This is a genomic window from Amycolatopsis sp. NPDC051716 (assembly GCF_040681595.1).
In the GTDB taxonomy this organism is placed as follows: domain Bacteria; phylum Actinomycetota; class Actinomycetes; order Mycobacteriales; family Pseudonocardiaceae; genus Amycolatopsis.
Window position 1 is genome coordinate 1 of sequence record NZ_JBFAZA010000056.1, and the last position, 48,723, is coordinate 48,723.

Annotated in this window: 41 protein-coding genes and 2 pseudogenes; 13 read left to right on the top strand and 30 right to left on the bottom strand. The window is 71.7% G+C overall.

Features of this window, described 5'->3' with window-relative positions:
* Positions 1-181 precede the first annotated feature (181 nt).
* Together AB0M30_RS44180 and AB0M30_RS44185 are read right to left on the bottom strand one after the other, a co-directional pair.
* A complete protein-coding gene (locus tag AB0M30_RS44180; protein ID WP_364597657.1) occupies positions 182-790 on the bottom strand; it encodes an alpha/beta family hydrolase in 609 nt (202 codons plus the stop codon).
* The gene (locus AB0M30_RS44185; RefSeq protein WP_364597660.1) at positions 787-1,545 is read right to left on the bottom strand and encodes an SOS response-associated peptidase; all 759 of its coding nucleotides are present in this window, start codon (positions 1,543-1,545) and stop codon (positions 787-789) included. Before AB0M30_RS44185 ends, AB0M30_RS44180 begins: the two co-directional genes overlap by 4 nt.
* 106 nt (positions 1,546-1,651) lie before the next feature.
* Between AB0M30_RS44185 and rsgA the strand changes: the two genes are divergently transcribed.
* From rsgA to AB0M30_RS44200, 3 genes are all read left to right on the top strand, one after another.
* Positions 1,652-2,674, top strand: coding sequence for a ribosome small subunit-dependent GTPase A (gene rsgA, locus AB0M30_RS44190; protein WP_364597663.1), 1,023 nt, complete (start codon positions 1,652-1,654; stop codon positions 2,672-2,674).
* A 101-nt stretch (positions 2,675-2,775) separates the two neighbouring features.
* A complete protein-coding gene (locus AB0M30_RS44195) occupies positions 2,776-3,660 on the top strand; it encodes a hypothetical protein (RefSeq protein ID WP_364597666.1) in 885 nt (294 codons plus the stop codon).
* 70 nt (positions 3,661-3,730) lie between these two features.
* Positions 3,731-4,483 (top strand): hypothetical protein, encoded by a 753-nt coding sequence (locus tag AB0M30_RS44200; RefSeq protein ID WP_364597669.1) that lies wholly within the window; start codon positions 3,731-3,733, stop codon positions 4,481-4,483.
* Positions 4,484-4,569: 86 nt separating this feature from the next.
* On the opposite strand, the gene AB0M30_RS44205 is transcribed toward AB0M30_RS44200, so the two are convergent.
* The 3 genes from AB0M30_RS44205 to AB0M30_RS44215 form a co-directional block, all read right to left on the bottom strand.
* Positions 4,570-4,695: a hypothetical protein gene (locus AB0M30_RS44205; RefSeq protein ID WP_360173346.1), complete on the bottom strand. Its 126-nt coding sequence runs from the start codon at positions 4,693-4,695 to the stop codon at positions 4,570-4,572.
* Positions 4,696-5,002: 307 nt separating this feature from the next.
* Positions 5,003-5,494 (bottom strand): hypothetical protein, encoded by a 492-nt coding sequence (locus AB0M30_RS44210; protein ID WP_103341231.1) that lies wholly within the window; start codon positions 5,492-5,494, stop codon positions 5,003-5,005.
* Positions 5,491-6,897: a wax ester/triacylglycerol synthase family O-acyltransferase gene (locus AB0M30_RS44215; RefSeq protein ID WP_364597673.1), complete on the bottom strand. Its 1,407-nt coding sequence runs from the start codon at positions 6,895-6,897 to the stop codon at positions 5,491-5,493. The genes AB0M30_RS44210 and AB0M30_RS44215 overlap by 4 nt, the downstream gene beginning before the upstream one ends.
* Before the next feature lie 34 nt (positions 6,898-6,931).
* Here AB0M30_RS44215 and AB0M30_RS44220 point away from each other — a divergent pair, with 34 nt between their 5' ends.
* Entirely contained in the window at positions 6,932-7,693 is a 762-nt protein-coding gene (locus tag AB0M30_RS44220) for an RNA methyltransferase (protein ID WP_364597676.1), read from the top strand.
* A 3-nt stretch (positions 7,694-7,696) separates the two neighbouring features.
* Here AB0M30_RS44220 and AB0M30_RS44225 read toward each other — a convergent pair whose 3' ends face one another.
* Complete coding sequence (locus tag AB0M30_RS44225; RefSeq protein WP_364597679.1) at positions 7,697-8,086, bottom strand: HAD-IA family hydrolase; 390 nt, start codon at positions 8,084-8,086, stop codon at positions 7,697-7,699.
* Positions 8,087-8,257: 171 nt separating this feature from the next.
* Between AB0M30_RS44225 and AB0M30_RS44230 the strand changes: the two genes are divergently transcribed.
* The gene (locus tag AB0M30_RS44230; protein WP_364597682.1) at positions 8,258-8,716 is read left to right on the top strand and encodes an Rv3235 family protein; all 459 of its coding nucleotides are present in this window, start codon (positions 8,258-8,260) and stop codon (positions 8,714-8,716) included.
* 191 nt (positions 8,717-8,907) lie between these two features.
* Here AB0M30_RS44230 and AB0M30_RS44235 read toward each other — a convergent pair whose 3' ends face one another.
* The 8 genes and pseudogenes from AB0M30_RS44235 to AB0M30_RS44270 all read right to left on the bottom strand — a co-directional run bounded on the left by AB0M30_RS44235 (position 8,908) and on the right by AB0M30_RS44270 (position 20,959).
* Complete coding sequence (locus AB0M30_RS44235; protein WP_364597685.1) at positions 8,908-10,119, bottom strand: cytochrome P450; 1,212 nt, start codon at positions 10,117-10,119, stop codon at positions 8,908-8,910.
* 66 nt (positions 10,120-10,185) lie between these two features.
* A complete protein-coding gene (gene secA, locus AB0M30_RS44240) occupies positions 10,186-13,071 on the bottom strand; it encodes a preprotein translocase subunit SecA (RefSeq protein WP_364597688.1) in 2,886 nt (961 codons plus the stop codon).
* Positions 13,072-13,367: 296 nt separating this feature from the next.
* Positions 13,368-14,054, bottom strand: a complete 687-nt coding sequence (gene raiA, locus AB0M30_RS44245) for a ribosome-associated translation inhibitor RaiA (protein ID WP_103341226.1) — start codon at positions 14,052-14,054, stop codon at positions 13,368-13,370.
* Positions 14,055-14,996: 942 nt separating this feature from the next.
* Positions 14,997-15,359, bottom strand: a pseudogene (locus AB0M30_RS44250) (hypothetical protein); the annotation flags it as partial.
* A 962-nt stretch (positions 15,360-16,321) separates the two neighbouring features.
* Entirely contained in the window at positions 16,322-18,058 is a 1,737-nt protein-coding gene (locus AB0M30_RS44255) for an LpqB family beta-propeller domain-containing protein (RefSeq protein WP_364597691.1), read from the bottom strand.
* Positions 18,055-19,779, bottom strand: coding sequence for an MtrAB system histidine kinase MtrB (gene mtrB / locus AB0M30_RS44260; protein ID WP_364597693.1), 1,725 nt, complete (start codon positions 19,777-19,779; stop codon positions 18,055-18,057). Before mtrB ends, AB0M30_RS44255 begins: the two co-directional genes overlap by 4 nt.
* A 7-nt stretch (positions 19,780-19,786) precedes the next feature.
* A complete protein-coding gene (gene mtrA, locus AB0M30_RS44265; RefSeq protein ID WP_005150760.1) occupies positions 19,787-20,464 on the bottom strand; it encodes an MtrAB system response regulator MtrA in 678 nt (225 codons plus the stop codon).
* Between the two features lie 180 nt (positions 20,465-20,644).
* Positions 20,645-20,959 (bottom strand): bifunctional 3-phenylpropionate/cinnamic acid dioxygenase ferredoxin subunit, encoded by a 315-nt coding sequence (locus tag AB0M30_RS44270; RefSeq protein WP_364597696.1) that lies wholly within the window; start codon positions 20,957-20,959, stop codon positions 20,645-20,647.
* A 165-nt stretch (positions 20,960-21,124) separates the two neighbouring features.
* On the opposite strand from AB0M30_RS44270, the gene AB0M30_RS44275 reads away from it, so the two are divergent.
* On the top strand, positions 21,125-21,916 hold the full coding sequence (locus AB0M30_RS44275; RefSeq protein ID WP_364597699.1) for an IclR family transcriptional regulator: 792 nt from the start codon (positions 21,125-21,127) through the stop codon (positions 21,914-21,916).
* Here the strand turns inward: AB0M30_RS44275 and AB0M30_RS44280 are convergent.
* Complete coding sequence (locus AB0M30_RS44280) at positions 21,895-22,875, bottom strand: WYL domain-containing protein (protein ID WP_364597703.1); 981 nt, start codon at positions 22,873-22,875, stop codon at positions 21,895-21,897. The genes AB0M30_RS44275 and AB0M30_RS44280 overlap by 22 nt on opposite strands.
* 64 nt (positions 22,876-22,939) lie before the next feature.
* Here AB0M30_RS44280 and AB0M30_RS44285 point away from each other — a divergent pair, with 64 nt between their 5' ends.
* The 3 genes from AB0M30_RS44285 (at position 22,940) to solA (ending at position 26,666) form a co-directional block, all read left to right on the top strand.
* The gene (locus AB0M30_RS44285; protein ID WP_364597706.1) at positions 22,940-23,389 is read left to right on the top strand and encodes a hypothetical protein; all 450 of its coding nucleotides are present in this window, start codon (positions 22,940-22,942) and stop codon (positions 23,387-23,389) included.
* Between the two features lie 89 nt (positions 23,390-23,478).
* Positions 23,479-25,539 carry an FAD-dependent oxidoreductase gene (locus tag AB0M30_RS44290; RefSeq protein WP_364597709.1) on the top strand — a complete coding sequence of 687 codons (2,061 nt, stop codon included), beginning with the start codon at positions 23,479-23,481 and terminating at the stop codon, positions 25,537-25,539.
* Positions 25,536-26,666, top strand: coding sequence for an N-methyl-L-tryptophan oxidase (gene solA, locus AB0M30_RS44295; protein WP_364597712.1), 1,131 nt, complete (start codon positions 25,536-25,538; stop codon positions 26,664-26,666). Before AB0M30_RS44290 ends, solA begins: the two co-directional genes overlap by 4 nt.
* Here the strand turns inward: solA and AB0M30_RS44300 are convergent.
* From AB0M30_RS44300 to AB0M30_RS44310, 3 genes are all read right to left on the bottom strand, one after another.
* Positions 26,655-27,308 carry a dTMP kinase gene (locus AB0M30_RS44300; RefSeq protein ID WP_364597715.1) on the bottom strand — a complete coding sequence of 218 codons (654 nt, stop codon included), beginning with the start codon at positions 27,306-27,308 and terminating at the stop codon, positions 26,655-26,657. The genes solA and AB0M30_RS44300 overlap by 12 nt on opposite strands.
* Before the next feature lie 165 nt (positions 27,309-27,473).
* Positions 27,474-28,223: a hypothetical protein gene (locus AB0M30_RS44305; protein ID WP_364597717.1), complete on the bottom strand. Its 750-nt coding sequence runs from the start codon at positions 28,221-28,223 to the stop codon at positions 27,474-27,476.
* Complete coding sequence (locus tag AB0M30_RS44310) at positions 28,220-28,816, bottom strand: papain-like cysteine protease family protein (RefSeq protein WP_364597720.1); 597 nt, start codon at positions 28,814-28,816, stop codon at positions 28,220-28,222. The genes AB0M30_RS44305 and AB0M30_RS44310 overlap by 4 nt, the downstream gene beginning before the upstream one ends.
* Positions 28,817-29,063: 247 nt before the next feature.
* Between AB0M30_RS44310 and AB0M30_RS44315 the strand changes: the two genes are divergently transcribed.
* Complete coding sequence (locus AB0M30_RS44315) at positions 29,064-30,062, top strand: hypothetical protein (protein WP_103341215.1); 999 nt, start codon at positions 29,064-29,066, stop codon at positions 30,060-30,062.
* 472 nt (positions 30,063-30,534) lie between these two features.
* Here the strand turns inward: AB0M30_RS44315 and AB0M30_RS44320 are convergent, their stop codons facing one another.
* The 4 genes from AB0M30_RS44320 to ahcY all read right to left on the bottom strand — a co-directional run bounded on the left by AB0M30_RS44320 (position 30,535) and on the right by ahcY (position 33,609).
* On the bottom strand, positions 30,535-30,960 hold the full coding sequence (locus AB0M30_RS44320; protein ID WP_103341214.1) for a YjdF family protein: 426 nt from the start codon (positions 30,958-30,960) through the stop codon (positions 30,535-30,537).
* A gap of 341 nt (positions 30,961-31,301) precedes the next feature.
* On the bottom strand, positions 31,302-31,745 hold the full coding sequence (locus AB0M30_RS44325; protein WP_364597724.1) for a type II toxin-antitoxin system VapC family toxin: 444 nt from the start codon (positions 31,743-31,745) through the stop codon (positions 31,302-31,304).
* On the bottom strand, positions 31,739-32,026 hold the full coding sequence (locus AB0M30_RS44330) for a toxin-antitoxin system HicB family antitoxin (protein ID WP_360173277.1): 288 nt from the start codon (positions 32,024-32,026) through the stop codon (positions 31,739-31,741). Before AB0M30_RS44330 ends, AB0M30_RS44325 begins: the two co-directional genes overlap by 7 nt.
* 110 nt (positions 32,027-32,136) lie before the next feature.
* Positions 32,137-33,609, bottom strand: coding sequence for an adenosylhomocysteinase (ahcY, locus tag AB0M30_RS44335; protein ID WP_103341211.1), 1,473 nt, complete (start codon positions 33,607-33,609; stop codon positions 32,137-32,139).
* Between the two features lie 92 nt (positions 33,610-33,701).
* Here ahcY and AB0M30_RS44340 point away from each other — a divergent pair.
* Positions 33,702-35,971: pseudogene (locus tag AB0M30_RS44340) on the top strand (hypothetical protein).
* Positions 35,972-36,034: 63 nt separating this feature from the next.
* Here the strand turns inward: AB0M30_RS44340 and AB0M30_RS44345 are convergent.
* The 3 genes from AB0M30_RS44345 to AB0M30_RS44355 form a co-directional block, all read right to left on the bottom strand.
* On the bottom strand, positions 36,035-36,715 hold the full coding sequence (locus tag AB0M30_RS44345) for an LPXTG cell wall anchor domain-containing protein (protein ID WP_364597728.1): 681 nt from the start codon (positions 36,713-36,715) through the stop codon (positions 36,035-36,037).
* A 269-nt stretch (positions 36,716-36,984) separates the two neighbouring features.
* The gene (locus tag AB0M30_RS44350; protein ID WP_364597731.1) at positions 36,985-38,511 is read right to left on the bottom strand and encodes an amino acid permease; all 1,527 of its coding nucleotides are present in this window, start codon (positions 38,509-38,511) and stop codon (positions 36,985-36,987) included.
* 97 nt (positions 38,512-38,608) lie between these two features.
* The gene (locus tag AB0M30_RS44355; protein ID WP_364597734.1) at positions 38,609-39,526 is read right to left on the bottom strand and encodes a cation diffusion facilitator family transporter; all 918 of its coding nucleotides are present in this window, start codon (positions 39,524-39,526) and stop codon (positions 38,609-38,611) included.
* A gap of 153 nt (positions 39,527-39,679) precedes the next feature.
* Here AB0M30_RS44355 and AB0M30_RS44360 point away from each other — a divergent pair, with 153 nt between their 5' ends.
* Entirely contained in the window at positions 39,680-42,607 is a 2,928-nt protein-coding gene (locus AB0M30_RS44360) for a BTAD domain-containing putative transcriptional regulator (RefSeq protein ID WP_364597737.1), read from the top strand.
* An 818-nt stretch (positions 42,608-43,425) separates the two neighbouring features.
* Here AB0M30_RS44360 and manA read toward each other — a convergent pair.
* The 5 genes from manA to AB0M30_RS44385 form a co-directional block, all read right to left on the bottom strand.
* Positions 43,426-44,655 (bottom strand): mannose-6-phosphate isomerase, class I, encoded by a 1,230-nt coding sequence (manA, locus tag AB0M30_RS44365; RefSeq protein WP_364597747.1) that lies wholly within the window; start codon positions 44,653-44,655, stop codon positions 43,426-43,428.
* A gap of 54 nt (positions 44,656-44,709) precedes the next feature.
* Positions 44,710-45,804, bottom strand: coding sequence for a hypothetical protein (locus AB0M30_RS44370; RefSeq protein WP_364597740.1), 1,095 nt, complete (start codon positions 45,802-45,804; stop codon positions 44,710-44,712).
* Complete coding sequence (locus tag AB0M30_RS44375) at positions 45,788-46,009, bottom strand: Trm112 family protein (protein ID WP_360173252.1); 222 nt, start codon at positions 46,007-46,009, stop codon at positions 45,788-45,790. The genes AB0M30_RS44370 and AB0M30_RS44375 overlap by 17 nt, the downstream gene beginning before the upstream one ends.
* An 88-nt stretch (positions 46,010-46,097) precedes the next feature.
* Complete coding sequence (locus AB0M30_RS44380; RefSeq protein ID WP_364597743.1) at positions 46,098-47,453, bottom strand: phosphomannomutase/phosphoglucomutase; 1,356 nt, start codon at positions 47,451-47,453, stop codon at positions 46,098-46,100.
* An 80-nt stretch (positions 47,454-47,533) separates the two neighbouring features.
* A complete protein-coding gene (locus AB0M30_RS44385) occupies positions 47,534-47,887 on the bottom strand; it encodes a DUF3499 domain-containing protein (RefSeq protein ID WP_026468546.1) in 354 nt (117 codons plus the stop codon).
* A gap of 77 nt (positions 47,888-47,964) precedes the next feature.
* On the opposite strand from AB0M30_RS44385, the gene AB0M30_RS44390 reads away from it, so the two are divergent.
* Entirely contained in the window at positions 47,965-48,429 is a 465-nt protein-coding gene (locus tag AB0M30_RS44390; RefSeq protein WP_103341201.1) for a metallopeptidase family protein, read from the top strand.
* The last annotated feature ends 294 nt before the right edge of the window (positions 48,430-48,723 follow it).

Sequence of the window (48,723 nt, forward strand, 5' to 3'; positions counted from 1 at the left end):
CACCCCCCGGATCATGCGTGCGACTGGGGGCGTCAGTCATGCCGGGCCTGGCGACCACAGCTCCTTGATCAGGAACTACGAAAAAGGTAACGGGGGCGGCCCCTGTCCAGTCTATCGGCGGCAGGGGCGCAAAAACCGCCCCTCGGCAAATCTGTGGACAACCGACCCCATTGTGGACAACTCAGGCCAGCGGCCGCAGCACCCGCGAAAGCCACTCGGTCGCCGCGCGCGAGATCGTCTCCAGGTCCTTGCCCAGGCTGTGGTCGCCGTCGACCAGGACCAGCTCCTGGTGCGGCCCCGGCTTCGGGCGTCCGAAGGGGTCCCGCTCCCCCTGGATCACCAGGGTCGGCACCTCGACCGCGTCGAACTCCGGCTGGCGCGTCTTCTCCGGCCGGCCCGGCGGGTGTTCCGGGAACGCCAGGCAGAGCACCGCCACCGCCTGCCCGGCCGACGCCGTCCGGCAGGCCACCCGCGCGCCCGATGACCGGCCGCCGAACACGAACGGCAGGCCGTCGAAACGCTCCGACAGCTCGTCCGCCACCGTCAGCCACGCCGTGTCCAGCTGGTTCGCCGGGGCTGGCGCGCGGCGGCCCGCCACCCGGTAGGGCTGTTCGACCAGCGCCACGTGCACGCCCGCCGCCCGCGCCGCGCGCGTCACCGCCACCAGGTCCTTCGCCTCGAGCCCGCCGCCCGCGCCGTGGCCGAGCATGAGCACTGCCACGCCCTCCTCGGCGCAGTGCAGGTACACCCGCGCCGGGCCGTGGGCGGTCTCGATCGGGAGGGCCGTCATGACTTCGGCGCGTCGAACAGGGCGCCCTCTTGCGCCGGATCGACCCGTTCCAGCAGCTCGGGCCCGTTGTTGCGGACGTTGTTCACCTTGCTCGAGATCGGCCGCAGCTCCAGCGACGCCACGATGTCGTCCGGCGTCGGCACCAGCAGGTCGGTGACGTCTTCGCGGTCCGGGTCCAGCCAGCCGTCCCAGTGGGAGCGCGGCACGATCAGCGGCATCCGGTGGTGGACGTCGGTGAGCTGGCCGGCCGCGTCGGTCGTGATGATCGAGAAGGTGATCAGGGGCGAGGCCTTGTCGTCGTCCTTCGGCCGCCAGCTCTCCCAGATCCCGCCGAACGCGATCGAGGAGTCATCGGGCGCCGTCATGTAGAACGGCTCCTTCTCCTTGCCCGTGCGGCGCCACTCGAACCAGCCGTCGGCGGGCACCAGGCAGCGGCGCGACACCAGCGCGCGGCGGAAGGCCGGCTTCTCGGCGGCCGTCTCGGCGCGCGTGTTGATCATCCGCGAGCCGACCGACGGGTCCTTGGCCCAGAACGGCACCAGGCCCCACTTCATCATCCGCAGCGAGCGCTCGGCGGGCTCGTCCTCGAGGACCTGGCCGTCTTCGTCACGCGGGTGCCGCTGCACGACCGTGACCACGGTCTTCGTCGGTGCCACGTTGTGGTCGGCGCGCGCGTGGCCTTCGGTGAGGTCGATCGCGTCGAACTCCTCGATCAGCTTCGCCGGGTCCTTCGTGGCGGCGTAGCGCCCGCACATGGCCAACCTCCTATACCGGTTGGGTCATCGTTACACGCAGGCCAGGGCCGTGGCGAGCGGCGTGGGATCATTCGGGTGGGCACCGGCACACGAGAGGACGACGGGTTTGGCGCGCAACGACTGGAGCAAGCTGGACGAGTCCGACGTCCGGGTGCGTCCAGGCAAGGGCACCCGGCCCCGCAGCAAGCGCCGTCCCGAGCACGCCGACGCCGTCACGGCCATGGTCATCGGCAAGGACCGCGGCCGCTGGACCTGCGCGATCGACGCCGATCCGGCCCAGGTGATCACCGCCATGCGGGCCCGCGAAATGGGCCGGACCCCGGTGGTCGTCGGCGACCGGGTCGGCATCGTCGGGGACGTCTCCGGCAAACCGGACACCCTCGCGCGGATCATCCGCGTCGACGAGCGCACCAGCTCGCTCCTGCGCACCGCCGATGACACCGACCCGTACGAGCGGCTGGTCGTCGCGAACGCCGAGCGCCTGCTGATCGTCACCGCGCTGGCCGACCCGCCGCCGCGCACCGGCTTCATCGACCGCTGCCTCGTCGCCTGCTACGCGGGCGGCGTCGAGCCGGTCCTGTGCCTGACGAAGGCCGACCTGGCCAGCCCGGACGAGCTCCTGGCGGGCTACGCGGGCCTCGACATCCCGGTGATCGTCAGCCGGCACGACGAACAGCCCGAAGGCCTCGACGAGCTGCTGAAAGACCACCTGACCGCACTGGTCGGCCACTCCGGTGTCGGCAAGTCGACATTGGTCAACCGCCTGGTTCCGGACGCCGACCTGGCCGTCGGCGTGGTGAGCGGGGTCGGGAAGGGGCGCCACACGTCCGTCGCCGCGGTGGCGCTGCCGCTGCCCGGCGGCGGCTGGGTGATCGACACGCCCGGCGTGCGGTCGTTCGGGCTGGCCCACGTCACGGCGGACCACATCGTGGACGCCTTCGAGGAGTTCGCCGCGGCCGCCGAGGAGTGCCCGTCCGGCTGCGGGCACCTGGGCGCGCCCGAGGACCCGGGCTGCGCGCTCGACGACGTCGTCACCGAGGGGAAGGCGAGCCCGGAGCGGCTTGCGTCCCTGCGGCGTCTGCTGGCGTCACGTGGGGGCCACGATGTGACCCGCACCACTGAGTCCTGAGACAACCGGGAACCGATCGCCGGTCGTCTCCGTCATATCGGTAACCAATCACCCGATCAGGCGATATGCCGAGCGGAAGATCCGACTCTGAGGGGAACTCAATGCGCAAGACCACTCTGGTCGCCGCGGGCGCCGCGCTGGTGCTCACGCTGACCGCGTGCAGCGGCAATTCCGCCACCGGCACCGCCGAACCGGCCGCCGCGGGCGGGCAGAGCCAGTCGGCGGGCCTCGCTTCGCCGTTCACCGACGCGATCCAGCTGGCGTCGGCGTCCAAGCAGAACACCGTGAAGTCGAAGTCGGCGAAGTTCACCATGGAGGGCTCCGCCGCCGGCCAGACGCTGAGCGCCACCGGCGCGATGGCGATGGACGAGACGGACACCCGGTTCTCGATGACGAGCACCGCCGCCGGGCAGACCACCGAGATGCGCCTGGTCGACAAGGTCATGTACATCAAGCTGCCCGCCGGAGAGCAGCAGCAGCTGGGTACGGACAAGGGCTGGGCCAAGATCTCGGCCGACGGCAACGACCCGTTCTCGCAGGCGCTGGGCGGCGCGCTGTCGCAGTCGGCGGAGCAGAGCGACCCGAGCAAGATGCTCGACCAGATCTCCAAGGCGGGCCGGATCATCTCGTCCGACCAGACCGAGCTGAACGGCGAGAAGGTCAACCACTACAAGGTGGAGCTCGACGTCGCCAAGGCCGTCGACCAGTTCACCGGCCAGGTCCCGGCCGCGGCGCGCGACAAGCTCACCGACATGCTCAAGGGCAAGGACATCAAGCTCCCGGCCGAGCTGTGGCTGAACAAGGACAACCTGCCGGTGCAGGTGACCATGGACCAGGGCCCGATGATGCAGGCGCTGGGCGCGCCGGCCGGCGACGCGAAGTTCACGATGAAGTACAGCGACTGGGGCACCCAGGTCGACGTGACGGCCCCGCCGGCCGACCAGGTCGTCGACCTCGGCGAGCTGATGAAGAAGGCCGGTCGCTGACCGGACGACGCTGAGTAGCGGCGGCTCCCCCGAATGAGTTCGGGGGAGCCGCTGTGTTTTTGTTGGCGCCATGCGCAAAGCCGCCGTGGTGCTGCTGTTCGCCCTGTTCGCCGGTGCGTGCACCGACCCGCCGCGACGTCCGGCGTTCGAAGACGCGCGAGCGCTGGCCGACGCCGCGACGGCGGCCACGACGAGCGGCGGCTCGGCGAAGTTCGGCACGGACGTCGCGGTCGGCTCGGTCCGGTCGAAGGGCCAGGGCCAGGCGCGGTTCGGCGCCGGCGGGACGGCCCAGGTGATGACGACGGACTTCCTCGGCGAGCCGGTGGAGCTGCGGCTGGTGGCCGGAAAGCTGTACGCGAAGGTGCCGGAAGGCTCTCGCGACGAGGTCGGCACGGGCAAGCCGTGGGTGGTGGTCGCGGCGGACGGCACGGACCCGTTTTCCCAGGTCCTCGGGGCCAGCCTGACGCAGCTGGCCGCGCAGAACGACCCGGCGCACACCCTCGGCGAAATCCGCACGGCGGGCACGATCATCGCGGCCGAGCGCACGGACCTGGGCGGAGTGCCGGCGGAGCACTACCGCGTCGACCTGGAGCTGGCCCGGTTGGGCACCGACCTGCCGGCGGGATTGCCCGCGGACGCGGCGGGCCGGGTGGGCGGCAAGTTCCCGGTGGAACTGTGGCTCGACGAGACGCACCGGCCGTTGCAGATCGTGCTGGACCTCTCGCCGATCCTGCCGGGCTCGGAAGCACGCATCACCACGCGCTATTCGGACTGGGGCACACCGGTGGACGTCCAGCCACCGCCCGCGGGCGAGGTCGGCTAGTCACGTTTCGCGGCCCGGCCGCTTCACGCGGCCGGCGACGGCTCCGCACGGAAGGGTCCGCAGAGTGACGACACCCTAGTCCGCCCTCAGTGACGAGGGAGGTAATCCGTCGCGGTCATGATCCCGAAGACCAGGGCACCCAGGACGAGCACGATCATCGCGACGAGAACGAGCAGCACAGCGCAACCGCCGATGCCGTCCCGTTTGCGCATGCCGTCTTCATCAGCCGCGGAGGAGTGGTTCACTCACCGTGCGGTCCGGCCGGCGGGCGGCTCCGACCAGCCCCAGCTCTTTGCGCCCCGCCCCGCAGGCCCCCACAAACATCCCCCACCACACCCAGGGGGGCGTCCCCAAGTCCAGTCTACCGGCCCCCACCGACAAAACCCCGGCTCAACGCCGGTTGTCCACAGGCGACCCCGGTTGGGGACAACCTCCTGGCGCAGCACGATCACCCGCCGAAGCCTTGGTGTGGCCGGCGCCGCACTCGCGCAGCAGCTCGACGAGGTAGAGGTAGGAGACTCAGAGCAGCTCCAGCAGGAACGGCAGTTCCTGCGGCGCATACCAAGCCAGCTCGTGGTCCTCCGCGTCCCCCAAAGTGAACTCCGCGTCCGGATCCCCCAGGTCGGCCGCGTCGATCACCGCCGCCGCCGCGGTCACCGCCTCGGCCGCCTCCGGGGCGTCCACGTGGATCGCCGCCACCGCCGACAGCGGGATCGGGCCGCCGATTCGCACCACCGGTGCGTCCAGGTCCGGGCGCAGGGTCACCCCGGCGACGTCCGCCGACACCACCACCCGGCGTGGCTCGCCCTTCTCCTCCGCCGCGATCAGGCGCAGCGAAGCCCGGGCCGCGTCCAGCAACGCCGCGTACTCCAGCTCCTCGTCCGATCCGCTCGAGTACGCCTCGCGCAACGCCGGCGTCAGCGCGAAGGCCGTTCCGCTGCGGGCGCGGAACTCCCCCGATGTCTCGAGGTCGCGAAGCATCGCGATGGTCGCAGGCAGATAAACCCTCACCAGTGCGCACCCTTCAGCTCTTCCAAGGACTCTTCGATCATCCCGGCGACCAGATCGACGTCGAACGCGGCCTTGCGGTCGCCGTTCAGTCCGAAGTAGACGCCGCCGTGGTAGGACGTCACCCCGATCGCCAGCGCCTGGGTGCGCATCAGCGGCATCACCGGGAACATCTCGACCAGTCTGGCCTCTCCCGCGTACATCGGCACCTGGGGGCCCGGCGAGTTGGTCACCATGACGTTGAAAATCCGCCCGGACAGCGACCCCGCCGCACGCGCGCCCAGCGAATGGAGCGTAGCCGGGGCGAAGCCGCCGACCTTGAGGAGGCCGCGCGCCGCCACCGAACGGCCCGAATCGAGGTGCTCGGCCATCGCGTGCCCGATGTGCTGGAGCCGCAGGACCGGGTTCGGCTCGCCGACCGGCAGGTCCACCAGGTACGCCGCCACCTGGTTGCCGACCAGCCCCGGCGTCGAGTACGCGGGTGTCTCGGCGTCGCGGACCGCCAGCGGCACCAGCGCGCGGATCGTCGTGTCCGGCGTGAGCTGGACCTCGCGCGAAAGCAGCCATTCGCGCAGCGCCCCCGTGATGGCCGCGAGGACGACGTCGTTGACCGTGCCGCCGTGCGCCGCGCGGATCTTGCGGAAGTCCTCCAGCCGCGTGCGGACCACGCCGAACACGCGACCACCCGACACCCGGACGTTCAGCGGCCCCGGCGGCGCCGGGCTCACCAGGGTGCGCAGCGTCGACGCCACCCCGCCGACGGTCTCGGCGAACTTGCCCGCCGCCGCGAACGCGTCGTTCGCCGCCGACCGGACGTTCTCCACCACCTCGCCCGGCCGCTGGACGCCCTCGCTGACCGCGTCCAGCACCAGCTGGGTGCGGCTCGGCTCGCGGCGCGGCGTCCAGGTGTCCTCGAACGGCTCCGGCTCGGCCGGCTCCAGGTCGAGGATGAGCTGGCCGAGGTCGATCGTGCCGACACCGTCCACAACGGACTGGTGGGTCTTCGTCACCAGCGCCACCCGGTCGCCGGCCAGCCCCTCGATGAAGTACGCCTCCCAGAGCGGCCGCTCCGGCGCCAGGCGCCGCGACATCAGGCGGGCGACCAGGTCGAACAGCTGCTCGTCACTGCCCGGCTGGGGCAGCGCCGAGCGCCGGACGTGGTAGTTCAGGTCGAAGTCGACGTCGTCCACCCACACCGGCCGCGCCAGGTGGCCCGGCACCTCGAGCACGCGCTGCCGGTACCGCGGCAGGTAGGCCAGCCGCCCGCCGATGAGGTCGACCAGCTGCGCGTAGCCGAACCCGGAGCGCGGCCGCTCGAAGATCGCCACGCCGCCGACGTGCATCGGGGTCGCGTGGTCCTCGAGGTAGAGGAACGAGGCGTCCAGCGCGGAAAGGCGGTCGGGCATGGGCCGATCCTTTCATGATGCGAGACTGCGGGGTGTGGGTGATGAGTCGACAATCTCGCCGAAGGACCGCTTCCTGACCGTGTACGGCCGGAAGCCGGTGCTCGAGGCACTGGCGGACGGCGGCCTGCGCGTGGACAAGGTGATCCTCGCCGACACCGCCCGCGGGCCCGGCGCGGCGGAGATCCAGCGCGCGGCGAAGGAGGCCGGCGTGCCGGTGCAGCGCGCCAGTGCCCACCGGGTCAAGGTGCTCGCCGGCAACGGCAAGCAGGACCAGGGCGTGCTCGCCGACGTCCTCGCTCCGCGGATGCGAGCGCTTTCCGCGGCGTTGGGCGACCGGCGGCCGCCGTCGCGGGTGCTGCTGCTGGACGGCATCACCACGCCCGCGAACGTCGGCATGATCCTGCGGACGGCGACCGCGGCCGGCCTGGACGGGGTGATCGTGCCCCGGCGCGGCGTCGCGGCGCTGGACCCGCTGGTCGTCAAGGCGTCGGCGGGGGTGGCGTTCCGGGCGCCGGTGCTGCGCTGCGGCTCGGCGCGCGAGGCCGCGGAGATGCTGACCGAAGCCGGCTACGGGCTGTACGCGCTGGGCGCGTCGGCTCGCACGACGGTGTTCGACATCGACCTGCCGCAGCGCGCCGCGTTCGTCCTCGGCGGCGAGACGGCCGGAGTCGGGCCGGAGGTCGGCGAGCTCGTCACGGAGTGGGTGTCCATCCCGATGCCGGGTGACGTCGAGTCGCTGAACGTCTCGGCCGCCGCCGCGGTGCTGTCGTTCGAGCTGGTCCGCCGCGCGCGCTGACCCTCACCCGGCCGCGAACAGCACGGCGAGTCGGTCCAGCGTCTCGCTGACCGACCGGTGGTGCACCCCGACCATGCCCGCCTCGACGGCACCGCGGACGTTCGCCGCCGAGTCGTCGACGAACGCGCAGCGCATGGCGGGCAGCCCGAGCCGCTCGGCCGCGATCAGGTAGACCGCCGGGTCCGGTTTGGCCACGCCGACTTCGCCGGAAAACACCAGGGCGTCGAAGAAATCGGACATCGTGTTCTTGACCTCGTCCGAGGCCCGGGGCGCGTTGGACAGCAGCGCGGTGCGGACGCCGCGCTCGCGTGCGGCCGCCAGGTAGTCGTAGAACCGGCCGGCGTCGGGATCGGTCAGAACGCCGGCGAAATCGACCAACAACCCTTTCAGCATCGGGCACACCATAGCCCGGGCGGGGATGCGGTGTCTCGCCGAGCGGGGGTTTACCGCAATGGTCGGCCGGAATCCACAGCTTCGGCGGTTTCCGCCCGGATCGTGCGATTCCGGTGTCTTTTCCGGCCCGTTCCCCCTCTAAGCGAATGCCGAGCCAGGGAGGGAAGGAAAATGATCGAGGAACACCGGTTGCGAACGCTGGTCCACTGCGAGGTGCCTCGCCGGGCGGACCGTCCGCAAGAGGGGACACCGAGCGTGCACCACCGCGGCGACGCACGGTATCCGGCGCCGAGGCAGCTCGACGCGGGCGAGGTGGGCCACCTGCTGAACATGCTGCTGGAGGCCTACGACGGCCGCCGCCCGGCGGCGCAGGTCCGCGCTTTGGTGGCGCCGGAGGTGTACGCGGGGTTCATCGGGCCACGCGGGACGCGGCCACGGCACCGGACGCAGACGATCCACACGTGCACCCCGGCACCGGAGGTGGTCGAGGCGTGCGCCCGCGTGGAGGCGGATGGCCGCTCGTTCGCACTGGCCGCCCGCTTCACCCGCACCCCGACCGGCTGGCGGTGCGTGCGGTTCGCGCTGTTGAAACCGCAGCAGCCGGCCAACCCGATCCGGCGGGCGGCGTGAGGCGGGGAGGTGCGGGCCGCTCGCCACCGGTCGCAAGAGCGGCGAGGTGAGGCGGGGTTCAGGTGCCCCGCCCTGCCAACGGCTTGCGGGCCGCGCCACGCCGACCGCCACCACTCACGGAACCGCGCCGCGCCGATGCGGCGCGGTCCACTTGGGCCACGTTGTCGTCGTCGCCGGCGGCTCAGCGAAACCTAACCGCCGCTCGCCACCGAAAGGGACGACAAGCCGCGCAAGGTCGCCGTCGGGTTCCACTCCGGAGTGCCCGCCAAGGTCAGGCCCGGGCGGCGGCGGGCCAGTTCGCGGAATGCGATGCGGGCCTCCAACCTCGCCAATGGCGCGCCCAAGCAGAAGTGGATGCCCTGGCCGAACGCCAGCTGGCGGCCCGGCTCCCGCGCCGGGTCGAAGGATTCCGGGGAAGGACCCGTTGCCGGGTCGCGGTTGGCCGCGCCGAGCACCATGATCAGCTGGCTGCCCGCCGGTACCGCCAGCTCGCCCAGCTCCGTGTCGCGCAGGGCCGTGCGGGCCGTCAGCTGGACCGGCGAGTCGTAGCGCAGCACCTCCTCCACCACCCGCGCCGCGTTCTCGCCGTCCGTGCCCAACGGCTTCAGCCCGTCCGGGCCGCGCAGCAGCGCCAGGACGCCGTTGCCGATCAGGTTCGTCGTCGTCTCGTGGCCGGCGATCAGCAGGAGCGTGAGCGTCACCAGCAGCTCGCCCTCGGTGAGCACGTCGCCCGCGTCGGACACCGCCACCAACGCCGAGAGCAGGTCGTCCCCCGGCTCCCGCCGCCGCTCGGCCGCCAGCTCGCGGAAGTAGCCCACGAACGCCTGGCGGGCCTTGACCGCCGGTTCGAACGTCTCCGGGCGCTGCAGGAACGGCGGGTCCAGCGCCCGCGCCATCGCGTGCGACCACTCCGCGAACCGCTCGCGATCGTCCAGCGGCACGCCGAGGAGTTCCGCGATCACCTCGACCGGCAACGGCTTCGCGAGCGCCGTCATCACGTCGAACTCCGCCGGCGCGCGGGCGACGAGTGCGGCCGCGATCTCCTCGATGCGCGGCGTGAGCTGCTCGACCATCCGCGGCGTGAACGCCTTCGCCACCAGCCGCCGCAGGCGCGTGTGGTCCGGCGGGTTCAGCGAGAGGAACGCCCGGACCACGCGTCCTGATTCGTCGACCGGCTGGTCCGGGAGACGGTCCGCCGGATCCAGGTACTCGGGTTCGGGGTGCCCGAACGCCGGGTCGCGCAGCACGTGCGTCGCCTCAGCGAGGCCGCTCACCACGAACGTCCGCTCGTTCAGGGCCGCGACCGGCCACCGCTCGCGCCACCGCCGGTACGCCGGGTACGGGTCCGGCCGCCGCTCGGGCGCGAACAACGCGAAGAACTCCTGCGGATCCGCCGACGTCACCAAGCCCCTCCCCCGTTCATGACACCGGGGCGCGCGGACCAGCCGCGCGCCCCGGTCACACCCGTGTCAGCGACGCGGGCCCTTCTTGCCCTTCTTGGCGGCGTCACGCTGGGCGGCGCGACGATCCCGGCGGGTCCCGCCGGCGCCACCGCCCGCCGCCTGCGCTTCGCCCTCGGCGTGGGACTCGACCTCGCCGTCCTCGCCCGGCCCGGACAGCGTCATGCCCGGCTGCTGGCCACCGCCACCGAGGCCCTTGCCGCGCAGGGCGGCCGGGACGGACTCGGTGTCGGTCGTCGGCGGCTGCGGCGGCGCCGGCCGCGCGTGCCGGCCCTCGGCCGCCTGGCCGTTGCCGGTGGGGACGCCCGTCGGCACCGCCGCGGCTTCCTCGGCCGGCGGGGCCTCGGCGCGCTCGACCTGCAGGTTGAACAGGAAGCCGACGGCCTCCTCCTTCAGCGAGTCGAGCATCGCGCGGAACATGTCGAAGCCCTCGCGCTGGTACTCGATCAGCGGGTCGCGCTGCGCCAGCGCCCGCATGCCGATGCCCTGCTTGAGGTAGTCCATCTCGTACAGGTGCTCACGCCACTTGCGGTCGAGGACCGTCAGCATCACCTGGTGCTCCAGGGTCCGCATGCCCTCCGGGCCGACGAGCGCGTTGATTTCCGCTTCGCGCTTGTCGTAGGCGTTGCGGGCGTCCTGGACCAGCGCGTCGCGCAGGCTGCTCTCGTCGAGGTCGCCGTCCTCCATGAGGTCGTCCCACTCGATGCTCACCGGGTACAGCGTCTTCAGCGCCGTCCACAGCTTCTCGTGGTCCCAGTCCTCGGCGTAGCCGTTGGCCGTCGCGCCGTCCACATAGGCGTTGACGACGTCGACGAGCATGCCCTCGATCTGGTCGCGCAGGTTCTCGCCGGCCAGGACGCGGTGGCGCTCGGCGTAGATCACCTTGCGCTGCTCGTTCATGACCTCGTCGTACTTGAGGACGTCCTTGCGCTGCTCCATGTTGATCTGCTCGACCTGGGTCTGCGCGCTCTTGATGGCCTTGGAGACCATCTTGTGCTCGATCGGCACGTCGTCGGGCAGGCGCATGGTCGTCATGACGCGCTCGACCATCGTCGCGTTGAAGCGGCGCATGAGCTCGTCACCGAGCGACAGGTAGAAGCGGGACTCGCCCGGGTCGCCCTGCCGGCCGGACCGGCCGCGGAGCTGGTTGTCGATGCGGCGCGACTCGTGCCGCTCGGTGCCCAGCACGTACAGCCCGCCCGCCTCGCGGACCTCCTCGGCCTCGGCCTTGGACTCGGCCTTGACCTGCTCCAGGACCTCCGGCCAGGCGGCCTCGTACTCCTCGGAGTGCTCGACCGGGTCCAGGCCGCGTTCCCGCAGCACCTGGTCGGCGATGAGGTCGGGGTTGCCGCCCAGCACGATGTCGGTACCACGGCCGGCCATGTTCGTGGCGACCGTGACGGCGCCCTTCTGGCCGGCGCGCGCGACGATCAGCGCCTCCCGGTCGTGGTGCTTCGCGTTCAGCACCTCGTGCGGGACGCTCAGCTTGACCAGCAGCTTCGACAGCCGCTCCGACTTCTCGACGCTCGTGGTGCCGACCAGCACCGGCTGGCCCTTCTCGAACCGCTCGGCGATGTCCTCGGCGACCGCCTCGTACTTCGCTTCCTCGGTCTTGTAGATCAGGTCCGCCTGGTCGACGCGGACCATCGGGCGGTTCGTCGGGATCGGCACCACACCCAGCTTGTAGGTCTGGTGGAACTCGGCGGCCTCGGTCTCGGCCGTACCGGTCATCCCGGCGAGCTTGCCGTAGAGGCGGAAGTAGTTCTGCAGCGTGATCGTGGCGAGGGTCTGGTTCTCGGCCTTGATCTCGACCTTTTCCTTGGCCTCGATCGCCTGGTGCATGCCCTCGTTGTAGCGGCGGCCGTGCAGGACGCGGCCGGTGAACTCGTCCACGATCATGACTTCGCCGTTGCGGACGATGTAGTCCTTGTCGCGGTGGAAGAGCTCCTGGACCTTGAGCGCGTTGTTCAGGTACCCGACCAGCGGGGTGTTGGCGGCCTCGTACAGGTTGTCGATGCCGAGCTGGTCCTCGACGAACCGGACGCCCTTCTCGGTGACGGCCACCGTGCGCTTCCGCACGTCGATCTCGTAGTGGTACTTCGAGTTGATCAGGTTCGTCTTCTCGACCCGCTCACGCGACCCCATCGTGGTGGTGTCGATGCCGTTCATCAGCGGCACGAGCCGCGCGAACTCGACGTACCAGCGCGACGACTGGTCCGCCGGGCCCGAGATGATCAGCGGCGTCCGGGCCTCGTCGATGAGGATCGAGTCCACCTCGTCGACGATGGCGTAGTAGTGGCCGCGCTGGACGCAGTCGTCCAGGCTCCACGCCATGTTGTCGCGCAGGTAGTCGAAGCCGAACTCGTTGTTCGTGCCGTAGGTGATGTCGGCGTTGTACTGGGCACGCCGGACGTCCGGCTGCTGCTCCGAGAGGATCACGCCGACCTCGAGGCCGAGGAAGCGGTGGATGCGGCCCATCCACTCCGAGTCGCGCTTGGCCAGGTAGTCGTTCGTCGTGACGACGTGGACGCCCTTGCCGGGGATGGCGTTGAGGTAGGCGGGGAGGACGCAGGTTAGCGTCTTGCCCTCGCCGGTCTTCATTTCGGCGACCTGGCCGAGGTGCAGCGCCGCGCCGCCCATCAGCTGGACGTCGAAGTGACGCTGGCCCAGCACCCGCTTGGCCGCTTCCCGGACGACCGCGAAGGCCTCCGGGAGCAGGTCGTCGAGGGATTCGCCGTCGCCGTTCCGCTTGCGGAACTCCTCGGTCTTGGCCCGCAGCTCGGCGTCGGTCAGGTCCTTGACGTCGTCTTCGAGGGTGTTGATGTGATCGGCGATGTTGCGCAGCCGCTTCACCATCTTGCCCTCACCCGCGCGGAGCAGGCGGTTCAGCACCATCCGGTCGACCTCACTAGCTGAATATGAGCACGCCCAGGCCGGTCCCGGGCAGGTTCTCCCGCGGTGGCGGCCGAGTTCGGCGCCACCTTCCCACCCCCATCGTAGGGAACGGTGGCGGTCGTGTGCACACGCCGTACGTCCTGAGAACCTTATTCAGCCGTCGGCCGGCGCGAATGTCACGTAGGTGGACGGCCTGCGGTCCGTAGCGCCGGCCTAACCAGAATAAGGTTCTGACATGCGGAGGGCCCGCACGCGAGCGCGTGCGGACCCTCCGTCCGGCCTCCTTCGAGCCCGGCTCAGCCGAGCCGGATCACGCCGTAGTCGAAGCCTTTCCGCCGGTAGACCACGCTGGGCCGGCCCGCGTCGGAGTCGTTGAAGAGGTAGAAGTCGTGGCCGACCAGTTCCATCTCGTAGAGAGCCTGGTCCACCGTCATGGGGTCGGCGGTGTGCTGCTTCTCGCGGACGACGCGGCCGGGCTGGTGACCCAGGTCGTCGTCGGCCCAGCTCTGCTGCTGGGGCAGGTGGAATTCTTCGGCACTCGCGAAGCCGTTCGACTGAGGTTCGGCTTCGGGTGCGTCCAACACCGCGGTACGCGCGGCGGGACTGGCTGCGGCCGGGGATCCACCACCCGGCAGTGCCGAGGTCGCTTCGGCGACCGATTCCGGACGGCTGCGGCCGTAGTGCACGCGCCGCCGGTCGTGTGTCCTCCGCAGCCGGTTTTCCAGCTTGGTGACTGCGGAATCGAGCGCCGCGTAGAAGTCGGCGGCACACGCTTCAGCGCGTACGGCCGGGCCCCGCCCCTTTCCGGTGATTTCGACGCGCTGGCAACTCTTGGCCTGGCGTCGGTTGGGTTCGTGGAACAGTTCCACGTCGTACCGGATGACTTTCCTGTCGTAGCGCTCGAGGCGGGCCAGCTTTTCGCTGACAAGTGCCCGATAGTGGTCGGGCACCTCCACGTTGCGGCCCTTAACGACGATGTCCATACACGACCTCCCTCGCTGAGATGACTGCGAGCTGATGTGTTCACACACGGCGCCGGTATTGCGGGGACGTAAGCCCGGATCGCGGGCTGAGAAGGAACTCGGAAACGGTGGACGACGTCTCGTTCCGGTGACCGAGCGCGGACTCAGCGCACCTCCGGCGCCAGGGACATGGGCTCGTCACCTCCCTGCCTGCGGGGATTGCTGATTGCGGAGCACGTTAGCTTCCTCACGCCCGTTACAACAGCCCCCGAGCCGGGGGATGTCAGGAGATGGGACTCGGTCACCCCGCGCAGTGATCGCGAAGTGGGCACCGCAAAACACCCGCTGGTCGGACGCGGCGCGGTCGCCGTGGTTTCACACGGACGGCGCACCGCTGCCTGCTGGTGGACGCCGAGGGTGACAGGCCGGTCTCCCACAGCCGCCACTCCGGTGGAGTGGTGTGGCGGCCGAGTGATCGTGATCGACACCCTCATGCCCGGACAACGGGCACCGGTCCGCTCGCGTTCCCGGCGGTTGTCACTCGTGTAGGTGAAGAGAGGTTCACCCGGGCGCGAGAAGGGGTTCGCGGTGGACCCTTTTTTGCGGCTTGAGCTGGGGAGAAGTTGGTTGCGAGGCGGTTGATCGGGGTGCGGTGCGGAACCGGTACCACGTTGTTTCCGGCGTGTTTCGGGGTTTGCTGGGCGCGGCTTGCCTCGCCGCGGCCCGGCCGGCGTCCGGCTCGGCCCGGAGCCGTCGCCACCACGGTTGTTTCCGGTGTGCTTCGGGGTTTTCCGGTGTGCTTCGGGGTTGCTGCGCACGACCTGCCTCACCCGATCGAGTCGGCGCGGCTCGGCCGGGAGCCGTCGCTTGTGGCCGCTCTCGCCGGCCTGCGCTCTTCCCGTGGAAGGTCCACAGTGGTGCACATGGATCGGTTTTCCACGCACGGCGGCGAGCCCGGCCGGTTCAGCCGGCGGCCAGCAGGGTCAGGACGGCGGAGACCGTAACTCCCGCCGCCGCGAGCGCGCTGGTGCAGGCGGCCGCCGTGGCACCGGTGGTGATCACGTCGTCCAGGACCACGACGCTGAATCCCGGCGGCGGGCGCCCGGCCTCACGGAACCGCAGGCGGCCGGCGAGGTTGGCCATGCGCTGTTCGCGGCTCAAGCCGACCGCGTCGCGGGCCGAGCCCGCCAGCTCCAACGCCGGCGCGACGGCGACTTCGATGCCCCGCGCCGCGAGGACGCTCGCTGCCGCGTGGGCCAGGCGTTCGACGTGCGGGCCACCTCGCACCCGCGCCGCCGATGGGCGGCTCGGGGCCGGGACCAGGCAGATCGCCCGGGCCGCCGAGTTTGGGGGTTTGGTCTGATCCGACCCGCCCGGGGGAGGCGCCGGAGCGGCCCGAGCGGCGCCCGGTCGATCCGGGTCGGCATCCGGCCAGGTCGAAGCTCCGCCAGACCCCGCCGGGCCAGCGCCCGACCGAACCGACACCCCACCGCGCCGAGCCGAACCCGCACCCGGCCCGGTCGAACCTGCGCCGAATTCAGGCGACGCCCCACCCAACCCAGCGCCCGACCGGACTGGCACCCCACCCGGCCAACCCGAACCAGCACCCGGCCAGGTCGAAGCTCCGCCCGACTCCGCCGGAACAGCACCCGACCGGGCCGACACCCCACCCGGCCGACCCGGAGCGCCATCCGGCCAGACCGAAGCTCCGCCCGACTCCGCCGGAACAGCACCCGACCGGGCCGGCACCCCACCCGGCCGACCCGAACCGACATCCGGCCAGACCGAAGCTCCACCGGACCCCGCCGGAACAGCACCCGACCGAACAGGCACCCCACCCGGCCGACCCGAACCCACATCCGGCCAGACCGAAGCTCCGCCAGACCCCGCCGGACCAGCGCCCGACCGAGCCGAAGCCCCACCCGCCCCGCCGATCGCAGCCACCTCCAACGGCAGCGCCATCACCGCCTCCGCCAGCACCCGCCCCAACGACGGCGCCAGGTCACGACGCCCGCGCTCCTTGTACGCGATCAACAACCTCCGGCCCACCCCGCGGTACCTGGCCAGCGCGAACACCCGCACCAACCCGGCCGTGGGCGCGCGCACCACCTCCCGGGCCGCGCCCCACACTCCCTCGCACTGGGCACAACACGGCTCGCCCCGGGCTCCGCACGCGGCGCAGCGGCTGGGGATCAGCAGATCGAGCAGTCTCTTCAGCACACCGACAGTGTCACGACCGGCACCGACAGTTTCGAACGCCCGGACGTCACCCACCCGAGTGAAAAAGATCAGCCCGGATAAAAGGGATCCGCGTCCTTCATCGTGTGCCCCTGCGGCCGCCACACCTCGCCCAGCACCGACGCCGTCCAGAGGCCGTTGGCGTCCGCGACCACGATCTGGCGGCCGGGGGCCGCCGTCACGCCGTGGACCGTCGGGGTCAGGTTGCTGCTGTTGAACGGGTCGATCCGCTGGCCGTCCACCGTCACCTTGACCACCGGCTGGGACGACGACTTCGTCACCACCACCAGGCTGTCCGGGGCAACCCAGTCGACGTCGACGACGTCCTCGAGTTCGTGCGGCTGGAGGTGGCGCGGCTCGCGCAGGGACACCGAGTCGCCGTTGGCGACCACCGAGGCCACCCACAGCTGCCCCTTGATCACCGCCGCGACGCGCGCGCCGTCGCGGGAAAAGCGGAGCTCCGTCAGGTCGCCCTGCTGGGTCAGGTCCGTGGCGTTGACGCTCAGCGCCGTCCACTGGCCGTTCTGGTCGAGCACCATCCGGCCCACCGACGGCCCGTCGACCACCGTCCACAGCTCGCCGGTGCCGGGGCGCCACGTCGGGCGGCTCAGGGAGCTGCCGCCGACGGCGGTCAGCGCCAGGTCGTGGCCGAGGTCGCCGATCCGCAGGCGCACCCCGCCGCCGCTGCGCTCGACCACCGCCAGGCGCTTGCCGTCGATCGACTGGGCCGCGCTCACGACGTCGTACCCGCCGTTGCCCGCCGGGCCCGGCACCGGGGCGCCGTCACCGAGGGAGCGGACCCGGCCGCCGACCGTCATCAAGCCCGGCAGCTGCAAGCTGATCGACAGCGACGCGCCGTACGCGGGCAGGTCGCTCTGCCGCCAGTCCGGGTGGTTCGGCACGAGCGGGGCGCCGTCTCCGAGGATGCGGATCCGAGCCGATGTGACGTACTGCAGGGACAGCACGATCTGCGCCGCGATCAGGTTCCGGATGTCTTCGGGCACCCCCGTGAGCCCGGTCAGCGGCACCACCAGCGTCCCGTCGTCGAGGCTCTTGACGTTCGTGTCGATCTCGATGGGGTCGCCGAGCAGGTTCTTCACCGCGCCGGCCAGGCTCGTCGACGGCCCGCTGACCAGCAGGTCCATCACCCGGCCCGGCAGCCCCGACTGCGGCTTCGCGAGGACGTAGCGCCGGTCGGGGACGAAGGTGGCCGACGACTCCGAGTAGAAGCTCACCGGCACCGGCGTGTAGTTCTCCGTGAAGTCGGACTCGGTCGCGTACAGGTCGGCCGGCGGGTCGACGATGCGCCACTGGCCGTTCGGCTGCTTGCGCACCTTCACCTGCAGCAGCGCCGAGGTGTAGTCCGGCACGAACGCGCTGTTCTGGTCCAGCGTGCCGATGTCGATCCCGCGGACGTTGACGACCTGCGTGCCCGGGTCCGGCGGCGGGCCGGTGTCGTAGACCGTGCCGAAGGTGTCCTGGATGATCGTCAGGCTGCGGCTCGGCCGCCAGGCCGCCCGGCTCTGCTCGTCCAGGTACGCCCGGGCGGCGGCGTTGTTCTGCCCCGGCTTGAGCGTCGCCCCGACGAAGGCGCGGACCAGCGACAGCGGGTCGATCCCCGGCGGCGGCTCCGGCACCACGTCACCGGAGCTCTGGCCCTGCCGCTCGCCGGACACCACCTGGGGCTGCGACTCCAGCGGCACGTTCGCGCAGCCCGCGAGCAGCACCGCGCACAGGACCGAAAGCAGGACCTTCGCCCCGGCCCCCCGGAGAGCGTGTGGTTTCACTGACCGATTCCCTCACGTTCGGCGAAGATCGCCTCCGGCGCCGGCGTGACGTCGATGATCCCGAGCGGCACCTCGCCGGCGAACCGGTCGGGCGGCGGCAGGACCAGCGGCGAATCCCCGACGGGCACGCCCTGCTGACGCGGCAGCAGGAGCCGGAAGCAGGCGCCGCTGCCGGGCTCGCCCCACGCGTCGAGCTCGCCGCCGTGCAGGCGCGCGTCCTCCTGGCTGATCGCCAGGCCCAGCCCGGTACCGCCGGTGCGCCGGTTGCGCGACGGGTCGGCGCGCCAGAACCGGTTGAACACCAGGTCCGCCTCCCCGAGCCGCAGGCCGACGCCGTGGTCGCGGACCGTGATGGCGACGGCGGTTTCGTTCGCCCCGACCGTCAGCACCACCGGCTTGCCCTCGCTGTGGTCGACGGCGTTGGCGAGCAGGTTGCGCAGGATCCGCTCGACGCGCCGGGCGTCGACCTCGGCGATCACCTCTTCCTCGGGCAGCACGAGCTCCACCGAGCTGCCCGCGTTGCCGGCGATCACCCGCACCTGCTCGACCGCGCGGGTGGCGATCGGGCGGACGTCGATGAACTCCGCGGACAGGTCCTCGACACCGGCGTCGAGCCTGCTGATCTCCAGCAGGTCACCGAGCAGCGCTTCGAACCGGTCGAGCTCGTCGACCAGCAGTTCCGTCGACCGCGCGAGGCCGGCCGGGAACTGCTCGCGGGACGCGTGCAGCACGTCCGCGGCCATCCGGACGGTGGTCAGCGGGGTGCGCAGCTCGTGCGAGACGTCGGAGGTGAACCGGCGCTGCAGGCCGCCGAACTCCTCGAGCTGGCGGATCTGGCGCTGGATGCTCGCGGCCATCCCGTTGTAGGACACCGCGAGCTTCGCGAGGTCGTCTTCGCCGAGCACGGCGAGCCGCTGGTCGAGGTCGCCGCCGGCGAACTGCTCGGCCGCCGCGGCGGCCTGCCGGACCGGCCGGACCACCTGCCGCGTCACCAGGTTCGTGATGCCCGCCAGCAGGAGCAGCAGCACGAGCCCGCCGACCAGCAGCGTGTTCTGCACCGTCGAGACGGTGTTCTGCTCGGTCGTCAGCGGGAACAGCAGGTACAGCTGCAGCGGGACGGCCACGGTGCTCAGCGGCGTGCCGACGATCAGGTACGTCGTGCGCCCGCCGCCGGACTCGGGGGCGGTGTGCTCGAGGAAGCTCATCTGGTCGGCTTCGACGAACTGGCGCAGCCGCGGCGGCACGTTCTCGAACGGGCCCGCGAACGCCAGCGTGGCGCCGGACTGGTCGTGGCCGCCGCTGGCGAGCACCGGGACGAACGTCCCCGCCGCCGACCCGGCCGCGTCCTGGCTGGTCGGCGTGATCGCGATCTTCTTCAGCGCGTTCTCGAGCCGGTTCGTGAGCGCCTCGACGTTCTCGGAGCCGAGGCCGACGAGCTCGCCGGCGGCCGTCTCCGCCGCCGCGCGGGTCTGCGCGACCGCCGCCGTGCGCTTGGTGTCCAGCAGCCGTTCGGTGATCTGGTTCTGCAGGACCATGCCCAGCACGAAGACCACGGCCGAGGACAGCGCGAGCGTCGACACGGTGACGCGGAACTGCAGCGAGTGCTTCCACAGCTCGTTGAACGCGACCGCGCGGCGGCGCGCGAAAACGACGACACGCCGCACCAGGCGTGCCGTCGAACGCGCGAACGCGGGGAGCCGTCTGCCGGTCTCCGTGCTCATCGACTCATCACGGCGGGCCGGCCTTGTACCCGACGCCGCGAACGGTCAACACCACCTCGGGGTGTTCCGGGTCCTTCTCCACCTTCGAGCGCAGCCGCTGGACGTGCACGTTCACCAGCCGGGTGTCGGCCGCGTGGCGGTAACCCCACACCTGCTCGAGCAGCACCTCACGGGTGAACACCTGGCGCGGCTTGCGCGCCAGGGCCACCAGCAGGTCGAACTCCAGCGGGGTCAGCGGGATGGCCTTGCCTTCGCGCGTGACCTCGTGGCCCGGCACGTCGATCGCCAGGTCGCCGATGGTGAGCGATTCCGCCGGCTCGGCCTCGGTGCGGCGCATGCGGGCCCGGACCCGCGCGACCAGCTCCTTCGGCTTGAACGGCTTGACGACGTAGTCGTCGGCGCCGGACTCCAGGCCGAGGACGATGTCGACGGTGTCGCTCTTGGCGGTGAGCATGACGATCGGCACCCCGGACTCGGCGCGGATCGCCTTGCAGACGTCGATCCCGTTCATCCCGGGCAGCATCAGGTCGAGCAGGACGAGGTCGGGTTTCAGCTCACGCAGCGCGGGCAGCGCGCGTGAGCCGTCGGCGACCACCGCCGTGTCGAACCCCTCCCCACGGAGCACGATGGTGAGCATCTCCGCGAGGGCGGGGTCGTCGTCGACCACGAGAACACGTGCCTTCATGTCCACATATTCGCACTAGTTCCGGCGCCCGCACGCACGACCCGCGTGTTTGACCACCAGAAAGATCAAGATCGCGTGAGCTCCCTGCTCCATCCGGGTGCCGGTGGACGGTCCGTGAAGGTCGCACCGAAGGGACTCGGAGTCCCTCGTTGCGGCCTTCACGGACCTGCGAGGAGAGTTTCAGGGAACGGCCGGCACGGGCGCGTCGACGTACACGGCGCCGTCGGTGACGACCACGGGGTGGGTCCGCACGGGTGCCTTCGCCGGCAGGCAGGTGGGCGCACCGGTGCGCAGGTCGAACCGCGCGGCGTGCAGCGGGCACTCGACGAAACAGCCTTCGAGCCAGCCGTCGGCGAGCGAAGCGTCCTGGTGCGTGCAGGTGTCGTCGACGGCGAAGAAGCCGTCCTCGGTGTGGAACACCGCGATCGGAGCGGGACCGTCGAGGCGGAGCGCCTCCCCCTGGGGCAGGTCGGCGACGGCGCAGGCTCGGATCATCGGGGCCTCCGGAGAACGACTGGCGGGATGCCGGGGCGGTACGTGAAAGTTGCGCATTGTGAAACGATGTGCAACTTGCGCAACAATCCGGCTTCAGGGACGTCCTCGTCAAGAGATTCCCCCACTCAGCCGATAGGCACCCCGCGAAACGGATACTGTTGCGCCATGCGAAACCAGGACTCGGGCAACGCAACTCAGAGCCAGGTGCAATCGGTCGACCGGGCCATCAGCGTGCTGGAACTGCTCGCGCGCAACGGCGAAACCGGCATCACGGAGATCGCGGGCGAACTGGGCGTCCACAAGTCGACGGCGTCGCGCCTGCTCAGCGTCCTGGAAACCAGAGGCCTGGTCGAGCAGCTCGGCGAACGCGGGAAGTACGCGATCGGCTTCGGCATCGTCCGGCTGGCCGGGGCCGCGACCGGCCGCATGGACCTCGCGAAACTGGGCCGGGCCAGCTGCCTGGTGCTGGCCGACGAGCTGGGCGAGACGGTGAACATCGCCATCGCCGACGACGGCGTCGCCATCAACATCAGCCAGGCCCGCGGCTCGGCCGCGATCACCACGCAGAACTGGACGGGCCAGCGGACGCCGCTGCACGCGACCTCGAGCGGCAAGATCCTCCTGGCGTACATGGGCGAAGCCGAGCGCAAGCGGGTGCTGAAGCGGAAGCTGGAGCAGTACACCCCGCGCACGACGGTCGAGCCGGACGAGCTGATGACCGAGCTGGACCGGGTGCTCGAAGACGGTTATGCGGCCTGCTACGAAGAACTCGAGCTCGGCATGCACGCCGTCGCCGTGCCGATCCACGGCCCGGGCGGGGACGTCGTCGCCGCGATGAGCGCTTCCGGGCCGTCGTACCGGCTTTCGAAGCAGCGCGTGAAGCAGATCGTGAAGCCGATGACCGAGGCGGCGGAGGAACTTTCCGCGCAGCTGGGCTATTTCCGGGACCAGGGGTAGAGCCGCGCCATTTCGCGGATCGTCTTTCCCATGTGCGCCACCAGTTCCGCGGGCGCCAGCACCTGGGCGTCCGCGCCGAGCCGCAGCAACCCGGCGGCCGCGTGGGGCACGCTTTCCAGCGGGACCTTCGCGCGCTGCCAGCCTTCGGCGTCCGCGGGTTCGAGGGTGCGGGCCGCGAGCCGCGCCGCTCGCGGGCCGAGGATGTCCGGCAGGGCGGCGATTCCGGCGGGCGACAGCCGCACGACGGCCGTCTCGCCGTCTTCGCTCTCCTCGTACCGTTCGACGTGCGTGCGCCAGAAATCCGCCAGGTCGAAGCCGGCCGGCCGGGTGAAGTGCTCGTCGAGCGCCCGGAACTCCTCGATGTTGCCGACGCGGTAGGTGCGCGGCTCCGGCCCGGCCACGAGGTACCAGACGCCGGCCTTGAGGACCAGGCCGAGCGGGTGCAGCCGCCGCGTCACGACCCCGGGCGCCGGCGACCAGCGGCGGTACCGGACCTCGACGACCTGGTCCTGCCACAGCGCTTCCGCGGCCGCGAGCAGCTGCGGCACCGGATCCGCTTCGCGGTACCAGCCGGGTGCGTCGAGGTGGAACCGCTGCCGGATCCGCACCGACGCGTCGCGGTACGGCGTCGGCAGCGCGGCCATCAGCTTGAGCTCGGCGGCGGCCACCTGGGCCCCCAGCCCCAGCTCGGCCGCCGGTTGCGGCAGCCCGGTGAGGAACAGGGACCCGGCTTCGCCCTCGGTCAGCCCGGTCAGCCGGGTCCGGTAGCCGTCCATCAGCTGGTAGCCGCCGTTCGGGCCGCCTTCGGCGTAGATCGGGACACCGGCGGCGGCGAGCGCTTCGACGTCCCGGTACACGGTCCGCGCGGTCACGCCGAGCTCCGCCGCCAGCCGGGCGGCGCTCATCCTCCCCCGGTTCTGCAGCAACAGCAGCAGGGACACCAGCCGGCTCGCGCGCACCCGGCGAAGTCTGCCAGCAGCCACTGACAAAAGATGTCAGTGGTGGCACCCCAGGATCGTCGGCATGAACGACTTCGACTTCTTCATCGGCTCCTGGACCGTGACGAACCGGCGGCTCGCCAAGCCGCTGACCGGCAGCGACGACTGGACCGTCTTCCCCGGCACGGCCACCTCCCAGTCCCTCTTCGAGGGTGGCGGCAACCTGGACGAGATCGTCTTCCCGACCCTGGGCTTCCGCGGCTGCACCCTCCGGCTCTTCGACGTCGAGCGCGAGGAGTGGTCGCTGTACTGGGCCAGCAACCGGACCGGGCTGCTCCAGCCGCCGGTCGTCGGCGCCTTCGACGGCGACCGCGGCGACTTCTACGGCGACGACACGCACGAAGGGGCCCCGATCAAGGTCCACTTCGCCTGGACGGGCACGACCACCGCGACCCCGCGGTGGCAGCAGGCGTTCTCGGCCGACAGCGGGCAGACCTGGGAAACCAACTGGGTCATGGAGTTCGCCCGCGCCTGAGGGGACACCGTTTCGGGTGCTTGACACTGCGTCGCGCATGACGCACGTTGTTGCCGAAGACGCAACCTCGCCCGGAGGGATCCCGCGAAATGGCAGCACGGCCCCGGGTGGTCGTCGTCGGCGCCGGCCTGCTCGGCTGCGCGCTGGCCGACGAGCTGACCGAGCGCGGCTGGACCGACGTCACCGTCGTCGGCGACGACGGTGACGTCGATCCAGCCCACCCGGGCCTGGTGTTCCGCACCCACGCCGACCGCACGCTGACGGCGTTCGCCCAGTACACCGTCGAGAAGTACAGCGGGCTCGACGGCCAGTGGTGCTTCAACCCGGTGGGCAGCCTCGAAGTCGCGACGTCGCCGGAGCGGCTCGAGGACTTGAAGCAGCACCACGGCTGGGCGACCTCGTGGGGCGTGCGCGGCTACCTGCGCACGCCCCGCGAGTGCGCCGACCTGCACCCGCTGCTCGACGAAGCCCGGGTTCTCGGCGGCTTCCACGTCCCCGGCGACGGCCTGCTGCACGCGCCGCGCGCGGCCGAAGCCCAGGCCCGGCGGGCCAAAGCCCGGGGTGCCCGGTTCGCCGCGGAGGAGGTCACGGCGATCGAGCGCGGCGGCGGCCGCGTCACCGGCGTCGTCACCGCGGCCGGGCGGATCCGCGCCGACGTCGTCGTGTCGTGCGCCGGCGAGCTCGCCGGCCTGGACCTGCCGCAGGTGCCGCTGACCCACGAATACCTGCTGACCTCGCCGTTGCCGGACCTGGCCGGGCACAACGACGAACACGTGCAGGCGGGCAAGCCCGTGCTGCGCCACCTCGACACCGGGATGTACGTCCGCGAGCACGTCGACCGGCTCGGCGCCGGGGTGGCCGTGGCCGCCGATCTCCTGCCCGCACTCCGCGACGCCGGCGCCGGAACCAGCACGACGGTGGTGCTTCCCGGCACCCCGGACGGGCGGCCGCTGCTGGGCGAGCACCCGGACATCGACGGCTTCTGGATCGCCCGCGCCGTCCGGCCCGAGCACTCCGCCGGGGTCGCCCGCGAACTGGCGCGCTGGCTCGTCGACGGGCAGCCGTCGCTGGCCCTGCACGGCTGCGACCTCGCGCGGTTCGCCCGGTTCTCCCGGTTTTCTTCGGAGCCGGTCCGCACCGGCCCCTTCCACGAACGGCAGCTCGCGCTGGGCGCGCACTTCGGTTCCGCGGACGGCTGGGCGCGGCCGGAGCGGTATTCGGCCGAGGTGGCCGCCGAAGCGGCCGCCACCCGTGAGCGCGTCGCGATGTTCGACCTGACGCCCGAACCGCGGCTGGCCGTCACCGGCCCCGGCGCGCTGCCGTTCCTGCAGGCCATGACGACGGGCGACCTCGCTACCGCGCCGGGCACGGTGACCACCGCGTTGCTGCTCGGCGAGGACGGCGGCGTCCGCGGCCACCTGACGGTGGCCCGCCTCGGCGACGAGCGGTTCCACGTCGGTGCCGGCGGGCGTCTCGATTTCGCTTGGCTGCGAAGGCATCTCCCGCGCGACGGCACGGTGCAGATCCACGAGACCACCCCCGGCACGTGCTGCCTCGGCCTCTGGGGCCCGCTCGCCCACGAAGTCCTCCCCGGACTGTCCACAACGGATTTTTCGGCCGAAGAGACGTACGTCGGGGACGTCCCGGTCGTCGCCTTGCGACTGTCCACAGTGGGCGAACCGGGCTGGGAACTGCACACCACGGCGGATTTCGGGCGACGCCTGTGGGACACGCTCCGGGGCTACGGCGTGGCCGTCGCCGGCCAGCAAGCCCTCGCCGGCCTGCGGCTGGAGGCCGGCGTCACGACACCCGGCGTCGACTTCACCACCGAGCACGACCCGTACGAAGCCGGGCTCGGTTCGGCTGTCCGGCTGGACAAGGGCTACTTCCTCGGCCGCGACGCGCTGGCGGGCCGCTCCGCCGCGACGGTGAGCCGGCGGCTGACCCGGCTGACGACCGGTGCGGTCGTCGGAAGCGGGGATCCCGTGTACGTCGACGGCCACCCGGCCGGGTACGTCACCAGCGCCGGGTACGGCCACACCGCGGGCAAAGCCATCGCCTACGGCTGGCTTCCCGTGGAGTACAGCCGGTCCGGGACACCGGTGCAGGTCGGGCACTTCGGCACGCGCGTCCCGGGGAGGGTGGCATGACGCACTACGACGTGATCGTCGTCGGCCTCGGCGGGATGGGCAGCGCCGCGGCGTACCGGCTGGCGCAGCGCGGGCAGCGGGTGCTGGGCGTCGACCAGTTCGCGCCGGTGCACAACCGCGGGTCGAGCCACGGCGGTTCGCGGATCACGCGCCAGGCGTACCTCGAAGGCCCCGAGTACGTGCCGCTGCTGCTGCGGGCCCACGAACTGTGGGACGGTCTCGAGCGCGACAGCGGACGGCGGCTGTTCACCCGCTGCGGCGGGATCGTGGTCGGCCCGGCGGAGTCGCGGACGATCACCGGCAGCACGGCGTCGGCCCGCGCCTTCGGCATCCCGCACGAACTCCTGGACGCGGCGGAAATCCGGCGCCGGTTCCCGACGATGGCGCCGGCTCCGGGCGAAGCCGCGCTGTACGAGCCGGGTGCCGGGCTGGTGTCCCCCGAAGGCAGCGTCGCCGCGCACCTGCAGCTCGCCGCGCGGTGCGGCGCCGAACTGCACCACGAGGAGAAGGTCTTCACCTGGAGCACCACGGCCGGCGGAGTCCGCGTCGGGACGTCGCACCGCTACTACACGGCCGAACGTCTGGTGCTGTGCCCCGGCGCGTGGGCCGGCGAGCTGCTGCGCGGCTTCGGCATCGCCTTCACGGTCCGGCGGCAGGTGCAGTACTGGTTCGCGCCTTCGGGCGGGATCCGGCCGTTCCGGGAGCATCCGATCTACATCTGGGAAGGCGACGGCTACACGTTCTACGGCTTCCCGGCGCACAACGCGCCGGCGGACGGCGTCAAGGTCGCGTTCCACAGCGGCGGCCGGACGTGCACGCCCGACGGCATCGACCGGGCGGTGTCCGGCGACGAGGTGCACGAGATCGCGTCCGTGGTGAAGCGGCACCTGCCGACGCTGCCCGGCGCGTTCCTCCGGGCCGCGACCTGCATGTACACCGACACGGCCGACGAAAGCTTCGTGCTCGCCCCGCACCCGGCCGAGGAGCGGGTGGTGCTGGCGTGCGGGTTTTCCGGCCACGGCTTCAAGTTCGCCCCGGTGGTCGGCGAAATCCTCGCCGACCTGGTGGTGGACGGCGCCACCGCGCACCCGATCGCGCGGTTCGACCCGGCCCGGCTACTGCCCTAGCAGCGTCGTCGCCAGCGCTTCGTGGTCCACGCCCGCAACGCCGTCCAAGACGTGCCACGGCGCGAGCCAGCCCGACGCGGCCAGCTCGTCGTAGACGGCCGCGCACCGCCGCTGCAGGCCGTCGTCGGTTTCGAAGGCGTCCCGCTCCCGGCCGGTCTCGGTCCCCGCACGGCGTTCGGCCCGCTCGGCCGCGACCGCCGGGGCGACGCGCAGCAGCAGGTGCAGGTCCGGGCGGGGCAGGCCGAAGCGGTCGAGCTCGAGCTCCCACACCCACTTCACGACTTCGCCGGCCGCGTCCTGCCGCAGGCGCGCGGCCGCGTACGCGGCGTTGGAGGCGACGTACCGGTCGAGCAGCACGACGTCGTGGGCGTCCCGCAGCTCACGGATGCGGTCCGCGGCGCCGCTGCGGTCCAGCGCGTAGAGCATCGCCATGCCGTACACGGAGTCGGCGAGGTCGCCGTGCCCGCGGTGCAGCGCCTCGCGGACGAGGTCCGCGTGCACGCTCTCGCCGTAGCGCGGGAACGCCAGCGACGCCACGCTCGCGCCCTTGGCGCCCAGCGCCGCCGTCAGCCCGTCGGTCAGCGTCCGCTTGCCCGCGCCGTCGAGCCCTTCGATGACCACCAATCGACCCACGGAGGTCACAGTACTGATCCGGCCAAAAGCAGGCCGACCCCCCGCGCCGCACGCAACCGTTGCCACGAAGTCATTCGGCCGTGACTGTGGTCGGATCAGAACCGATCAGCACAGTAACGGTGGTGGACCGGCGGGCTCGGTGGAAGGGGATCGACGCCGAGCCCGCCGGTTCGTTTAGGCGGCGTGCCGCCGCAGGTGGAGCACGTAGCCGGCGCCGCTGACCGCGAGCACGCCGACGAGGATCAGCAGCGGCACCCAGCCGGTGTCGTGGCCGGACGGCGCCGGGCCGCCGTCGCCGCGGGGCATCACCTGGGACGTCGCGTCGAAACCACCGGCCTCGCCGTCACGGGAGTAGACCGAGCCGGGGAGCTTGTCGGCGTAGCGTGCTTCGACGGTCTGCTGGTACCCGACGACCGCTTTGCCGTCCGACAGCGACGTGATCCGGCCGTCGCGGACCGCGTACCAGGCGTCGATCTGCGGTTCGTGCAGCAGCTGGGCGCCCGCGGGCAGCTTCCGGGCGTACTCGCCCTCGACGTCACCCGAGGCGATGTTGCCGACCTGCCAGGTGCCGTCCGCGCCCCGGACCGACCAGAGCGTCGCGGTCCGGCCGTCGGAGGCACTCGCGGGGATCGCGAAGTAAGCGAAGTCACCTGGCGCCGCGTCGGGCTTGCCCGCGACGAAGTCCGGCGAAAGCTCGTACACGGCGTAGGCGTCCGGCGCGATCCGGACCGAAACCGGCCCCTGGGCGCCCGGGGTCTGGGCGAAGAACCGGACGAGGACGTCCTGGAACCCCGCGGCCGCGCGGTGCGCCGCGGAGGCGTCGGCGCTGCTGATGCCGGCGGCCTGGGCCGCGCCTGACACCGGAGCCGTCATCAGCAGCGCCGCGCCGGTCAGCACGGCGAGCACGAGCGCCCGCCTGCTCATCGGGCGATCCCGGTGAGCGTGTGCGTCCAGGTGAAGGACGAATTCTGCGTGTAGTAGCCGTAGGTCGACCAGTTGTAGCGCTTGGCGGGGCCGGGGTCGCCCCAGAACACCCAGTCACCGCGGGTGTCGTAGCCGTAGAGGACGTGCACGTGGCCGCCGCCCGAGTTCCAGCCGACCCGGGTCTCGACCGGCTGGTTCGCGGCGGTCTGCGTCCGGACGTCGGCGTAGGAGATGCGGCGGTCGAGGTAGCGGCCCGGCGAGCTGAAGCCGAGCTGGGCGAAGGCGCGTTGCGGGTCGGCGAGGGTGCCGGGGAGGTTCGCGCAGTCCGCGCCGGTGTCTCCGATCACACCGGTGTTCCCGTGGGCGAGCCGGCAGAACCGCGTCTGGCTGACGACCGCGCCGTGGTAGGCGGCGATGGTGTTGCCCGCGCCGGCCCAGCACCACTGGCTCTTCTGCTGGAGCTGCAGGACGATCTGGTTCCGGTAGGTCGACGGCACTCCGGGCGCGGCTGCTTGGGACTGCGTCGGCGCGACCAGGCACAACAGCAGGCTCACAGCCAGTACGGCGTGGACCTGGCTCGACTTCACCAGCACAGACGGCCTCCTGTGGCGGAGTGGGCGAACCAGCGGTGGTCACAACGGTGAACAACGCGGTCACAAGGAGCAAGAACGCCATCCGGAGGAACGGACCGTTCCGGGGGACAGCCGGAACGCGGAACGCTCACCTCAACGAGGCCAACCACCCTGAACGGGGGTCGGCACGGCCACCCTACGCTGCTACCGTGAACGTTCCGCGGTGTTCACGCCCAGCGCACACACTGGTCGGGTGAAGGGACGAGCGGTGGCACAAGACGGGAACCTCCCACTGATCATCGATGGCGCCCGCACGACCCGGGCATCGGTCGCCGAACTGCCGAAAGAGCTGACCGAGGCACTCCGCACCGGCGAGTTCCACCACGCCCTCCGGCTGGCGATCGCCTACCGCGGGCTGTCGCTGGCCCGGCTGCGCGCCCACCTCGCGCTGCGCGGGGTCCAAATCGGACAGTCGACGCTGAGTTACTGGCAACGCGGGCTGCGTCAGCCCGAGGTGCCGAAGGCGCTGCCGGCGGTCCGGGCCCTGGAATCGGTCCTCCAGCTGCCGGCGGACGCCCTCGTGGTGCTGATCGGCCCACGACTGGTCCGCCGCGGCCACCAGCCGGCGGCGTCGTTCCACGACCTGCGGTCCGGTGACATGGGGTCGATCGTCGAGGACCTGCTGGCCGAGCTGGGCGCGTACCCGTCGTCGAACCACTACAACGCGGACCTGGAACTGCTGTCGGTCCACGACACGATCACGTTCGACGCGGAGCACCGCCAGGTCAGCCTGCGCACCCGTTTGGTGACGCGCGCCCGCCGCCACGGCCCGGACCGGTACCTGACGGTGTACAACGGCGACCCGGGCTGCCGCATCGACGACGTCGAGCTGATCACGGACGAGGGCTGCCGGGTGGGCCGGATGCGCCGCAACCCGGACGCGGACACGATGGCAACGGAGCTGCTGTTCGACCGCAAGCTGGCCGAGGGCGACATCCACGTGTTCTGCTTCGAGGTCCGCGACGACTCGGGCTCGGCGTCGCCGGGCTACTACCGGATGCTGCGCGACCGCTGCGCGAGCTACCTGGTCCAGCTGCGGTTCGACCGCAACGCGCTCCCGGCCCGCTGCACCCGCCAGGTCCGCGCCCGCGACGACGCCCTGCCGGTGGTGGCGGAGGAACTGGCCTGCGACATGGGCGGAGTGAGCAGCGCGTTCTTCAACGACGCGGGACCCGGGTTGGCCGGGGTCGCGGTGGAGTGGAACTGACCCGTGTCGCCCCTCCAATCACGCGAGCTGACCCTCCAATCACGCGAGCTGACCCTCCAATCACGCGAGATGCCCCGCTGATCACACGAGATGCCCCTCCGGTCACGCCGGATGGCCGCTTGAGCGCGGCCGGCTCGCGCTTCCGAAGAGTCGGTTCGCGCACCCAGCGGGTCGGCCCGCGTACCCAGAGGGTCGGTCCGCGCTCCTAAAGGGTCGGGCTCGCGCTTCCGAAGGGTCGCCTCGCGCACCCAGCGGGTCGGCCCGCGTACCCGGAGGGTCGCCCCGCGCACCCAGCGGGTCGGCTCGCACACTCCGAGAGTCGGCTCGCGTGCTTGGGCGGCCGACTCATGTGATTGGGCAGCCAACTCGCGTGATTGGGCAGCCAACTCACGTGATTGGGCAGCCGACTCACGTGATTGGGTGGGCGACTCGCGTGATTGGGCGGGCAACTCGCGTGATTGGGCGGGCATTGCTAGTGGCCGCGGTGTTTGGCGCGGGCCTTGGCCCGGGCCAAGGCCCGGCGGCGGGCGGCCTCGGTGGCCGCGCGGCGTTTGCGGGCCGCTTTGTTCTCGGCCGCTCGGTGGGTGACCGCGTCGCGCAGGGCGCGCTGGGCGGCGGTGCCGATGCCCTCGTCCTCCTGGGCCTTCTTCGCCAGCTTCGCGAGGCGCTTGGCGTTGAGACGGGCGGTCGGCCGCTGCTCGGCCGGGGTCGGCGGGGCCGCGCGGGCTTCGTCGGCCAAGCGGGCGAAGTCGCGGCCAGCGGCGAAGGCCGACAGCTCGGCGTTGGTGGGCTCGGTGCCGAAGATGTGGCGCGCGGCCCGGACCAGGCCGTCTTCGTGGATTTCGTAGACGCCGATCCAGAACCGGCCGTCGTGGTACAGCGTGAACACCCCGCGCATCGGGAAACCTCCAGGCGTGACGGATCAGCCTGGCGCCACCGGTTTCCCGCCGAAGCGGGACAACGAGCCCTGAGCGAGCCGCCCGGACTACCTACCGGGCCGTGAGGTTCGTGAAGCCAAGAACGGCACCAGGCTACGCCGGACCGCCACCGATGCCGATCTCGTTTCCCTCGGGGTCGCGGTAAAGCCGCTCGGAGATCGCCGCGACGCGCTCGTCGAGGTCGCCGACGAACAGGACGTGCCTGGCATGCCCGGTGGCCCGCTCCGGACGGCGCTCGACGAAAACCAGGCCGGCGCCCGCTCGTGGTCGAGTACGGCGATGCCCGCCATCAGGTCGACCGTCACAGCACCTCGAACCCGTTGGCCTTGGCGGCATCGGCCTGACGCTCGTCGCGGGTGACGAAGGTGACCGGCCCGCCGTCGGTCAGCTCGGCGGTGGAGTGCATCGCGACCGCGATGTGGATCGCGTCGAGCGTGCGCACCGGGTAGTTTTCGGTGACCAGCCGCCGAGCTGCCGGAAAGATCCGATGCGGTGCCAGCGGGATCACCCCCAGCACCGTGCGCGTGTCCTCGTCGAACTGGGCCAGGAACTCGCGGGCGTCCGGGATCCGCCCGCTCCGCTTGGCCGCGGCGAAGGCGCTGGCGCACTCCAGCCGGGTCAGCTCGCTGGTGAGCACAAGGTGCCCACCGTCGATCAGGAGCTCCCGCAGTTCGGCGTGGTCGGCCTCGTCGGTGAGGTAGGCCCCGACCACGGCGCTCGTGTCGGCGTAGAAAACGGTCACCATTCACCCCGGGTCCAGTCGAGTGCCTCGCTGACGGCCGTGCCCCAGCCACGCGAGCGCTTTTCCAGCTCGTCGTGCCCCGGCGCTTCGCCCTCCGGCACGAACGCGATCAGTTTGCCTTCCGCCACCAGGCGGTTTCTCCGCTCGAGCGCGGTTTCCGTCTTTGCCACAACGCCCCTCAACGCTTCCGTGACCAGGTCGTTCATGCTGCGCCCTTGAGCCTCGGCGAGCGCCTTCAGCCGGGCGTGCAGCTCGTCGTCGATCCTTGTGATCAACTGTTTCACGACTCCATGATAACACGTCACCCATTCGTGCTATCACTGTCACAAACGCAAAACAAAGGGCCGCCCCGAACACTTTCGGGGCGGCCCTGACCAGCGGAAACGCGAAAACCTCAGTACCGGTAGTGCTCCGGCTTGAACGGGCCTTCGACGTCCACGTCGATGTACTCGGCCTGCTCCTTGGTGAGCTTGGTCAGCTCGCCACCCAGGGCGTCCAGGTGAATGCGAGCCACCTTCTCGTCGAGCTTCTTCGGGAGGCGGAAGACCTCCTTGTCGTACTCCTCGTGCTTGGTGAACAGCTCGATCTGCGCGATCACCTGGTTCGAGAAGCTGTTCGACATCACGAACGACGGGTGGCCGGTCGCGTTGCCCAGGTTCAGGAGCCGGCCCTCGGACAGCACGATGATCGTGTTGCCGTTCGGGAAGATCCACTCGTCGACCTGCGGCTTGATGTTGATCCGGCGGATGCCCGGGTACCGCGCCAGGCCCGCCATGTCGAGCTCGTTGTCGAAGTGGCCGATGTTGCCCAGGATCGCCTGGTGCTTCATCTTCGCCATGTGCTCCACCAGCACGACGTCCTTGTTGCCGGTGGTGGTGATGATGATGTCGGCCTCGGGCAGCACGCTCTCGAGCTTGCGGACCGCGTAGCCGTCCATCGCCGCCTGCAGCGCGCAGATCGGGTCGATCTCGGTGACGATCACCCGCGCGCCCTGGCCGCGCAGGGACTCCGCCGCGCCCTTGCCGACGTCGCCGTAGCCGCAGACCACCGCGACCTTGCCGCCGATCAGCACGTCGGTGCCGCGGTTGATGCCGTCGATCAGGGAGTGGCGGATGCCGTAGCGGTTGTCGAACTTCGACTTCGTCACCGCGTCGTTGACGTTGATCGCCGGGAACAGCAGCTCGCCCGCCGCCGCCAGCTGGTAGAGGCGCAGGACGCCGGTCGTGGTCTCCTCGGTGACGCCGCGGATGCCCGCGCCGATCTTGGTCCACTTGTCCTTGTCCGAAGCGACCGACGCGCGCAGCAACTCGAGGAACACGCGGAACTCGTCCGAGGTGTTCTCGTCCGGGGTCGGCACGACGCCCGACTTCTCGTACTCGGTGCCCTTGTGGACCAGCATGGTGGCGTCACCACCGTCGTCGAGGATCATGTTCGGGCCCTCGCCGTCCCAGGAGAGCATCCGCTCGGTGCACCACCAGTACTCCTCGAGCGACTCGCCCTTCCACGCGAAGACCGGGACGCCCTTGGGCTCCTCGGGCGTGCCGTGCGGGCCGACGACGATCGCCGCGGCCGCGTGATCCTGCGTCGAGAAGATGTTGCAGGACGCCCAGCGCACCTCGGCGCCCAGCGCCACCAGCGTCTCGATCAGCACTGCGGTCTGCACGGTCATGTGCAGCGAGCCCGACACGCGCGCCCCGCGCAGCGGGTAGACCTCCGCGTATTCGCGCCGCAGCGCCATCAGTCCCGGCATTTCGTGTTCGGCGAGGCGGATTTCCTTGCGGCCGAACTCGGCGGCCTCGAGGTCGGCGACGGCGAACTCGATGCCGTTGCGGGTCTCGTGCCGCTTGGCAACGCTTTCGGGGGTCATAGTGGCGATTCCTCCAAGACTCGATGACACCAGAACACTACCGTTGTCCGCTCGACTGTCCCTAGAAGTGTTAGGAGGCCCTTACCGTGCCCATGCCCGGCTCGGACACCCGCGTCGTGGAAATCCGCGTCGCCGGGCTCGTGGGCACCAGCGGGGAAACGCTGCTCGACGCGGTTTCGACCGTCGACGTCGCCGGCGACGGCCTGGGCCGCGTGGTCCGCCCGGCGGACCGGCTGCGGCGCCCGGCGCCCGGGCCGGTGCTGCCGGCGCTGGGCCGGTCGATCCCCCGGACGCTCGAGGGCTACCTCTGGCACGGCATGACCTCGGGCGGCGCCGCGAAGGCCACCTGGGCGCTGTTGTTCCCGTTCTCCTGGCCAACGTCTGTTTCTGGATGCTGCCGCCGGTCCCGCCGGGCCGCCGCCTCGCGCGCGTCCTCGGCGCCGTGTGCCGCGGTCTGCTGCGCGTGGGCGCCCTGCTGCTGACGATGCTGCTGATGGGCCAGCTCGCGGCGATCGCGCTCGACCTCTTCGCCGCGCAGTGCCTCGCGCCCGGATCGGGCTGCCTGCCGGTGGTCCCCGACGTGCTGCGCGCACCGGGAGCCCGGATCGCCGTCGGCGTGCTGCCGCTGCTGGCCGTGATCTTCGTCCTGCACCGGATTTCCAGCGCGACCTGGGCGGTGCACGCCGAGGGCGACCTCACCGGCGGCCCGCTGCGGATGCGCGCCGACCCGGAGACGCCGGCCCTGCGCTGCCTGCACACCGTCGCGGCGCTGGCCTCGGTCGCACTGCTGCTGCTCGGCGGCCCGTTCCGCGTACCGGGCGGCACCGTCGACCTCGTGGCCTGGATCGTCACGCTGGCGGTGGTGCTCGCCACCGTCATGGCCGCCGCGATCGGCGTCGACACCGGCCGGTTCGCCCGGCCCGGCGTGCTCGCCTTCGCGACCCTGCTCGTCGTCGTGGCCGCGGTGCGGCTCGTGCTTTCGCACGGGCCGGGCGCGGGTCCGCTGCCCGGCACGAACGCCGTCGTCGAAGGTCTCGGCGCGGCCCTGGTCGCCGTCACGGTGCTGTTCGCCCTGTTCCTCGCCCCGGCGGCGCTGCTGGCCCGGCCCGGCTGGAAGCACAAGCCGCAGCGGCTGCGGCCGTGGATGGGCGGCTGGGCGGCCGCGCCGGTGCTCGCGCTGGCCGGCCTGCTCGGCGGCGGGTTCGGGGCCGGGCTCGCCGAAGCGCTCCGACGGCTCTCCGGGGCGGAACACCTGAAGGTGCCCGACACGTATTTGCTGGTCACCGTCCTGTGGGGCGCCGGGCTGGCCCTGGCCGCGGTGCTCGGCGTGCTGGGTTTCGCGGTCGCCGTCCCGCTGCGACGGCTGCGGCGGGGCATCCCCGAAATCGTCGAGCTGATGGAGCACGACGAGCGCCAGGAGGCCCAGGCCGCGGCGGCGTGGGCGCGCTCGGCGTGGGAACGGCGGCACCTGCACCACCTGGCGCTGGCGGTCGCGAGCGCGATGTCCGCCGGCGGCGCGGCCCTGCTGGTGCTGCGGTTCGGGTTCGGGCTGGTCCCCGGCTGGTTCGGCCCGTTGTCCGCGATCGGCGTGGTCGCGCTCGGCGCGCTGGCCGCGGGCCTGCTGCGCGTGGTCTACACGGCTGCCCGCACCCCGCAGCGCAGCCGCCACCTCGGGGCCCTGGCCGACCTGGTCTGCTTCTGGCCGCGGGCGGCCCACCCGACGGTTCCGCCCTGCTACGCGCTGAAGGTCGTCCCGGAACTGGCCGCGCGGGCGCGGGAACACCTCGCCGAACCCGGCACGCGCGTGGTGCTCTCCGGCTACAACCTCGGCAGCCTGCTGACGATCATGGCGGCCGCCCGGCTGGCGGCCGAACTGCCGGAAGCGGACCTCGAGCGCGTCGGCGTGCTGACCGCCGGGTCGCCGCTGCAGTGGGGCTACCAGCGCGCTTTCCCGGCGCTGCTGCCCCAGGAAGCGCTGGAACGGCTCTTCGCCGACCTGGACGGCCGCTGGCGGGCGCTGTGCCGCGGCACCGACATCTTCGGCGGCGGCGTGACGACCTGGCGGCACTCGGTCGCCGACCGGCGGCTGCACGGCGTCGGGTTCCTCCCGGACGGCGGCTGCGGCCCGGTGTCGGCGGCGGCCGACGCCAACGGCGTCCTGATCCTCGGCGGCGACCACTGGCTGCCGGACCCGCTGCGCGGCCCGACCGGGCGGCACCGCTGGGCGCCGGGGGTGCTCAAGCACCAGGACTACGTGGTCGACGCCGAATGGGACCACGCCGTCGCGATGGCGGCCGGCCTCGGCAAGCCGTCCTGGGGCGAGCAGGGCTCGCTGTTCGGGGACTTCCCCCCGAAACGGTGAAGGCCCCTCGCGCGCGGAGCGAGGGGCCTTCAGCCGTGGAACTAGCTCGGCTTCACCAGAGGACTAGGAAGCCTTGCGGCGGAACTTCAGCAGCGCGAGCAGGCCGCCACCGGCGACGAGCAGCAGCGCGCCGACCCAGATCAGCCAGCTGTTGTCGAAACCGGTGTTGGCCAGGCCGCCACCGGTGCCCGACTCGTTGCCCGCCGGGACGACGGCCGCCGGGGTCGAGCTGGTCGGCGCAACGGAGGTCTCCGAAGTCGCCGGGGTGCTCGGCTTGGTGGTGGCCGTCGTGGTGGGCGGCGTCGACGTCTTGGTGACCGGCGTCGTGGGGGGCGCGGTCGGCTTGGTCTTCGTGCCGCACAGGTACCACTTGCCGATCTTCGGCTGGCTGCCGTTGAAGTTGAACGGCGCGCGCAGGTCGTTCCACGGCGCGTTCTTGTCCAGCTTCTTGCCCGGCGTGTAGTCGTTGAAGCCGTCGTCGCCACCGGGGACGACGATGCGGGTGACCGTGACACCCTCGTTGACCGACTTGATGTTCAGCCGGGTGTTGTTCTTCGTCAGCTCGAAGACGACGTCCTTCTGGTCGAGGACCTGGCCGTCGGCACAGGGCGTCGGGTTACCCGGCGTCGGGTGGGGACGGTTGTCGTCGCTGTAGCAGGCCAGGGCGGAACCGGCGGTCCCGATCAGGGCAGCGGTGGTGAGCGCCATGACCGCCACGGCGCCGCGGAAGGAACGTCTGCGCATGAGTTCTCCAGTACCGAACGGGGGATGAACGGCAAAATCAGGGGGACGCGGCACCACTGAACGTGGGAATCACGCGGCTGTAATTCACCCGTCAGTGGCACACGAAGGATCGAAAGGTATCGCATGTCACCCAGCCGCTTACAGGGGGTCCCCCTTTGGGTACAAATCGCAAGATCGTCTTGATCAAGTCGTAACCTCGCATTAAGCAACCAAACGCAAAAAGCCCGCCGACCTGGGTGTCCAGGCAGGCGGGGCTTTTATCGCGCAAGTCAGGCTTCGGGCGACTTCACGGGTTCGCCGGTCTCTTCGGCCTGCCGCTTGCCGACCAGTGAATGCCGGCGGCTGTACCCGAAGTAGAGCACCACGCCCAGGACCATCCAGGCGGCGAACCGCAGCCAGGTCAGCACGGTCAGGTTCAGCATCAGCCACAGGCAGGCGAGGATGGCCAGGATCGGGATGAGCGGCACCAGCGGCACCTTGAACGCTCGCGGCAGGTCCGGCCGGGTCCGGCGCAGGATCAGCACGCCCGCCGACACGAGCACGAAGGCGAAGAGCGTGCCGACGTTGACCATTTCCTCGAGCTTGTCGGCGGGGAAGAACCCGGCCGCCAGCGCGACCAGGCCGCCGACGATGAGCGTCGCCCGCTTCGGCGTGCCGTGCTCGCCGGTCTTCGCCAGCCCTCGCGGCATGAGGCCGTCGCGGGACATCGCGAAGATGATCCGGACCTGACCCAGCATCAGCACCATGACGACGGTGGTCAGACCGGCCAGCGCGCCGAACGAGATGATGTTGGCCGCCCAGTCGACGCCGTTGGCGGAGAACGCCGTGGCGAGGGTCTTGTGGCTGCCGTCGCCCGCCTTGGTCGCGAGGTCCTTGTACGACGTCATGCCGACGACCACGAGCGACACCGCGACGTACAGCACCGTGACGATGGCCAGCGAGCCCATGATCCCGCGCGGCACGGCCTTCTGCGGGTTCTTCGTCTCCTCCGCGGTGGTCGCGACGATGTCGAAGCCGATGAACGCGAAGAACACCAGCGAAGCGCCCGCCAGCAGGCCGAAGACGCCGAACGAGCTGCTCGCGCCGCCCGCGATCAGGGAGAACAGCGACTGGTCGACGCCCGTCTGGCCGGCTCCGCCCGTCTCGCCCGGCGGGATGTAGGGCGTGTAGTTGGCGCCCTTGATGTAGAACAACCCGAGGATGATCACGAACAGCACCACGGCGACCTTGATCCCGGTGATCACCATGGACACCCGCGACGACAGCTTGGTGCCGACGGCCAGCAGCGTCGTCAGGATCGCCACGACGAGCAGCGCGCCCCAGTCGACCGTCACGCTGCCGATGTCGAACGTCGACTTGGTGCCCTTGCCGAAGAGGTAGCCGAGCACCGTCTCCAGGTACACCGACCAGCCCTTGGACACCGCCGCCGCGCCGACGGCGAGCTCGAGGATCAGGTCCCAGCCGATGATCCACGCCATGAACTCGCCGAAGGTGGCGTAGGAGAACGTGTACGCGCTGCCCGCGACCGGCACGGTCGAGGCGAACTCCGCGTAGCACAGCGCCGCCAGCGCGCAGGCGATCGCGGCGAACACGAAGGCCAGCGATACCGACGGCCCGGCGTAGTCACCCGCGGTGCGCGCGGTCAGCGTGAAGATGCCGGCACCGATGACCACCGCGACGCCGAAGACCGTGAGGTCCCACGCGCTCAGGTTCCGCCGGAGCTTGGTGTCCGGCTCGTCGGTGTCCGCAATGGACTGTTCGATCGATTTCGTGCGCCACAATCCCGTTCCGGGCACCGTTGACCTCCTGCGGCTGGCCTGCATGTATCGCAGTAGGTCACCCTATCGGGTCAGGTCCGTGACGGCTCACCGAAAAGGCGGAGCAGCTCTTCGGCTAACGGGTGAGACTGCGGTCCAGGTCCGGTTCGAGGTAGATCAGCTTGGCCACCGGCACCTTGGCGCGGACGCGGGCCTCCGCGTCGTCGATGGCCCGCGCGACCTCGGCGGTGTCGAGCCCCGGCACCAGCGCCAGCTTCGCCGCGACGAGCAGCTCGTCCGGGCCCAGGTACTGGGTGCGGATGTGGATGACGCGCTCGACCTTGCCCGCGGCGAGCTCGTCGACGATCGTCGCGAGGACGCCCTCGTTGGCGCCTTCGCCGATGAGCAGGCTCTTCATCTCGATGATGAGGATGATCGCGATGACGCCGAGCAGCGCGCCGATGGCGAGGGTGCCGATGCCGTCCCAGACCGGGTTGTCCGTGACGACCGACAGCCCGACCCCCAGCAGTGCGAAGACCAGACCGAGCAGCGCGCCGGCGTCCTCGAGCAGCACCACGGGCAGCTCGGGCTCCTTCGCCTGGCGGATGAAGCCCCACCAGGTCGTGTCGCCCTTGATCTTCTTCGACTCGCCGATGGCGGTGTAGAAGCTGTAGCCCTCCAGCGCGACCGCGACGACCAGGATGATCACGGCGACGATCGGCGACTCGAGCGGCTCCGGGTGGCCGATCTTGTGGATGCCTTCGTAGATCGCGAAAGCCGAGCCGAGCGTGAAGAGCATCAACGCGACGATGAAGGAGTAGAAGTACCGGTCGCGGCCGTAGCCGAAGGGGTGCTCCTGGTCGGCTTCCCGCTTCGACGTCTTCTGGCCGAGCAGCAGCAGGCCCTGGTTGGTGGTGTCGGCCAGCGAGTGCACGGACTCGGCCAGCATCGACGACGACCCCGTGACGAGGAAGCCGGCGAACTTCGCCGCCGCGATCCCGGCGTTGGCCCCGAGTGCGGCGAGGATCGCCTTGGTTCCGCCTCCAGCTGACACGACCGCTCCCCTGGTAGGTCCTGAAATGTCCGGGTGGAGCCTAATGGGAACGCGCGGCGGCGACCGTCCCGACCGGGTGAACCGCGGCCGCCGGTTCTGTCGTACCCCTTCGCTACCGTGGTTTTTCCTGCCGACCACACCCGGGAAGGTGACATGGCGCACTTCGCCGTGCTCGGTCCGCTCGCCGTCGAGAGCCCGCCGGGCCGGTGGGCGGTCCTGCGCGGTGCGCGGCAGCGCACGCTGCTGGCCGTGCTGCTGCTCAACGCCGGCCAGCACGTCCCCGTCGACGTGCTGGTCGAAGCGCTGTGGCCGGACGGGCCGCCCAAGTCGGCCACGTCCAACCTGCACACCTACCTCTCGCGGCTGCGCGACCGGATCGAAGGCCTGCGGGTCGAGCACGGCCCACCCGGCTACCGGCTGCACGTCGAACCGGAGGAGCTCGACCTGCTCGTCTTCCGGTCCGCCGTCGCCGAAGGGCGGCGGACCGGGGATCCGGTGGCCGCCGCGGGGCACTACCGGCGGGCGCTCGCGCTGTGGCGGGGGCCGGTGCTGGCCGGGCTGCACGTGCCGCGATTCGGCGCCGACATCGCCCGGCTGGAGTCCAAACGCCTCGCCGTGTTCGAGGACTGCGTCGACGCGGAGCTGGCGGCCGGGCGGCACGGCGAGCTGACCGGCGAGCTGCAGGCCATGATCGCCGAGCACCCGCTGCGCGAACGGCCGGCCGCGCAGCTGATGATCGCGCTGCACCGGGCCGGGCAGCAGGGCAGCGCGCTGGAGGTCTACCGGCGGCTGCGGAGCACGCTGATCGAGGAGCTCGGCGTCGAGCCCGGGGCGGAGGCCCGGCGGGTGCACGCGGCCGTCCTGCGCGGTGAAGACCCGGTGCCGCGGCTGCCGCCGGCGGTGTGGCCGGTCTGCCAGCTCCCGCCGGACATCGGGGACTTCACCGGCCGCGACGCCGAGCTGGCGGAGCTGACCGGCGTGCTCGGCGCGGGCGGCGGCGTCCCGGTCGCGGTGCTCAGCGGCGAGCCGGGCGCGGGCAAGAGCACCCTCGCCGTGCGCGCCGCGCACCGGCTGCGCGCGCGGTTCCCGGACGGCCAGCTGTACGTGCCGCTGGCCGGCCGCGAAATCGGCGAGGTGCTGGGCGACCTGCTGCGCGCGCTGGGTGTCCCCGGCCCGGCCGTCCCGGACGACGTGCGGGCGCGCGCGGCGGTGTTCCGCGGCCGCCTTACCGACCGGCGGGTGCTGGTGGTGCTCGACGACGCCGTCGACCCCGAGCACGTCCGCACGCTGCTGCCGGGCACGCCGGGCTGCGCGGTGCTCGTGACGAGCCGTCGCCGGTTGAGCGGGCTCGCCGGCGCGCACCGGCTGGCGGTCGGTCCCCTCTCCGGCGCCGACGCCGCCGAATTGCTGCACCGGCTCGCGGGGGCGCGGGTGGCCCGGGAGCGTGCCGACGCCGAGCGGATCATCACCGCGTGCGCGCGGCTGCCGCTGGCGCTGCGGATCGCGGGCAGCCGGCTGGCCATCCGCCCGCACCTGCGGCTCGGCGAGCTGGCCGGCCGGCTGGAGGACGAGGTCCGGCGCCTCGACGAACTGACCGTGAGCGACCTCGCCGTCCGGAGCAGCATCGCGCTGAGCTACGACGGCCTGCGGCCGCCCGCGCAGAGAGCGTTCCGGCTGCTCGGCCGGTGCCGCCTCGCCGACCTGCCGGCCTGGGCGGTCACCACCCTGGTGGACGACCCGGACGAAGCTGTCGAGGAGCTCGTCGAAGCGAGCCTGCTGGAGGCGCGCGGGGCGGACGCGACGGGCGAAGGCCGCTACCGGATGCACGACCTCGTCCGGCTGTACGCGGCGGAGCTGACCGACCCGGCGCCCGGCGAAGGCCTCCGGACGGTGCTGGCGGCCACGCTCGCCCTCGCCGACGCGGCGGCGGCCCGGCTGCCGCGCACGGTGCCGATGCCGTCCCCGGCCCACGAGCCGCCCGCACAGCCGTTGCCGGATGAGCTGGTGGAGCGGCTGCTGGCACGTCCGGACGACTGGTTCGCCGCCGAGCGCGCGAACCTCCTGGCGCTCATCGGCACGCTGGGCCCGCGGGACGCCCTGCTGCTGCTCGACCGGCTCGGCGTCTACCTGTACCTGCACGGGCAGTACGCCGACATGCGCGCGGCGTACGAGGCGGTCTTGGACGCGGGCCCGCCGCTGGCGGCGGTCGCCGAGGCCACGCTGACGCTGTTGCGGCACGCGCGCGGCGAGTACGAGGAGGCGGCGGTCCGCTACCGCGCGTGCGCCAAGGAACTGGAGGCGCACGGCGACAGCCGCACCCACGCGTGGGTTTCGGCGAACCTGGCGCACTGCCTGATCGGCCTCGGCCGCGCGGAGGAGGCCCTGCAGACGGCGGCCCACGCCCGCGAACTGTTCACTGTGGACGGTTCACCGGCCGAGCTCGGGTGGGTCCGGGCGGCGGAGTCGGCGGCCTTGCTGCGGCTCGGCCGCATCGAAGACGCCCGCGAAGTCGACCGGACGGCACTGGCGGCGGCCCGCTCGACCGGCGACGCCCGGGTGCTCGGCGAGGCGTTGCACGGGTTCGCGTGGTCATCGCTGCTGACGGGCGACGACGCGGGCGCGGTGGCGGCGATCGCGGAGTCGGTGGACCTGCTGCGCGGCACGATGGCGCGCTCGGCACTGGCGAAGTCGTTGCGGACGAGGGGTGCGATCTCGGCGGCAACGGGCGCGCGAGAGGAAGCGACGGCGTCGTTCGGCGAGGCACGCGAGCTGGCGCGGGAGCTGGACGAGCGGCCGCGAGAGCTGTCGTGCACCCGCGCGCTGGCGGCGGCCTGGATCGGCGAAGGCCGGGCGGCCCAGGCGATCCCGGTGCTCCGGGCGTGCTTGGACGAGTGCCGCGAGATGGGCGGCAGAGCGGCCACCGGCCTCACGTGGCTGGTGTTGAAGCGCGCGTACGAAGCCACAGGAGAGCCGGCAGCGGCCGAGGTGGCGGCGACCGAGGCCGCGGAGCTGCTCGACCCGCGCGACGCCAGCGCGGCCGCGCTTCGCCGGGCGCTGCTCGCTCTCACCGAGCCGGCCTGACGGGGGGTTCGCCTGGCTCGCTGGGGCGCTGCCCCGCACCGAACCGGCTCCGACGGGATCGCCCGGCGCTCACATGGCATGCCCCCGCACCGAGCCGCTCTGCCGAGTACCCCTCGATAGTTTGGCCTGGCCCGCCAGCTGGCCTGACGCCCTCTTTGGCCTGTTCGGCCAGGTCCGCCTCGCCGAGGTGGTCCACCGGGCGAGACGGGATGGTGTCGCCCCTCACCGCACCACCCGCCTCGCCTCGGCCGCCGGGTTGGCCGCCGAGGTGGTGCCGCCCCCTCGCGGCACCACCTCACGCCCACGGACGCCGGGCGAATCCGACCGGCGCCACCCCCTGCGGACCCGGCGGCGCGCATCAGCGCACCAAGGTCCCCCCTTGGTGTCGATCGTGGCGGACGCCGCCACACGGAACGCACACAGAACCCGCGGCACACCCGCGCACCCAGACAGCCGGGCCCGCCCACTCCGGCGGTCGGCCCGCGTACCCGAACGGTCAGCCCGCGTACCTGGACAGTCGGTTCGTGTACCTGGGCGGTCGGCTCCCGTACCTGGACAGTCTGCTCAAGTGCACCGGCGGTCGGTTCGCGTCCCAGGACTCGTTGGCTGGGATCTCTGGGCGCCGGTTTCCGGCCGACCCACCAGGCATGCAGGCCGACCCTCGAGACACGCGGGCCGACCCTCCGGGCACGCCAGCCGACCCACCAGATACGCAGGCCGACCCACTAGGTACGTGGGCCGACCCTGCGGGTACGCGAGCCGACCATCGGGGTACGTGAGCCGGGCTGCTGGAGACGTGAGGTGGCCCGGCGGGCGGGTCAGTCCTCGCAGGTGCCTGCGGTCGCGCGGAAGAGCTGGGCCCGTTCCCCACCCAGGGCGCGGATCTTCACCGGCGGGTCCGCCGCCGGCAGCCACACCGACTGACCTCGGCGCAGCTCGACCCGCTCACCGTCGTCCGCCGTCACGAGGAGGTCACCCGCCGTGCACAAGAGGATCTGGGGGCCCACGCTGTCGACCGAAATCTCGTCGTCCTGGCCCGCCGCCCACTCCACGCGGGACAGCTCGAACTCCGGGGCGTCCGTGCGGTACACCGCCATGCGCCCCCCGGAATCACCGCACTGGACCGGCATCTCGCCGCACGCGAAGTCGACCACGCGCAGCAGCTCCGGGACGTCCACGTGCTTCGGCGTCAGCCCGCACCGCAGGATGTTGTCCGAGTTGGCCAGGATCTCCACGGCCGTGCCGTGCAGGTACAGGTGCAGGTTGCCGGCCGGCAGGTAGATCGCCTCGCCCGCGCGCAGCGTCAGGCGGTTCAGGAGCAACGCCGCCAGCACGCCCGCGTCGCGCGGGTGGGCCTCGCCGAGCTCCAGGATCGTGCGGCACTCGACCGCGAACTCGCCGTGCTCCTGGACGTGCCGGATGCACGCGTCCAGGACCTCCGGCAGCAGCCTGTCCAGGGACGACTGCGGCAGTGTGATCCACGTCGTGAACAGCGCCCGCAGCCCGGACGGGTCCGGCTGGGCCTCCAGCAGCCCGGTGTAGTTGGCCAGTCCCGGCGTCTCGATCGCCTTCAGCAGCTTCATCGTGCGGTCGGGGGCACGGAACCCGGCCAGCGCGTGGAACTCCGTCAGCGCGCAGACCAGCTCCGGCTTCGCCGTCGGGTCCGGGTAGTTGCGGTTCGCCGCCTCGCGCGGGATGCCCAGCCGCTCCTCGCGGGCGTGTCCCTCCGCGGCCTGGGCCGCCGACGGGTGCGCCTGCATCGACAGCGGCTCCTCCGCCGCGAGGATCTTCAACAGGAACGGGAGCCGCCCGCCCCACCGCTTCGCGCAGCGCTCGCCGAGCTGGGTCACCGGGTCGGCGTCCACCAGCTCGAGCAGGCTCCGCTCGGTCCCGTCGGGGCCGATGACGTGCGACGGGTCACCCGGGTGGGCGCCCATCCACAGCTCGGCCTCGGGGTGCGGCGCGGGTATCGGCCGGCCCAGCAGCTCGGGGATCGCCGTCCGCGATCCCCAAGCGTAGGGCCGCACCGCGTTGCGCAGCAGCTCCACTGTCACCTCAACTCCACTCCTCCGGCACCGGCCGGAGCCGGTGCTGGGCGGGTCTCACGCCGTCGCGGGCGCGAAGCGACCGGCGCCGCCGATGCTGCCCGCCGCCAGCCCGAGATAGACCGCCGCCAGTTCGAACCGCAGCGCCAGCACCGCGGCCCGCACGATTTCGTCGGCCTCGATCTCCTCGGCCGGCGCGATGACGTCCGCACCCGGCAGCAGATCCTCGGCTTGGTAGCGCGCCGCGTCCGTGGCCGGACCGGTCCGCACCGAGAGCAGCAGCACCCGGGTGGGGATGTCACCAGAGGGATCGTCCGGATCGGCGAAGATGTCACGCTCCGCGCCACCTGATTGCGCCGCCCGCCGCAATGCGGGGCGCGCCAGGGCCTGACGATAGTCCTCGACGTCGCACACCGTGGCCGCGTGGGCGGCGAACGCGTGCGCAGCGTGTTCGCCGACGGCGACCGCGACCGGGTCCAGCCCCCACAGCAGCGGCACGCGGTCGGCGACCCGCAGCGCGAGCGCCTTGGCCGGGTTCGCGAACGAGTCCCGGGCCAGGTAGTCCTTCTCGGCTTCGAGGTCCAGCTGGTCGGCGAGCACCTGGACGTCGGAGATCAGCAGGCCCAGCGCGTTCGCGGTGAGCAGTCCGGCGGCCAGGCCGCGCGGGAACGCCAGCTCGGGTGGCACCGGGATCCGCGGCGCCAGCAGCACGCCCTTGCCCGCCACGGCGGCGGCCACCGGGCCTTCCGCCGGCGCCGAAAGCACCACCGAAGCGCCGTAGCGAGCGGCGCGCTCGAGCGACGCGGCGAGTTCTCGGTCACCCGGGTCGTCGGTGTGCGCGAAGACGACGTCGAGCGCGCCGATCCAGCTCGGCACCACCTCGGCGACGACCACCGGGACCGGGCACGACGGCGCCAGCAGAGCGGCCAGCAGCCGGGTGAGGGTGCGGCTCACCCCCGGCCGGTCGATCAGCACGACGGCGCGGGGGCGGCCCATGTCGAGCCGGTCGGCCAGCTCCAGCTCAGCGGCCAGCTCGGCGGTCGCCCGCACCTGGGCGCCGGCCATCGCGGCGGCCCGGAGCAGCCCCGCGCTGTCGGCCTCGGCCAGCCGCGCGGGGTCGTCGAGCAACGTGTCGTCAAGCACTGTCGGCATCGGAGTTTCCGTGGTCCCCGGGCAGGGTCGCTTCGTCCAGGAGCAGCACCGGGATGCCGTCACGGACCGGGTACACCCGGCCGCACTCGGTGCAGGTCAGTGCGTCGGCCTCGGGGTCGTCCGGCGCTCCGGGGCGCAGCGGGGCGTGATCCGGCGACGGGCACGCCAGGATCTCGAGGAGCTGGGGGTCGAGCGTGATGGCCATGGTTCCTCCATACCACGCGAAAAGGTGTGATGAAGGGCACCTTCAGGACACAGTTCGGCCCGCGGGCCCGCCCTTCATCGTGGACGGGTCAGCTGCGGATGATCGCGAGTACTTCGTCCACCAGCCCTTGCACGGCCTCCGCGTTCGCGGCCTCGACGTTCAGCCGGAGCAGCGGTTCGGTGTTCGACGGGCGCAGGTTGAACCAGGCGCCGCCCGGCAGCTGCACGGTCAGGCCGTCCAGCTCGTCGAGCTCGACGCCGGAGCGGGTGCCGAAGCTGTCCTTGACGGCCATCATCTTCGCGACCTGGTCGTCGACCGTGGAGTTGATCTCCCCCGAAGCCGCGTAGCGCGAGTACGCGCTGGTCAGCTCGGACAGCGGGCCGGTCTGCTCGCCGAGCGCGGCGAGCACGTGCAGCGCCGCCAGCATGCCGGTGTCGGCGCGCCAGAAGTCGCGGAAGTAGTAGTGCGCGGAGTGCTCGCCGCCGAAGATGGCGCCGGTGCGGGCCATCTCGGCCTTGATGAACGAGTGCCCGACGCGGGTGCGGACCGGCTTGCCGCCGTGCTCGGCGACGATCTCCGGGACGCCCTTGGACGTGATCAGGTTGTGGATGATCGTGCCGCCCGGGTCCTTGGCCAGCTCGCGGACCGCGACGAGCGCCGTGATCGCGCTCGGCGAAACCGGCTCGCCGCGCTCGTCGACGATGAAGCAGCGGTCGGCGTCGCCATCGAAGGCGACCCCGGCGTCCGCGCCGACCTCGCGCACCTTCGCCTGCAGGTCGACGATGTTCGCCGGGTCGAGCGGGTTGGCCTCGTGGTTCGGGAAGGTGCCGTCGAGCTCGAAGTACATCGGCACGATGTCGATCGGCAGTCCGTCGAACACGGTGGGGACGGTGTGGCCGCCCATGCCGTTGCCGGCGTCGACCACGATCTTCAGCGGCCGGCTGCCGGACAGGTCGACGAGGTTGCGCAGGTAGGCGGCGTAGCCGTCGAGGACGTCCCGCTCGGTGATCGTGCCGCGCTGGCCCTCGAAGCCGGGCACGCCCTGCTCGACGGTGTCGCGGATCTCGGCCAGCCCGGTGTCCTGGCCGACCGGCGAGGCCCCGGCGCGGCACAGCTTGATGCCGTTGTACTTCGCCGGGTTGTGGCTGGCGGTGAACATCGCGCCCGGCATGTTCAGCGAACCCGAGGCGAAGTACAGCTGGTCGGTGCTGGCCAGCCCGATGCTGACCACGTCGAGGCCCTGCGAGGTGACGCCTTCGGCGAACGCGGCCGCGAGCCCCGGCGAGGAGTCGCGCATGTCGTGGCCGATCACCACCGACGGCGCCTCCGGCTTGATGAGCAGGGCGAACGCGGCGCCGAAATCGCGGACGAGGTCCGCGTCGAGCTGCTCGCCGACCACGCCGCGAATGTCGTAGGCCTTCACGATGCCCGAAAGGTCTGGCACGCCGTCTCCCCGCGAATAGTCGTCCCGGCGCCCGCTGCGCCGCGCGGAAAGCCTACCGGCGGGGTGAGAGGGTTACGCGTTCAGGCGCGGCCGGGGAGGACCCGCAGGTGGCCGCGGCGCCCGGAAGGCCCCTCCGGCTCGGGCGCGGGAGCCGGTTTGCCGGGCCGGCCAGCCTCGCGCACGGCCTCGGCCAGCGCGGTCAGTTCGTCGGCCGACGGGTCCGGCGCGGCGAAGGCCCCTTCGTGCCGCACGACTTCCCAGCCCTTGGGCACGGTCAGCCGCAGCGCGTGGGCTTCGCAGAGGTCGTAGGAGTGCGGCTCGGAGGCGGTGGCCAGCGGGCCGACGACGGCGGTGGAGTCGCTGTACGCATACGTCAGCGTGGCCACAGCTGGCTCGAGACAGCCAGTACGCGAACACTTCCGTACGCTCCGCACAAAACGAAACGATAGCGCGTCGCCGCAAGGTCTCCAGCGCGACACGCGCTGAACCGCGGTCGCATAGACTTCCGGACGTGGCGACGGCTCGTGATTACCGACAACGGCGGCGCTCGCGGCGGGACCGGCACGGCCGGGGCCTGCGCGGGACGCTGTACCCGGCGACCCTGCCCGCCGCCGCGAGCCGCGCGGAACGCTTCGACGCACTGGTGCTGGACGCGCTGGAGCCGATCGAAGCCCGCTGGCGCCACGAGCTGACGAAGCTCGACGTGGCGGTCGACGACGTGCCCGAGATCCGCGAGAACGGCCACTCACCGGCGGACGGCGTGCTGCACGACGGCGCCGTACCGCTGTCGCGCCTGGTCCCGGCGGGAGTGGACCGGACTGGGCTGCCGACGAGGGCCCGGATCGTGCTGTACCGGCGGCCGCTGGAGGCACGGGCGAAGGACCCGTCGGAGCTGGCCGAGCTGGTGCACGACGTGCTGGTGGAGCAGGTGGCGGGGTATCTCGGCGTGGAGCCGGACGTCATCGAAGGCGAGTAGCAACGGCCGGGCTGAGGGGTCGCTGGCGAGTAGAAACGGCCGGGGCTGAAGGGGCGCTGCTAACCGGCGGCCGGTAGCGCAAGCCGACCAACGACGTCACCAGACCGCCCCCGCCCCTCATCCCAGCCTTCTCTTCAGCCGACGGTCGGGTTTGTCAAGGCACGCTTTCCCGCCTTGACAAACCCGAGCGGCGGCTGAGACTCCTACCGGAGGGGCGGGGGAGGTCGGACCCGCCCTGCCGCGGCAGAAACCGCAGTAGAACCCGCCCCTGCCGCACCGCCGCAGTAGGCAAAC

Bases quoted from the DNA above. Each gene is read 5' to 3' on its own strand.
- AB0M30_RS44305 (WP_364597717.1), bottom strand. From the start codon at position 28,223: ATGAGCAGGCGGGCGCTCGTGCTCGCCGTGCTGACCGGCGCGGCGCTG.
- AB0M30_RS44275 (WP_364597699.1), top strand. From the start codon at position 21,125: ATGCGAAACCAGGACTCGGGCAACGCAACTCAGAGCCAGGTGCAATCG.
- AB0M30_RS44215 (WP_364597673.1), bottom strand. From the start codon at position 6,897: ATGCCCGACCGCCTTTCCGCGCTGGACGCCTCGTTCCTCTACCTCGAG.
- AB0M30_RS44180 (WP_364597657.1), bottom strand. From the start codon at position 790: ATGACGGCCCTCCCGATCGAGACCGCCCACGGCCCGGCGCGGGTGTAC.
- AB0M30_RS44370 (WP_364597740.1), bottom strand. From the start codon at position 45,804: ATGCCGACAGTGCTTGACGACACGTTGCTCGACGACCCCGCGCGGCTG.
- AB0M30_RS44290 (WP_364597709.1), top strand. From the start codon at position 23,479: ATGGCAGCACGGCCCCGGGTGGTCGTCGTCGGCGCCGGCCTGCTCGGC.
- mtrB (WP_364597693.1), bottom strand. From the start codon at position 19,779: ATGAGCACGGAGACCGGCAGACGGCTCCCCGCGTTCGCGCGTTCGACG.
- raiA (WP_103341226.1), bottom strand. From the start codon at position 14,054: ATGGACATCGTCGTTAAGGGCCGCAACGTGGAGGTGCCCGACCACTAT.
- mtrA (WP_005150760.1), bottom strand. From the start codon at position 20,464: ATGAAGGCACGTGTTCTCGTGGTCGACGACGACCCCGCCCTCGCGGAG.
- solA (WP_364597712.1), top strand. From the start codon at position 25,536: ATGACGCACTACGACGTGATCGTCGTCGGCCTCGGCGGGATGGGCAGC.
- AB0M30_RS44200 (WP_364597669.1), top strand. From the start codon at position 3,731: ATGCGCAAAGCCGCCGTGGTGCTGCTGTTCGCCCTGTTCGCCGGTGCG.
- AB0M30_RS44325 (WP_364597724.1), bottom strand. From the start codon at position 31,745: ATGGTGACCGTTTTCTACGCCGACACGAGCGCCGTGGTCGGGGCCTAC.
- AB0M30_RS44285 (WP_364597706.1), top strand. From the start codon at position 22,940: ATGAACGACTTCGACTTCTTCATCGGCTCCTGGACCGTGACGAACCGG.
- ahcY (WP_103341211.1), bottom strand. From the start codon at position 33,609: ATGACCCCCGAAAGCGTTGCCAAGCGGCACGAGACCCGCAACGGCATC.
- AB0M30_RS44185 (WP_364597660.1), bottom strand. From the start codon at position 1,545: ATGTGCGGGCGCTACGCCGCCACGAAGGACCCGGCGAAGCTGATCGAG.
- AB0M30_RS44345 (WP_364597728.1), bottom strand. From the start codon at position 36,715: ATGCGCAGACGTTCCTTCCGCGGCGCCGTGGCGGTCATGGCGCTCACC.
- AB0M30_RS44205 (WP_360173346.1), bottom strand. From the start codon at position 4,695: ATGCGCAAACGGGACGGCATCGGCGGTTGCGCTGTGCTGCTCGTTCTC.
- AB0M30_RS44360 (WP_364597737.1), top strand. From the start codon at position 39,680: ATGGCGCACTTCGCCGTGCTCGGTCCGCTCGCCGTCGAGAGCCCGCCG.
- AB0M30_RS44270 (WP_364597696.1), bottom strand. From the start codon at position 20,959: ATGATCCGAGCCTGCGCCGTCGCCGACCTGCCCCAGGGGGAGGCGCTC.
- AB0M30_RS44195 (WP_364597666.1), top strand. From the start codon at position 2,776: ATGCGCAAGACCACTCTGGTCGCCGCGGGCGCCGCGCTGGTGCTCACG.
- AB0M30_RS44375 (WP_360173252.1), bottom strand. From the start codon at position 46,009: ATGGCCATCACGCTCGACCCCCAGCTCCTCGAGATCCTGGCGTGCCCG.
- AB0M30_RS44225 (WP_364597679.1), bottom strand. From the start codon at position 8,086: ATGCTGAAAGGGTTGTTGGTCGATTTCGCCGGCGTTCTGACCGATCCC.
- secA (WP_364597688.1), bottom strand. From the start codon at position 13,071: ATGGTGCTGAACCGCCTGCTCCGCGCGGGTGAGGGCAAGATGGTGAAG.
- AB0M30_RS44230 (WP_364597682.1), top strand. From the start codon at position 8,258: ATGATCGAGGAACACCGGTTGCGAACGCTGGTCCACTGCGAGGTGCCT.
- AB0M30_RS44320 (WP_103341214.1), bottom strand. From the start codon at position 30,960: ATGCGCGGGGTGTTCACGCTGTACCACGACGGCCGGTTCTGGATCGGC.